The sequence below is a fragment of the Pseudomonas sp. H9 genome, from assembly GCF_004353925.1.
Lineage (GTDB): Bacteria > Pseudomonadota > Gammaproteobacteria > Pseudomonadales > Pseudomonadaceae > Aquipseudomonas.
In genome coordinates, this window is the sequence record NZ_SMOK01000016.1 from 1 (window position 1) to 57,671 (window position 57,671).

General features: G+C 63.3%; 30 protein-coding genes (1 of these 30 running past the window's edge). 12 read left to right on the forward strand and 18 right to left on the reverse strand.

From position 1 onward, the window contains the following. Positions 1-181: 181 nt before the first annotated feature. The 5 genes from E1573_RS13505 to E1573_RS13525 all read right to left on the reverse strand — a co-directional run bounded on the left by E1573_RS13505 (position 182) and on the right by E1573_RS13525 (position 26,299). On the reverse strand, positions 182-1,147 hold the full coding sequence (locus tag E1573_RS13505) for an alpha/beta hydrolase (protein ID WP_133214434.1): 966 nt from the start codon (positions 1,145-1,147) through the stop codon (positions 182-184). Positions 1,148-1,231: 84 nt separating this feature from the next. After that, on the reverse strand, positions 1,232-12,964 hold the full coding sequence (locus E1573_RS13510; RefSeq protein ID WP_133214436.1) for a non-ribosomal peptide synthetase: 11,733 nt from the start codon (positions 12,962-12,964) through the stop codon (positions 1,232-1,234). Beyond that, entirely contained in the window at positions 12,961-15,996 is a 3,036-nt protein-coding gene (locus tag E1573_RS13515) for a non-ribosomal peptide synthetase (RefSeq protein WP_133214438.1), read from the reverse strand. Before E1573_RS13515 ends, E1573_RS13510 begins: the two co-directional genes overlap by 4 nt. Continuing rightward, complete coding sequence (locus tag E1573_RS13520; RefSeq protein ID WP_133214440.1) at positions 15,993-17,060, reverse strand: TauD/TfdA family dioxygenase; 1,068 nt, start codon at positions 17,058-17,060, stop codon at positions 15,993-15,995. Before E1573_RS13520 ends, E1573_RS13515 begins: the two co-directional genes overlap by 4 nt. 65 nt (positions 17,061-17,125) lie before the next feature. Continuing rightward, complete coding sequence (locus tag E1573_RS13525) at positions 17,126-26,299, reverse strand: non-ribosomal peptide synthetase (protein WP_133214442.1); 9,174 nt, start codon at positions 26,297-26,299, stop codon at positions 17,126-17,128. A gap of 257 nt (positions 26,300-26,556) precedes the next feature. Here E1573_RS13525 and E1573_RS13530 point away from each other — a divergent pair, with 257 nt between their 5' ends. The 8 genes from E1573_RS13530 to E1573_RS13565 are packed head-to-tail and all read left to right on the forward strand — an operon-like array spanning position 26,557 to position 32,660. Next, complete coding sequence (locus E1573_RS13530; protein WP_133214444.1) at positions 26,557-27,750, forward strand: PepSY domain-containing protein; 1,194 nt, start codon at positions 26,557-26,559, stop codon at positions 27,748-27,750. Continuing rightward, positions 27,747-28,283: a thiamine pyrophosphate-binding protein gene (locus E1573_RS13535; RefSeq protein ID WP_133214446.1), complete on the forward strand. Its 537-nt coding sequence runs from the start codon at positions 27,747-27,749 to the stop codon at positions 28,281-28,283. The genes E1573_RS13530 and E1573_RS13535 overlap by 4 nt, the downstream gene beginning before the upstream one ends. Next, positions 28,280-28,600 carry a hypothetical protein gene (locus E1573_RS13540; protein ID WP_371925165.1) on the forward strand — a complete coding sequence of 107 codons (321 nt, stop codon included), beginning with the start codon at positions 28,280-28,282 and terminating at the stop codon, positions 28,598-28,600. Before E1573_RS13535 ends, E1573_RS13540 begins: the two co-directional genes overlap by 4 nt. Next, a complete protein-coding gene (locus E1573_RS13545) occupies positions 28,597-29,166 on the forward strand; it encodes a DUF6162 family protein (protein WP_133214448.1) in 570 nt (189 codons plus the stop codon). Before E1573_RS13540 ends, E1573_RS13545 begins: the two co-directional genes overlap by 4 nt. Before the next feature lie 14 nt (positions 29,167-29,180). Then, on the forward strand, positions 29,181-30,101 hold the full coding sequence (locus tag E1573_RS13550; protein ID WP_133214450.1) for a metal ABC transporter substrate-binding protein: 921 nt from the start codon (positions 29,181-29,183) through the stop codon (positions 30,099-30,101). Then, a complete protein-coding gene (locus E1573_RS13555) occupies positions 30,098-30,847 on the forward strand; it encodes a metal ABC transporter ATP-binding protein (RefSeq protein ID WP_133214452.1) in 750 nt (249 codons plus the stop codon). The genes E1573_RS13550 and E1573_RS13555 overlap by 4 nt, the downstream gene beginning before the upstream one ends. Then, entirely contained in the window at positions 30,847-31,746 is a 900-nt protein-coding gene (locus tag E1573_RS13560; RefSeq protein WP_133214454.1) for a metal ABC transporter permease, read from the forward strand. Before E1573_RS13555 ends, E1573_RS13560 begins: the two co-directional genes overlap by 1 nt. Beyond that, the gene (locus tag E1573_RS13565) at positions 31,743-32,660 is read left to right on the forward strand and encodes a metal ABC transporter solute-binding protein, Zn/Mn family (protein ID WP_133214456.1); all 918 of its coding nucleotides are present in this window, start codon (positions 31,743-31,745) and stop codon (positions 32,658-32,660) included. Before E1573_RS13560 ends, E1573_RS13565 begins: the two co-directional genes overlap by 4 nt. An 88-nt stretch (positions 32,661-32,748) precedes the next feature. Here the strand turns inward: E1573_RS13565 and E1573_RS13570 are convergent, their stop codons facing one another. From E1573_RS13570 to E1573_RS13585, 4 genes are read right to left on the reverse strand one after another with little or no spacing between them, the layout of a single operon-like run. Then, positions 32,749-33,828, reverse strand: a complete 1,080-nt coding sequence (locus tag E1573_RS13570) for a DUF1615 domain-containing protein (RefSeq protein ID WP_133214458.1) — start codon at positions 33,826-33,828, stop codon at positions 32,749-32,751. A gap of 17 nt (positions 33,829-33,845) precedes the next feature. Next, positions 33,846-34,397, reverse strand: coding sequence for a hydrolase (locus E1573_RS13575; RefSeq protein WP_133214460.1), 552 nt, complete (start codon positions 34,395-34,397; stop codon positions 33,846-33,848). A gap of 35 nt (positions 34,398-34,432) precedes the next feature. Further along, a complete protein-coding gene (locus E1573_RS13580) occupies positions 34,433-35,164 on the reverse strand; it encodes a thioesterase II family protein (protein ID WP_133214462.1) in 732 nt (243 codons plus the stop codon). 10 nt (positions 35,165-35,174) lie between these two features. Beyond that, entirely contained in the window at positions 35,175-35,399 is a 225-nt protein-coding gene (locus E1573_RS13585) for an MbtH family protein (RefSeq protein ID WP_038609386.1), read from the reverse strand. 188 nt (positions 35,400-35,587) lie between these two features. On the opposite strand from E1573_RS13585, the gene E1573_RS13590 reads away from it, so the two are divergent. From E1573_RS13590 to E1573_RS13605, 4 genes are all read left to right on the forward strand, one after another. Further along, positions 35,588-36,142 (forward strand): UPF0149 family protein, encoded by a 555-nt coding sequence (locus E1573_RS13590; protein ID WP_133214464.1) that lies wholly within the window; start codon positions 35,588-35,590, stop codon positions 36,140-36,142. A gap of 114 nt (positions 36,143-36,256) precedes the next feature. Further along, on the forward strand, positions 36,257-36,646 hold the full coding sequence (locus E1573_RS13595) for a hypothetical protein (protein ID WP_133214466.1): 390 nt from the start codon (positions 36,257-36,259) through the stop codon (positions 36,644-36,646). Between the two features lie 201 nt (positions 36,647-36,847). Further along, on the forward strand, positions 36,848-39,049 hold the full coding sequence (locus E1573_RS13600) for a TonB-dependent siderophore receptor (RefSeq protein WP_133214468.1): 2,202 nt from the start codon (positions 36,848-36,850) through the stop codon (positions 39,047-39,049). A 140-nt stretch (positions 39,050-39,189) separates the two neighbouring features. Further along, the gene (locus tag E1573_RS13605; protein ID WP_133214470.1) at positions 39,190-40,596 is read left to right on the forward strand and encodes a DUF2252 domain-containing protein; all 1,407 of its coding nucleotides are present in this window, start codon (positions 39,190-39,192) and stop codon (positions 40,594-40,596) included. Positions 40,597-40,686: 90 nt separating this feature from the next. Here E1573_RS13605 and E1573_RS13610 read toward each other — a convergent pair whose 3' ends face one another. The 9 genes from E1573_RS13610 to E1573_RS13650 all read right to left on the reverse strand — a co-directional run. Next, positions 40,687-41,280: a hypothetical protein gene (locus E1573_RS13610; protein ID WP_133214472.1), complete on the reverse strand. Its 594-nt coding sequence runs from the start codon at positions 41,278-41,280 to the stop codon at positions 40,687-40,689. A 134-nt stretch (positions 41,281-41,414) separates the two neighbouring features. Continuing rightward, entirely contained in the window at positions 41,415-50,291 is an 8,877-nt protein-coding gene (locus tag E1573_RS13615; RefSeq protein ID WP_133214474.1) for an autotransporter domain-containing protein, read from the reverse strand. 207 nt (positions 50,292-50,498) lie between these two features. Next, positions 50,499-51,431, reverse strand: a complete 933-nt coding sequence (locus tag E1573_RS13620) for a peptidylprolyl isomerase (protein ID WP_133214476.1) — start codon at positions 51,429-51,431, stop codon at positions 50,499-50,501. After that, complete coding sequence (locus E1573_RS13625; protein ID WP_133214478.1) at positions 51,428-51,889, reverse strand: YbjN domain-containing protein; 462 nt, start codon at positions 51,887-51,889, stop codon at positions 51,428-51,430. The genes E1573_RS13620 and E1573_RS13625 overlap by 4 nt, the downstream gene beginning before the upstream one ends. A gap of 163 nt (positions 51,890-52,052) precedes the next feature. Beyond that, entirely contained in the window at positions 52,053-53,519 is a 1,467-nt protein-coding gene (tcuA, locus tag E1573_RS13630) for an FAD-dependent tricarballylate dehydrogenase TcuA (protein ID WP_133214480.1), read from the reverse strand. Positions 53,520-53,549: 30 nt separating this feature from the next. Next, positions 53,550-54,641, reverse strand: coding sequence for an SMP-30/gluconolactonase/LRE family protein (locus E1573_RS13635; RefSeq protein WP_133214482.1), 1,092 nt, complete (start codon positions 54,639-54,641; stop codon positions 53,550-53,552). 84 nt (positions 54,642-54,725) lie between these two features. After that, positions 54,726-55,571, reverse strand: coding sequence for an alpha/beta fold hydrolase (locus E1573_RS13640; RefSeq protein ID WP_133214484.1), 846 nt, complete (start codon positions 55,569-55,571; stop codon positions 54,726-54,728). 253 nt (positions 55,572-55,824) lie between these two features. After that, positions 55,825-56,856 carry a 4-hydroxy-2-oxovalerate aldolase gene (gene dmpG, locus E1573_RS13645; RefSeq protein WP_133214485.1) on the reverse strand — a complete coding sequence of 344 codons (1,032 nt, stop codon included), beginning with the start codon at positions 56,854-56,856 and terminating at the stop codon, positions 55,825-55,827. A gap of 10 nt (positions 56,857-56,866) precedes the next feature. Further along, positions 56,867-57,671, reverse strand: partial view of an acetaldehyde dehydrogenase (acetylating) gene (locus E1573_RS13650; protein WP_133214487.1) — the 3' portion only. The gene runs 134 nt beyond the window's last position; the window shows 805 of its 939 coding nt (coding positions 135-939); its start codon lies beyond the right edge, outside the window; its stop codon occupies positions 56,867-56,869.

The following is a 57,671-nucleotide window of genomic DNA, read 5'->3' on the forward strand; positions in this document are numbered from 1 at the left end:
GCGCCACCAGCATCCCCGGCACTTCAGCCACCACCTCACCCATGCGGGCATCTACGGCGACCCACGCAACCTAGCCCTGACCCTGTGCGCCAGCTACTGATAGCGGCCTCTTCGCGGGGCAAGCCCGCTCCCACCGGCAATTGGCCAATCGGTGGGAGCGGGCTTGCCCCGCGATGCTTTTTCAGCCCCGCAACCGCTCACCAATCAAACCGGCCAGCGCCACCAGCATCCCCGGCACTTCAGCCACCACCTCACCCATGCGGGCGAAGTCATGGGTCATTCCAGCTTTGACCTCGCAGGTAATCTCCAGCCCCGCACTACGCACACGCTCGGCATAGGCCAAGCCTTCATCCAACAGCGGATCGAACTCGGCCAGCCATAAAACAGTAGGCGCCAGGTTCGACGGGAACGGTGCGTAGATCGGCGAGAAACGCCAGTCCAGCCGGTCTCCCCGCTCACGCTCGTACAACTGGTAGAACCAGCGCAGCGAGTCTTTCTCCAGCAAATAGCCGTCAGCAAAACGCTCCAGCGACGCTCGCTCCACCGCCGCATCCAGTACCGGGTACAGCAGCACTTGCACCCGCGGCTGCAAGGGCAATTGCTCCGGCGCCAACGCCGCCTGAATCGCCAGGGCTGCCACCAAGCTGCCACCGACGCTGTCACCGGCCAACGCCACCCGAGTAGCATCCAGGCCGTGCTTGGCGCCTTCAGCAAGCACCCACAGCGCCACATCTTCGGCATCGTTGAACGCGGTGGGGAACTTGTGCTCAGGCGCCAACCGATAATCAGCGGAAATCACCACGAAATCACCGGCCAGGGCCAGGCGGCGGCACAGGGTGTCATGAGAGTCCAGGCTGCCCACCACATAACCACCACCATGGAAATACATCAGCACCGGCCGCAGCGCCTGCTCGGCTACCGCACGCTGGTAGCAGCGCGCCGCCAGTTGCTGTCCGTCACGGCTGGGGATAACCAACTGAGTCACTTCCAGCTGGCCCGCTGGCGCACTGTCCAGCAGCAACGACGTGCTATCGAACTGGCGCCGCGCTTCCTGCGGCGTCAACGCGTGCATCGGCTGGCTCTTGCCGGTCAAACGACCCAGCTCGACCAGTTCGAGAAATCCTTCAATATCGGGGTGCAATGGCATTGTTCGGCCTCCAGAAAAAACCACGCTCGACTCACTAACGTAAGCCGAGCGTGGCTATTTACTGCAAAACCCCAAATCGCAGGGTCAGCCCTCGGTGACCGCCTCGGCTTCCAGGCTCGACAGCAGCCCTTGCAAGCAATCGGCATGGTGCAGGATGTCGTAGTGACTGGCCTGCACGAGCTGAGTACGGATGATCCGCGGTTGCTGCGCCTCAAGCGCAGCACGCTCACCGGTCGGGTTACCGCTGGCCCACCAGCAACGCAGCGGCGCACGTACCACTGGCAACACAGGCACTTCGCGCGACAGTTGCTTGAGCCGCTCGCTGACGATAAAGGTGTGCGCCAGTTCTTCGGCCCCGAGCAAGGCATAGCCCCCGGCCTGGTCCGGTTGACGCTGGATCACCCCAGCGATCAACCCGGCCACCTGCTGCGGCTCGATGCATTCCTGCGCATCCAGCACCGGCTGCACCACCGCCGCATCCATCCCCAAGGTGGCGCAGAGGAAGGCCTGCAGGTCAGCTCGCCAGTCTTCGCCATCGGGCACTGTGTCCAGCGGCACGTAGCTGTCGACCAGGCCCAGCCAACGTACCGCCTGGCCTTGTGCTTCCAGCTCACGGGCCACCAGCAACGCCAATGTGCCACCCAGCGACCACCCCGCGAGGTGATACGGCCCCTCGGCCTGTTTGGCGCGGATCTCTGCGCTGTAATCAATGGCCATCTGTTCCAGCGACGTGTCCTGCCAGTGGCGGTCCAGCAGCATCCGGCACTGCACGCCATACACCGTGCGCTGCCCTTCCAGGTGCCGCGCCAGGGGCTCGTAGTCGAACACCGTGCCGAAACCGGCGTGCAGGCAGAACAACGGTGCGCTGTCGGCCACCGGCTGGTTGAGCAGCAGCAAAGCCTGGGGCACCTCCGCTGCTTCTGGCTGGTCGGCGGTAAGACCAGCGATGGTGGGCTTGGCCATCATGTCGCGCAGTTTCACTTCGAAGCCCAGTTCCGGCATCGCCCGCACCCGCGAAATCACTTTCAAGGTGCGCAGCGAGTCACCGCCCAGTTCGAAGAAGTTGTCGGTAATGCCCACCTGCTCGATGCCCAGCACCTGTTGCCAGATCTGCACCAAGGCCGCTTGCAATGGTGTGCGTGGGGCGACGTGTTCGCGGCTGCCGAAATCCGGGTCGGGCAGTGCTTTGCGGTCGAGTTTGCCGTTAGGGGTCAGCGGGAATTGCGCCATTACCACCACTTGAGTCGGCACCATGTAGTCCGGCAGAGATTCGCGCAGCGCTTGCAACAGGCGACGGTCGAGGCCAGCCTCGGCTGCAGCGACGACATAGCCGATCAACTGGCGCCCCTGGGCACTGTCACGCACCACAACCAGGGCGTCTTTGATCCCTGCCTGCTCGCGCAGGCGCGCCTCAATTTCACCCAGCTCGATACGGAAACCGCGCACCTTGACCTGATGATCCACCCGACCAACGTAGTCGACCACGCCATCGCTGCGCATGCGCACCAGGTCGCCGGTACGATACAGCCGCGAGCCGGGCTCGCCATACGGGTCAGCAACGAAGCGCTCTGCAGTTTGCTGGCGGTGATGATGGTAGCCGCGGGCGACGCCTTCAGCACCGATGTACAGCTCGCCGACGAAGCCGGGCGGCAACGGGTTGAGATCAGCATCGAGGACATACAGGGTACGCACGCCGACCGCTTTGCCGATAGGCGCGTACATTGCTTCGCAGCTGCCGGATAGCGGGGTCTTCCACAGCAGCGGTGTCACCACCGTCTCGGTTGGGCCGTAGCCGTTGACCAGGTACTTCGGCGCCAGGCTGCGTTTAACCCGCTCGAAGGTGGCATCGGGCACCGCATCGCCGCCGAAGCAGTAGACCCGCACCGGCGGTGCCGCACCAAGGGTTTCGGCCTGCTCGGCCAGTTCCAACAGATAGGCTGGCGGGAAGCACGCGACGGTGATGCGCTGTTGTGTCAGCACGTTGAGCGTCTGCTCGGCGGTCCACAAGCTGTTGTCGCGAATCACCAGGGTCGAGCCACTGATCAACGCGGTCATCCAGCGCTCATGGGCACCATCAAACGCGAACGACATGAAGTGCAGCTCGCGCTCGTTACTGTCCATCTCGTACAGCTCAGCGATGGCCTGCACGTGCATGCTGATCGGACCATGGGCAACCGCCACACTCTTCGGCTTGCCGGTGGAACCCGAGGTGTAGATCAGGTACGCCAGCCCCTGCGCGTCGACGGCTGGCAGTACCGAAGTGTCAACGTCTACATCCAGCGCCAGCTGATCCACCGCCAGGCATGCCACCGATGCCTCGACACTGACCCGCGCCTGCAAGCGTTGCTGAGTCAGCAGTACGCTCATGCCGGCATCGGCCATCATGTAGCGCAGGCGCTCGGCTGGGTACTCTGGGTCCAGCGGTACATAGGCGCCGCCGCTTTTGAGTACCGCCAGCAACGACACCACCAGCTCCAGCGAGCGCTCCATGAACACCCCGACCACGGTTTCCGCGCCGACACCCTGTGCGCACAGTTGCACGGCCAACGCGTTGGCACGGCGTTCGAGGGTGGCGTAGTCGAGTACTTCATCACCCAGCACCAACGCCGGATGATCGGGCTTAGCCTGAGCACGACGGGCGATCAAGGTGTGCACCGGGGTGTTCACCTGCGGCGCCGGGCATGCTTGCAGTTGCTGCGGCCTGCCCTCCAGCAGGCCCAGGCAACCGACAGCTTGCGCCGGGTCGTCACACAAGCGTTGCATCAGGCTTTCCATGTGCCCGCGCATTTGCTCGACCGTGACCAGGTCAAACTGCTCGCACTGGTGCATGTATTCAATGCGCAGGCCACCGTCGTCGACGCTGACCATCAAGTCCATGGCAAAGCTGGTCAGGCCGTAGTCCGAAACATCTTCAAAGCGCAGCGACTCGCCGTCCCACTCACGCAGGGTGCGGTCTACCGGCTGGTTTTCGAACACGATGATGCTGTCGAACAACGCTTGCCCGCCCTGCCCGGCCCAACGCTGGATATCACTCAGTGGGGTGTGCTGGTGATCGCGGATCTGCAGGTTGTAGGCCTGCACCTCACGCAACCAGTCACCCACCGATTGCGCGGTTGGCACGCTGCTGACCACCGGCAAGGTGTTGATGAACAGACCGAGCATCTGCTCGGAACCGTCGAGGGTTTCCGGACGTCCCGACACCGTGGCGCCGAAGGTCACCGTGCGCTGGCCGGTGTAACGCTGCAGCAACAGCAACCAGGCGGCTTGCACCAGGGTGTTCAGCGTGACTCGCTGGCTTTGCGCGAACTGTGTCAGGCGCGCGGTCTGCTCGGCATCGAGCTGGGTGTAGAGCGCCCGGTAGCCTTCAGCCGGTGCCTTCACCGGCACGGCGCGGGCCAAGTGGGTCGGGCCTTCCAGTTCGCTCAGGCGGGCTTTCCAGAAGGCTTCGCTGCGCGCCGGATCCTGCTGTTGCAACCAGCCGATGTAGTGCCGGTATTCGGCCACCGGCAGCAGCGCTTCACCGCTGTAATGACGCAGCACATCGCCGATCAAGCGCGACACGCTCCAGCCGTCCATGAGGATGTGGTGGTAGGTCCAGATCAGGCGATAGCGATCCGCTTCGGTGCGTACCAGCAGCACGCGCAGCAACGGCGCGCGGCCGAGGCTGAAGCCCTTTTCACGCTCGCTGTCGGCGAGCTCACGCACTGCCTGGGCGACATTATCGTGGTCACGCCAATCGAGCAGCGTGAGCAGCGTCGGGGCGTCGCGTAACACCACCTGCAGCGGCTCCTTCTCCCCCTCCCAGAGGAACGCCGTACGCAGGATTGCATGCTGACGGGCCACCGCCTCCCATGCCGCCTGCATGCGCTGCGGGTCGGCGCCCACAACGCCCACTTCGATCTGGTTGACGTACAGGCCGTCGTCACCGTCCTGCAGCGAATGGAACAGCATGCCCTGCTGCATCGGCGACAACGGGTAGGCATCTTCCACTTGCTCGGCGTGCAGGCCCAAGGCCTGCAACTGCGCAGCGCCGAGTGCCACCGAGGCCAGTGCCGGGGCATCGACCTGTTCGGCGTCGGCACTGCCCGTGACCTGGGCCAGGGCGGCGATGGTCGGGTGGCTGAACACTTGTTTCGGGGTGATCGCCAGCCCCATCTTGCGTGCCAGGCCAACGGCCTGAATCGACACGATGGAGTCGCCACCCAGTTCAAAGAAGTCGTCGTCGATGCCGATGTCCTGGCGTTCGAACAGCGCCTGCCAGATCGCCAGTAAACTCGCTTCCAGCGCCGTGCGTGGCGCACTGCCTTGCGAGCTGCGCACCTGCGGCGCGGGCAGACGGCGGCGGTCAAGTTTGCCGTTGGCCGTCACCGGCATGGCGGCCAGCTCAATCAACTGCGCAGGCTGCATGTGCTCCGGCAAGCGCTCGGCCAAAGCTGTCTTAATGACCTCGACGGTAAAACCGTCGGCTTCCGGCACCAGATAAGCCACCAGTTGCTTGCTCTTGGCGATGTCCAGCGCCAGCACCACCGCTTCGGCTACACCTGGCTGCTCCAGCAGTGCAGCTTCGATTTCACCCAGCTCGATGCGCAGGCCGCGGATCTTCACTTGATGGTCGATACGCCCGACGTACTCGATCACGCCATCGGCGCGGTAACGGGCCAGGTCACCGGTGCGGTACAGGCGCTCACCCGCCACGAATGGCGAAGCGACAAAACGTTCGGCGGTCAGTCCCGGGCGACGGTGATAACCGCGGGCCAGGCCAACACCGCCCAGGTACAGTTCACCGACGCAGCCCGCAGCCTGCAGTTGCAGGCTGCTGTCGAGCACGTAGGTGTGCAGGTTGGCGATGGGCTGACCAATCGGCACACTGTGGCTGCCGTCGTCGCGGCAGGTCCAGTGGGTGACGTCAATCGCCGCCTCGGTCGGGCCATACAAGTTGTACAGCCCCGCCCACGGCAGCACGCGCAGCAGATGGCGTTGCAGCTCGGCGGGCAGCGCTTCACCGCTGCAGATCACCTGCCGCAGGCTGGTACAACTGACCACAGCGTCGTCGCGGACAAAAGCCTGCAGCATCGATGGCACAAAGTGCAGCGTGCTGACCTGATGACGATTGATCAGCGCTACCAACGCTGCCGGGTCGCGGTGCGCACCCGGTTCGGCGATGGCCAGACGGGCGCCGACCATCAGCGGCCAGAAGAACTCCCACACCGACACGTCGAAGCTGAACGGGGTTTTTTGCAGCACCGTGTCGCCAGCACCGATCGGGTACGCCGACTGCATCCACATCAAGCGGTTGTACAAGGCGTCGTGACGGTTAGCGGCGCCTTTCGGCCGCCCAGTGGAGCCGGAGGTGTAGATCATGTAGGCCAGCCCGGCAGCGTCCAGCACCAGCGGCAGGTTGCTGTGGTTGCCGCTTTCCAGGTCTGGCGCGTCCAGGCACAGCACCTGTACACCGACAGCCAGCGGCAACCGTTCACGCAACGGGCGCTGAGTCAGCAGTAAATCGATGCCGCTGTCTTCGATCATGTAGGCCAGGCGTTCGTCCGGGTAGTCCGGGTCCAGCGGCACATAGGCGCCACCAGCCTTGAGGATCGCCAGCAGGCCGATAACCAGCTCCAGCGAACGCTCGGCGGCGATGCCCACCAGCACTTCCGGGCCCACGCCTTGATCGCGCAGTCGGTGCGCCAGGCGGTTGGCACGACGGTTGAGTTCGGCATAGCTCAGCTGTTGGTCACCGAACACCAGCGCTGGCGCGTCCGGAGTGCGCTCGGCCTGCAGCTCGAACAGGCGTTGCACCGGCTGCACAGCCGGGTAGGCCACAGCGGTATCGTTCCACTGCAGCACTTGCTGCTCACGCTCCGATGCGCTCAACACGTCGAGGCGGCCCAGCGCTTGCAGCGGTGCCTCGGCCATGGCCAGCAGCAGGTTGCACAGGTGCTGATGCAAGCGGGCAATGAAGCCATCGCTGAAGGCCGCATGGGCATAGTTGTAGCGCAGCGACAGCCGTGCGCCGAAGTCAGCCGAGAGCGTCAGCGGGAAATGCGTCTGCTCGCGGCCTTCAACATCGAGGATGCGCAGGCCAGTCTCCGGCCCCTGCTGCAGGGCCTCGGCCAACGGGTAGTTCTCGAACACCAGCAAGGTGTCGAACAGGTTGCCCTGCCCGGCCAGGCGCTGCACCTCGGCCAGCGGCGTGTGTTCGAACTCGCGCAAGCTCACGTTCTGTGCCTGGATCGCCTGCACCCACTGCGCCACGCTGTGGTGCGGGTGCGGGCTGGCAATCACTGGCAAGGTGTTGATGAACAGGCCCAGTTGCTGCTCGATGCCGGGCAAGTCCACCGGGCGCCCGGCCACGGTGGCGCCGAAAGCCACGCAGTCTTGACCGCTGTAGCGCTGTAGCAGCAACAGCCAGGCCGCCTGCACCAGGCTGTTGAGGGTCACTTTGTGCTGGCGGGCGAACTGGCCGAGGCGCTCGCTGGCAGCGTGGTCGAGCACCTGGAAGTACTCGCCGAAACCACGGGTGCTGGCGTCACCTTGGGTGCAGTTGGCCAACAGCGTCGGCTCCTGCAGTTCGCCCAACTGGGCTTTCCAGAACGCTTCAGCAGCCTGCGGGTCCTGGACGGCGAGCCAGGCCATGTAATCGTGGTAACGCCCGCTTGCAGGTGGCGGGGCAATACCGGCGTAGCGCTGCATGACTTCGCCGAGCAACTGCGAGGTGCTCCAGCCGTCGAGCAGAATGTGATGATGGGTGACGATCAGATGGTACCGATCGGCATCCGTCTGCAACACGTTGACCCGCAGCAGCGGCGCCGCAGCCAAATCAAAACCACGTTGGCGGTCGGCCTCGGCAAAAGCGTCCAGTGCGCTGCGCGGCTGGCCCTGGAAGTCGGCCTGCAGCAACGGCAGTTCAACCTGACGGCGGATCAACTGCAACGGTTGCTTGTGGCTGTCGCCCCAGAGAAACCCTGCGCGCAAGGTGTCGTGAGCATCCAGCGCGGCCTGCCAGGCCTGGCGCAACGCGTCCACCTGCAAGCCCTCGACGTCCAGGCGCAACTGATGCACATAGGCGCCGGGTTCATCGTCATACAAACTGTGGAACAGCATGCCTTGCTGCATCGGCGACAACGGATAAATATCTTCGATGACCGTGGCGGGCAGCGCCAGGTTATCCAGCTGTCGTTGGTCGAGGTTCGCCAGAGGCACGTCAGACGGCGTCAGCCCGCCTTCGCAGGTCAGGCAGTGAGCGACCAGTGTGCGCAGGGCCTGACCGTAGGCATCGGCCAGGCTCTGCACTTGAGCACCGTCGAAACGCCGTGGGTCGAACGACCAGCTCAGGCGCAATTGGCCTTCGTACACCTGGCCGTTGATGCTCAGCCCTTCGAGCACCGTACTGCCCGGTGCCTGCTCGTTTCCACCGCTTTCCTGCGCCGGTTGCCACGGTGCCTGGGTGTCGAAACTGGCGTCGAACTGGCCCATGTAGTTGAAGGTGATCGCCGGGGCTGGCAGTGCCGCCAGGCCTTGGTCTGCCAGATAGCGCAGGATGGCGAAGCCGATGCCCTTGTGCGGTACCGCACGCAGCTGTTCCTTGATGCCTTTGAGGCTCGCGCCCGGCTCCGCTGCTGGGGTGAGTTTGAGCGGGAAAATCGAGGTGAACCAGCCCACCGTTCGGCTTAGGTCGATGTCGTCGAACAGCTCCTCGCGGCCATGGCCTTCGAGCTGAACCAAGGTTGACGCCTGACCGGTCCAGGCGCAGATCACCTGCGCCAGCGCGGTTAGCAGCAGGTCGTTGATCTGCGTGCGATAAGCCGCCGGAGCCTGTTGCAGCAGTTGCCGGGTGGTGTCGGCATCGAGCGCGGTTTCCACTGCGAGGATCTGCTCAGCGGCCGGGGTGTCCACGGCCTGGCACGGCAGGCCCGGCGCTACGTCTCGGTACTGTTCATGCCAGTAGGCGGCTTCAGCCAGCAGGGTCGGGCTTTGCGCGTACTGTTGCAAACGCTGGGCCCAGTGCTGATACGCACTGGTCTTGTTCGGCAGGGCTTGCTGCTGGCTGGCCTGTTGCAGGTCTTCAAGCAGCACCCGCCACGACACGCCATCAACCACCAGGTGATGCACCACCAGCAGCAAGCGCTGGCTGCCATCGGCCATGTCCACCAGCAAGGCGCGCAACAGCGGGCCCTGACTCAAGTCGAGGCTGGCCTGAGCCTGATTGCACAGCATCAGTAACTCATCGGCATCGGCCGCTTGGGCGACCTGCACAAGTGCTTGCTCGGTGGCGTCGTCTGCGTGGTGCTGCTGCCAGAGGCCATCTTGCTGAGTAAAACGCAGGCGCAAGGCATCGTGCTGGCGTACCACGGCTGCCAGCGCTTCGCGCAATGGCTGCGCCTCAAGGCGGTGGCGCACGGTGAGCAGCAGCGACTGGTTCCAGTGCGCACGCTTGGCTATCGGCTGCTCAAAGAACCAGTGCTGAATCGGCGTCAGCGGCGCCGCACCGTGCACCGGGCCCTGGCTGACCTGCACCGCTGCGCTGCGCTCGGCCACACGGGCCAGGCTTTGCACGGTCTGGTACTGGAACAGGTCTTTGGGGCTGAAACGAATACCGCGCTGACGCGCACGGCTAACCAGCTGGATGGAAATGATCGAGTCGCCACCCAGCTCGAAGAAGTTGTCGTCGATGCCGATCGGTGCGCGTTTCAGTACCTCTTCCCAGAGTGCGACCAGGTCAGCCTGCAGGGCATTTTGCGGTGCTTGCCAGGTGGTAGCCGACAGCTCCGCGCCTGGGACCGGCAAAGCCTTGCGGTCGAGCTTGCCGTTGCCAGTCAGCGGCCAGGCGTCGAGCACCAGCAGGTGTGCCGGAACCATATAGTCAGGCAGTTGCGCACGGAGGAAATCACGCAGGCCCTGACGGAAGGTACTGCTGCCCGCCTCGACACCGGCCTTGGCCACCAGATAACCGACCAACTGTTTGCTGCCATTGGCCTCATGCACCAACACCAGCGCCTGGGCGACCTGCGGATGGTTCTGCAGGCAGCGCTGGATCTCACCCAGCTCGATTCGGAAACCGCGGATCTTCACTTGATGGTCGATACGCCCGATGTACTCCAGGCTGCCATCGGCGCTGAAACGCGCCAGGTCGCCGGTACGGTACAGCCGGGCACCCGGCGTGCGAGCGAACGGGTCGGCAATGAAGCGCGTGGTGGTCAAATCCGGGCGCTGATGGTAACCCCGGGCCAGACCGGCACCACCGACATACAGTTCACCCACACACCCCTTGGCCACCGGATTCAGACGACCGTCGAGCACGTACCAGCTCAGGTCATCGATCGGCAGGCCGAGCGGGCTGCTGTTGCTGGCATCCAGGTCTGCCAGGCTCAAGGGCCGGTAGCTGACGTGCACCGTGGTCTCGGTGATGCCGTACATGTTCACCAACTGCGGCTGGCGGTCGCCGAACGCCTCGAACCACGGACGCAGGTCGTTGACCTCCAGGGCTTCGCCGCCGAACACCACGGTACGCAGGGCCAACGGCCCCTCGTCACGGGCGGCGAGCGCCACGTCGATCAATGGGCGGAACGCCGACGGTGTCTGGTTCAGCACCGTGACACCCTCCTCGCGCAGCAAGCGATGGAAGTCTTGCGGCGAACGGCTGACCGCGTACGGCACCACTACCAGAGTGCCACCGTAGAGCAAGGCGCCAAAAATTTCCCACACCGAGAAGTCGAAGGCGTAGGAATGGAACAGGCTCCACACGTCGTGCTGGTCGAAGGCAAACCACTGCTGGGTAGCGTCGAACAAACGCAACACATTGGCATGGGGCAGCAAAGTGCCCTTGGGCTTGCCGGTGGAGCCGGAGGTGTAAATGACGTAAGCCAGGTTGTCGACATGGGTGAGGTTGGGCAGATCGTGCTGCGGCGCAGCCGCCAGCCACGCGGCGGCTTCATCCAGCAACAGGGTCTGCACGCCTTCAGGCAGCGGCAAGCGTGCCAGCAGATCAGCCTGACTGATCACCAGGCGTGTACCACTGTCTTCGATCAGGTAGGCCAGACGCTCTTGCGGATACTCCGGGTCCAGCGGCACGTAGGCGCCACCGGCCTTGAGGATCGCCAGCAGGCCGACCAGCATCTGCGCCGAACGCGGCAGTGCGATACCGACCAATACGTCGGGGCCGACGCCCTGCTCTCGCAGGCGCCAGGCCAGTTGGTTGGCCTGGCGGTTCAATTCGCCATAGCTCAGGCGCTGGCCTTCGCAAACCACGGCAGTCGCTTCAGGGCGCAACGCCGCTTGCTGCTCGATGCGTTGGTGCAGGCACTGGCCCGGCGTGTAGTGCTGCGGCGCCGGGTTCCACTGCGCCAGGGTCGCCGCCTGTTCGTCGGCATCAAGCAGCGCCAGATCGCCCAGCGCAGTGTGCGGATCACGCACCACACTGTGCAGCAGGTTGAGCCAATGCCGCCCCATACGCTCGATGGTGTCGGCTTCGAACAGGTCGGTAGCGTAGGTAAAGGCCGCGCTCAGGCTGTCTGCGGTTTCGACGGTGTCGAGCATCAGATCGAACTTGCTGCTGCGTTCTTCCCAGCCCAGTACTTCCACCTCCAGCCCTTGCAACTGCCAGCGCCCGACATTGTCGACAGCGCCATGCTGGTGGTTGAGCATCACCTGGAACAGCGGGCTCTGGTTCAGGCTGCGCTCTGGCTGCAGGGCATCGACCAGTTGTTCGAACGGTACATCCTGATGAGCCTGGGCACCAATCGATGCGCGCTTCAGCGCTTCGACCAGGCTGCTGAACGCCTGCTGCGGCTCAGGTTGGCTTCGCAGTACTTGAGTGTTGATGAAAAAACCCAACAGGTCTTGCACATCGTTGCGGGTGCGGTTGGCAATCGGCACGCCCACACGAATGTCACGCTCGCCGCTGTAGCGGTGCAGCAACGCATGCAGCGAGGCCAGCAGCACCACGAACAGCGTGCAACCCTGGGCACGGGCCACACCGCGCAGGCCTTCGAGCACCGCTGCCGGTACCTGCAAGGCGACACTGTCACCCCGCTGGCTGCTCACTGGCGGGCGTTTATGGTCCAGGGGCAAGGTCAGCAACGGGTGCTCATCGCCCAGTTGTTCACGCCAGTACTGCAGTTGCCGCTCACCCTCGCCCGCTTCCAGCCACAGCCGCTGCCACTGCGAAAAGTCGGCGTACTGGATCGGCAACGCCTCCAGCTGCGGCGCCTGGCCACTGGCGAAAGCGGCGTAATGGCGGGTGAATTCTTCAATCAGGATCGGCAGCGACGCCCCGTCGGTGACGATGTGGTGCAAGGTCAGCACCAGCACATGGTCTTGTTCGCCCAGGCGAATCAGGCGGGCGCGCATCAGCGGCCCGTGCTCCAGGTCGAACGGTGTCTGCGCCGCCAGCGCAATGGCGTCGTGCAGGCCCGCTTCATCGGCCGCGACCTGCGCCAGCGGGCAGGCCATGTGGGCATGAATCACCTGCTGCACGCTGTCACCGGCCAGCACAAAGGTGGTGCGCAGCACTTCATGACGTGCCAACAGCGCAGCCAATGTTTGCTCCAGCGCGGCGCGGTCGAGCCGACCACGCAGGCGAAAGGCACCGGTCAGGTTGTAGGCGGTGGCCTGTGGTTCCAGTTGCCAGATGAACCACAGCCGTTGCTGGGCATACGACGCTGGAAGCAGGTCGATGCCGGCCGCACGCGGCGGAATCGGCAAGGCTTCCAGGGTCAGGCCCTGCTCACGCATCTTGCCTTGCAGGGCCTGCCGGGCTTCGACCGACATCCCTGAAAAGCGTTGCGCCAGCGCCAGCATTCTGTCCGGTACCGCATTCATAGAGCTTCAACCTCGTCGAACAGCGCCTCCAGGGAGTCCACTGTGTTGTGCTGTTTACCGGCTTGCTCACGCAATGCTTCGATTTCCTGCGCCAGGCGTTCGAGGGTTTCCCCTTCAAAGAACACCCGCAGTGGAATGGTCAGCCCCAGGGCGTCCTGAATCCGCGTACGGATTCCAGTTGCCAGCAGGGAGTGGCCGCCCAGCTCGAAGAAGCTGTCATGCACACCGACCTTTTCCACCTGCAGGGCTTCGGCCCAGATGCCGGCCAGGGTCTGCTCCAGCTCAGTGCGCGGTGCGATGTACTGGCTGCGGCGGCTGTCCAGGGCCAACAAAGCATTGCGGTCGAGCTTGCCGTTAGGGGTCTGCGGGAAGCGTTCCAGTACCCGGATGCGCGCCGGCAGCATGTGCTCGGGCAGCGCCTGGGACAGGTGGCTGTGCAGGTCCAGGCCAAGTTGTTCATGGCCTTCCTGAGTAGAAACGACGAAGGCGAGCAATTGTTTACCCGCCGGTGTATCGCGGGCGATCACCAATGCATCTTCGACCCCGCGGCCACCGCGCAAGGCGTTCTCGATTTCACCCAGTTCGATGCGGAAACCGCGGATCTTCACCTGATGGTCGAGGCGACCGAGGTAGTCGATCTGCCCGTCAATGCGGTAACGCGCCAGGTCGCCTGTGCGGTACAGACGCTGGCCGGGCTCGCGGGCAAAGGGGTCGGGCACGAAGCGCTCGGCGGTCAACGACGGACGCTGCAAATAGCCACGGCACAGGCCATCGCCGGCCACATGCAGTTCACCTTCAAGGCCGACAGCCACCGGCTCCAGCTGCGCATCCAGCAAGTGCACGCGCAGGCCATCGACCGGTTTGCCGATGGCAATGCCATGACGATCGAGCGGGTCCAGGTAGGCGCCGGTGGACCACACTGTGGCTTCGCTCGGGCCATATTCGTTGACCAGCGCCACACCCGGCAGGCGTTCGCTGTGGCGTTGCAGCACTTCAGGTGCGCAAGCTTCACCGGCGACGATCACACAACGCAGCGACGGCGCTTCGAGGTTCTGCAGAATCTGCGCGTGGAACGAAGGCAGAGTCAGGTAATGCGACACCCCTTCACGGGCGATCAGTGCGGCCAGTTGTTGCGGGTCTTTGTGGCTCTGTTCATCTGGCAAGGTCAGCGTTGCGCCCTGGCTCAAGGCCCAGAAAACCCCGGCTACGGAGCTGTCGAAGGAGAACGACGAGAGCATCAGGAAGTTCGTCAGCGGCTCGCGGTAGAAGCGGCCACGGGCCAGGGTCGAAGCCACGGCGTTGGCATGGCTGACCATCACACCCTTGGGCTTGCCAGTGGAGCCGGAGGTGTAGATCACATAGGCCAGATTGCCCGGCTCGCCCACGGCTGCAGGCGCTTCGGTACTGGCCGACCACACAGGGCTGCCAGACTGCAGCGAGGTGACGGTCAGCGCGGCGTCCTGCTGCCAGGCGTCCGGCAACGCTACGCTGGCCAGCACCTGAGTAGCACCGGCATCGGCCAGCATGAACGCCAGGCGCTCGGCCGGGTAGTTCGGGTCCAGTGGCAGGTAAGCGCCACCGGCCTTGAGAATCCCCAACAAGGCCACCACCAACTCGCGGCTGCGCTGGCCATACACCGCCACCACCTGATCCGGGCCGGTGCCCTGGGCACGCAAGGTATTGGCGACCTGATTGGACAAGCGATCCAGCTCGGCGTAGGTCAGGCGTTCGTCGCCTACACTCAAGGCCATCTGCTGCGGGTATTGCAGCGCTTGTTCGGCGAACAGTGATTGCAGTGTGCGGGCGTGTGGCAACGAGGCCGCCTGCGGGTTGAAGCCTTCCAGAACAGCCTGGCGCGCCTCGGCATCCAGCAGCGTGGCTTGACCGAGGTCTTGCGTTGGCGCCTTCAGGGCCTGATCGGCAAAGGTCAGGAACTGCCCCAACAACACCTGCAGAGCAGCCGCTTCGAACGCATCGGCGCGGGCGTCAAGGCTGGCCTGACCGTCCGCCAGCTCCAGGCGCAATAGTTCGGTCGGCGCCTCGACGTCCAGCGCCAGTACGCCCGCACTCAATGCACTGGAACGCAGCGCAAAGCCATAACGGCACAGGCCCAGTTCAAACTCATTGAGGCAGTCTTGCCAGGAGCGCGACAGCTCGAAGCTCGCCGCCACTTCGGCGCTCAATTCGTCCAGGCTGGCGCTGCGACGGTTGTCGAAAGCCACTGGCAGGCTGCGGGCAAAGGCGCCATAGGCACCGTCCAGTTCTTCGTTGCGACCGTCCACCTCGACGCCAAGCAACAGGCGATCCAGGTGGCTGATGCGGGCCAGGAAAGCACCCCACAAGGTCAGGACACGGGCTTGATCTTCAGTGGCCAGGGTCGACGACGCCTGGGCGCGATGGCGAGCCAGCCCCGGATCGCTGGCGGTCTCGAACGCCAGACGATGGGGAATCTGATACGTGCGCAGGCGCTCCTGCCAGAACGCCGTGCCTTGGCGACCGAGGTCTTCTTCACGCAGCTCCTGTTGCCAGGCGGCGAAATCGACGTATTGCAGTTCTTCGTCGTTGTCTGCCAGTTCACGGCCCTCGCACAGGTCGCGCAGTTCGCGAGCCAGCGCCAACAAGGTAAGGCGGTCGAGGCTGGCGGCAGCGCCGAGCAGCAGCACGGCCGGCTGCGGGCCCGCCACTGTGCTGACAGCCAGGCTGACTTCACCAGCGCCGACCACTTGCTCGCGAGCCCAGGCCAAGGCCTCATCACGCTCAGCACTGGCATGAATGCGTACCGGCGCCTGATCCAGCACCGCCTGTACCGGCCAGCTCATGCCCGGCAAACGTCGATAGACCGTACGCAGCACTTCATGGCGTTCACCGAGGGTGTGCAAAGCCTGGGCAAGCACTTCGGCCTCGGGGACCTGAGTCAGGGCCAACAGCAGCCACGCCTGACCGGGACGCGCGTCAGCGCCTTGAGCAGTCAGCGCCAACGCTTGTTGGGCGGACGTCTGGAAGATCTCACCGCTAGGGTTGGACGTGGTCATGCAGAAGCTCCTTGATCGAGTGCCAGCTCGGCGCTTTTCTGCGCGATGGCCATGGCGGTGAGAATTTTTCGGCGGCCGGTGAAGGCATTGCGCGCGTGCACGGTGAGGATGTTGTCGAGCAGCACCACGTCGCCCTTCTGCCAGGCAAATTCGACCATGACGTCGCGGTAGATCTGCTGCAGGTGGCGCACCACGTCGTCGCCGATGGGCGTACCGTCACCGAAGAAGGTGTTCTGCGGCAGGTCAAGCGGGCCAAACTCGCGCAGCAAGTTGTCGCGGATGCTGTCGGGCAAGGTCAGGGCGTTGAAGAAGGTGGCGTGGTTGAACCACACGCGCTCACCGGTTTGCGGATGGCGGACCATGGCCGGGCCACGCTGGCGGGTGCGCAGACGGTTGCCCGGTTTCCATTCGGCCTCAACGCCGATCTGCGCGCAGTAGGCTTCGACTTCGCTGCGCACCTCGCTCTGAAATACGGTTTGCCACGGCAAACCCATGCCGTCGCCATAGTTGCGCACATACAGAATGCCCTTGCGAGCAAAGGCCTCGCGCACCTCTGGATCGATGCGCGAGAGGATCAGGCGGGTATCGCCAAGCGGCGTCTCGCCACCGGTTTCTGATGGTGTGTCGCAATAGAAGTACAGGTGCAACGGAAACACCGGCGAGTACGAGTGCTCGTTGTGCGGGAAGATCCGCTCGCCGCTGGGGTAGTCGGTGGAGCTGTAAATGTTGAACTGCCCGGTGATCTGGGTGCGCGGTGAAGCGCGGAACAGGTACTGCAGCGCGCCGCCGGAAATCGCATCGATGCAGCGGTTGAACTGGTCGATGTCGGCCACATCGAAACCGCGAAACAGGATCGAAGCGCCTTTGTGCAACTGCTGCTGGATCAGTTCACGGTTTTGTGCCGACCATTCGATCAGGTTGACCCCTGGTACATTTGGCGTACACAGCAGCGGGAAGCCGCCGTCTTCGAACAACGGGCGGAAGCTGACCAGGCTGGCCGAATCGGTGGACAGGCTTTTGCGCGCGCCGCGCATGGGCCGTGATGGCGTTGATGTTGCTGACATAACCCCTCCTGGAGCTGGGCCGTGGCGGCTCACCCGAGCCGCCGCAAAAAACGGTGGATAGGCGATTACAGGGCCGCGCCGGAGCGCCGCCGCTTGATCGGGTGCAGGCCCTTGAGGCGCTCGGCACGTTGGCTGTTCTGCCGCTCCTGGTGCTCACGCCAGACCCGTTCGGCTGCAGCACTCAGCTCGCCCAGCGAACCCGCGCCGTCGAGCAAGGCCTGCAGCACCGCACGCAACTGCTCGAACATCGCCGACAGGGTTGCAGCAGCAAAACGCTCAAGTGGGTATTCGAAGCTCAGGTGCAGGTGCTGCTCGTCGTTGTAGAACGCCACCACCAGATCCAACTCGGCAGCCTGGCGCCCGGAGGGGAAGTCTTCGACCCGCAGGCCGCCCATCGACGGCAGGCGGCCGACGCCCTCCTGGTGGATCAACTTGATCGAGAACAGCGGCGAGCGGCCAGTGCGCCGAGGCAAGCGCAGAGCCTCGACCAGGCGCTCGAACGGCAAGTCCTGGTGGTCGGAGGCTTCGATCACCGCCTCGCGGCAACGCTCAAGCAGTTGCGCCACCGACAGCTCGGCGTCGAGGTCCACTTGCAGCACCAGCTGGTTGACGAAGAAGCCGACCATGCGTTCCAGCTCGGCGTGGTTGCGGTTGGCGATGTCGGTGCCGATACGCAGGCGCCGCTCCCCGGTGCGCTGTTGCAACACCACGTTAAAGGCGGCCAGCAGCACGCTGAACAGCGACTGGTTGCGCTGGCGGGCGAACTGGCGCAGCTGCGTACTCTGTTCGGCGCTGAAGGTGAAATGAACACTGCCACCCTGCCCGTCCAAGGCCGGCTCAGCAGTTGGGTCTTGCGGCAGTTCCAGCACGCTCGGCTGCTCACCCAGACGCGCCTGCCAGTAGTCCAGTTGACGTTGCAGTTCGCCGCCCTGCTCCAGCCAGTGTCGCTGCCAGCTGGCGAAGTCGGCGTAGTGCAACGTCAGGGCGGGCAACGCAGGTTCGCGGCCTTCGCTCAGGGCTGGATAAAGGCTGACGAATTCGTCGATCAACACCCGGAACGAACCATCGTCGGCGACGATGTGGTGCAAGGTCAGCAGCAGTACATGATCATCGTCCGCCAATTGCAGCAGGTGAACGCGCAGCAGCGGGCCGTTGGCCAGGTCGAAGGGCTGCGCGACTTCTTCGCGCGCCAGCGTGCGGGCGGTTTGCTCGGGGTCATCGAGGCCGCGCAGGTCGGTACGGCGCAGCGTCAACGGCAGGTCGTCGCGCACCTGCTGCCAAGTGCTGCCATCGGCTTCGTGATAGGTGCTGCGCAGCACCTCATGACGCGCTACCAGCCGCTCGAAAGCACACTGCAGCGCGATCGGGTCCAGCGCCCCGCGCAAGCGCAGCGCGCCGGGCATGTTGTACATCGAGCTGAGCGGCTCCAGGCTCCAGAGGAACCACAGGCGCTGCTGGGCGAACGACAGCGGCTTGCGGCCAGCACCTTCGACACGCTGCATCGCAGGCCGCGCCACCGCGCTGCCCTGCCCGGCCAACACCTGCACCTGAGCGGCGAAGTCACACAGCAGCGGGTGTTCGAACAAACTGCGTAATGGCACGCTCAGCCCCAGTTGCTGGCGCAATTGAGAAACGATCTGAGTGGCCAGCAATGAATGCCCGCCCAGTTCAAAGAAGTTGTCCTGGCGCCCCAGGCCCTCGACGCGCAGCACGTGCTGCCAGATCTGCCCGATGCGTTGTTCCAGCTCACCACGCAACGGTTCGCGGTTACCTGCCACAATGGGCTCAGGGGTCGGTAAGGCCTTGCGGTCAAGTTTGCCATTACGATTGAGCGGCAACGCCGGCAAGGCCAGCACCTGGCTCGGCAGCATGTAATCGGGCAGTTGCGCACGCAGGGCCTGACGCACTTCGGCGGTCAGCTCAGCGCTGCTCTGTGTGGCATCCGCAGGCACTGCATAACCAATCAACTGCTTGCCGGTGGCGCTGTCGTGCACCAGCACGGCAGCCTCACGGATCATCGGCAAGGCTTGCAGGTGCGCTTCCAGCTCGCCGAGTTCGACGCGGAAGCCTCGGATCTTCACTTGGTGGTCGGCGCGACCAATGTACTCCACCACCCCGTCCACCCGCGCGCGCGCCAGGTCACCACTGCGATACAGCCGCGTACCAGGGCGGCGGGCAAAGGGATCAGGCACAAAGCGCTCGGCAGTCAACGCCGCACGCCCGTGGTAGTTGCGTGCCAACCCCGCCTCGGCGGCGATGCACAGCTCACCGGCCAGCCCGACCGGTGCCAGTTGGCCGTGACTGTCCAAAATGTACAGCGCACGCCCCGGCAGTGCATGGCCGATGGGGATCGCGCCCTGGCTGTCGGCCAGCGTGCAGACATGGGTGCTGGACACCACGGTGGCCTCGGTCGGGCCATAGGTGTTGAGCAGGCGCACATGCCCAAGCCCGGCGGCGTGCCAGAGTTTAAGGCCTTCGGCTGACATGGCCTCGCCGCCCACATGCACCTGACGCAGGCGCCCGGCATCACGCGGTGCGCTGGCAGCCCAGTCCTGGGCGAGCAGGAACCAGTACGCGGCAGGCAAATCGGCGAGTGTCACACCGTGGGCAATGATCTGCTCATACAGGGTGGCGGTGTCCCACAGTTCATCGCCACGCAGCACCAGGCAGGCCCCCACGCACAGCGGCGGGTAGCACTGCTCGACGAAGCCATCGAAGCTGAAGGTGGCGAACTGCAGCACCCGGTCTTCAGCACTCAATTGTGAGTAGTCCGCGGCGATCACGCAGAACTCGCGCAGCGCAGCGTGCTCGATCGATACGCCCTTGGGCAGGCCGGTAGAACCGGAGGTGTAGATCAGGTAAGCGAGGTCACCGGCAGTGGCCTGATTCACCGGGTTGTCCGATGAGTAGTCCGCCAGCCAGTCGTCGCCCTCTTCGAGCGTCAGGCAGGCCACGCCTGCCGGCACCTGCAGCAGCCCCGACTGCATCAGCAGCAGGCTCAGGGCGCTGTCTTCGATCATGTAGGCCAGGCGCTCGGCCGGGTAATCCGGGTCCAGCGGCACGTAGGCGGCACCGGCCTTGAGCACCGCCAGCAGGCTGGCGATCATCGCCGGGCCTCGGCGCACCGACAGGCCGACGCGTTGGCCCGAGCCGACGCCACATTCGCGCAGGCGGTGGGCCAGGCGGTTGGCGCGAGCATTGAGTTCGCCATAGGTGCAGCGTTGCTCAGCGCCGATCAGTGCCAGCGCGTCTGGTGTGGCGGCGGCCTGACGCTCGAAACGTTGATGCACCAACAGCAGGCTGTCTGCCTGGTCATCCGCAGTACCGCACAGCGCCAGACGCTTGGCCTGCGCCTGTACACCCAGCAAGTTGAGGTTCGCCAAAGGCTGCTGCGGGGCCGTAACAAACTGCTGCAACAGGTCAATCAAGCCGTCACACAACTGCTGCACTTGAGCGGCGCTGAAGCGCTGGCGGTCATGGCTGAAGGTCAGGTCGAGGCTGGCGTGCTGCTCGATACCCAGGGTCAGCGGGTAACTGGTCTGCTCATGATTGCTCACAGAAGCGAAACGCAAGCCACCGGGTGCGCCTTGCTTGAGCGCTTCGGCCACCGGGAAATTTTCAAACACCAGCAAGGTGTCGAACAGCGCGCCCTGTTGGCCGGCCCAGCGCTGAATGTCGACCAACGAGGTGTGTTCGTGATCACGCAGGGCCAGGTTCAGCGCCTGTACCTCCTGCAGCCAGGCGGCAACGCCAAGGGTTGGCCGTGGCGCACAGACCACCGGCACTGTGTTGATGAACAAGCCGACCTGCTGCTCGATGCCCGGCAATTGTGCAGGCCGTCCGGCTACGGTCGCCCCGAACACCACCTGGGCCTGATTGCTGTAGCGCTGCAAGAGCAACGCCCAGGCTGCCTGGAACACGGTATTGACCGTCACCTGCTGGTCACGGGCAAAGTCGTTGAGGCGCTGGCTCAAGCCGACATCCAGCACCTGTTTCAGTTCGCCGTGGCCCGCTGCGGCTTGCTCGCGCGGCAGGGTTTCGGCCAGCAGGGTCGGCGCTTCCAGCACCTCGACCTGCTGGCGCCAGAAAGCTTGATCCTGCGCGGCATCGCGGCGTTGCAGCCAGCTCAGGTAGTCGGCGTAACGCCCAGCGTGGCCAGCCGGTGTCTGACCGGCATAGTGCTGCAAGACTTCGCCCAGCAGTTGGGCGTTGCTCCAACCGTCCATCAGGATGTGGTGGCTGGTGTAGATCAACTGGTAGCTGTCCGGGCCGAGCTGAACCAACAGCAGGCGCAGCAGCGGCGCGGCGTTCAGTTCGAAACCGATGGCACGCTGCTGTTCGGCCAACGCCTCAAGCGACTGCCCGGCACCCGGCATCACCTGCAACGGCACCTCGACGCGGCGGGCGATGGCCTGCAGCGGATGGTCCAAGCCTTCCCAGTAGTAGCGACTGCGCAGCACCTCGTGGCGCGCCAGGGCCGCGTGCCAGCTGGCGCGGAAGCGCTCGACATCGAGCCCGTCGATGCGCACCTGCAACTGGTTGATATAGGCACCGGCCTGCGGCTCATACAGGCTGTGAAAGAGCATGCCCTGCTGCAATGGCGACAGCGGATAGAGGTCTTCAACCGACGCCCAGTCGAGGGCCAGGGCGTCGAGCTGTGGCTGATCGAGGCGAGCCAGCGGGAAGTCCGACGGCGTCACCTCAGCCAGGCCCGGAGTCAGGCAGTGGTCGAGCAAGGCCTGCAGCTTCAGCGCAAAGCTCTCGGCGAGGCGGTCGATGGTCGAGGCATTATAGGTCTCGGCGCAGAAGCGCCACTCCAGTAGCAACTCGCCTTCGTACACCTGCCCTTCCAGGCTCAAGGCACTGGCCAGTGGTGCCAGCGGGTCCTGGGCGCGGCCGCTGCCTTCACTGGCCGGGGCGAACAAGGCGTCGTCGTTGAACTGTTGGTCGAGCTGCCCCAGGTAATTGAACAGGATGCCAGTTTGAGCCGGCAGCGGCGCCCCACCGAGGTAGCGCAGCACGCCGTAGCCAATGCCTTTGTCCGGCACCGCACGAAGCTGTTCTTTGACCGCCTTCACTGCCGCGCCCGGCGTACCCAGCGGGCTCAGGCGCACGGGGAACAGGCTGGTGAACCAGCCGACGCTGCGGCTCAGGTCAACGTCTTCGAACAGCGCTTCGCGGCCATGACCTTCAAGCAGCACCAGGCAATCCGCCTGGCCGCTCCAGGCACACAGCGCACGCCCCAGGGCAGTCAGCAGCAGGTCGTTGACCTGAGTGCGGTAGGCCTGTGGGGCACCTTGCAGCAGTTGGCGGGTGCGCATTGCGTCAAGGCGCCAACTGCGCGAGGCCGCGCTGGCGTTGACACAGCGACCATGCGGGTGATCCTGTGGCAATGCAGCGGCCTGCTGGGCCTGCCAGAACGGCAGTTGCGCCTCAGCGCCTGGCAGGTAGTCGCGCAGGCGTGCGGCCCAGTGCTGGTAGCCGGTGGTTTTCGGCGGCAAGGGCTGTTGCCGGTAAGCCTGCTGCAGGTCTTCAAGCAGCACCCGCCACGACACGCCGTCTACCACCAGATGGTGCACGGCCAGCAGCAGGCGCTGGCTACCGTCGGCCATCTCCACCAACAGCGCACGCAGCAGCGGCCCCTTTTCCAGATCGAGGCTGGCCTGGGCTTCGTCACACTGCTCACGCAACGCTTGCGCCGAGCCTGCCTGACGCAGCCACAGCGTCAGTGGCGCCGATTCAGCAAAGGCTTGCTGCCATTGGCCGTCGGTGTGGCGATAGCGCAGGCGCAAGGCATCATGCTGCGCGACTACCGCCTGCAAGGCCTTTTCCAGCACAGCGGCGTCGAGGCGCTGGCGCGAGGTCAGCAGCACCCCTTGGTTCCAGTGCTGACGCTGCACGATGGCGTTTTCGAAGAACCAGTGTTGGATCGGCGTCAGTGCCACTTCACCCTGCAGCGGCCCTTGCTCGATCACCAGCAGCGGTGCCTGTTCGACCGTTTCAGCCAGCGTGCGCAGGCTTTGGTACTTGAACACGTCGGCCGGGGTCAGGCGCAGGCCTGCCTGGCGGGCGCGACTGACCACTTGAATGGCGATAATCGAGTCGCCGCCCAGGGCGAAGAAGTTGTCATCCAGGCCTACCGCCTCGACGTTCAGCAACTGCTGCCAGATCTGTGCGAGCCGTGTTTGCCGCTCGTTCTGCGGTGCCTCGAAGGCCCGTTCACGCACAGCGCCCGCACGCGGCAGCGCCTTGCGGTCGAGCTTGCCGTTGGCCGTGACCGGCAAGCGTTCCAGGTGCAACAGAAACTCCGGCACCATGAACGCCGGCAGACGCTTGAGCAGGTGCGCCTGCAACTGGCTATTAAGCACCTGGGCATCGCCACTGGCCTCACTGAGCACCAGATACGCCACCAACTGCTTGTTGTCCTGGGCCAGCACCACCGCTTCCTTGACCGCCGGGTGGGCCATCAGCCCGGCTTCGATCTCACCCAGTTCAATGCGCAGACCACGGATTTTCACCTGATGGTCGAGGCGTCCGAGGTAATCGATCACGCCATCCTGGCGGTAACGCGCCAGATCACCAGTGCGGTACAGACGCTCGCCAGAGCCAAACGGATCGACGACAAAGCGCTCGGCGGTCAATGCCGGGCGGCGATGGTAGCCACGGGCCAGGCCGATACCGCCCAAGTACAACTCCCCCGCCGCACCTGCGGGCACCGGATTCAATTCGGCGTCGAGAATATGGGTGCGCAGGTTGGCGATCGGGCGGCCAATCGGCACGCTGTGACGGCCATCGTCAATGCAGGTCCAGTGGGTGACGTCGATGGCCGCTTCGGTGGGGCCATAAAGGTTGAACAGCCCGGCCTTTGGCAGGCGGGCGAACACCTGAGCCTGGGCATCGGCGGGCAAGGCCTCGCCGCTGCACACGATGCGCTGCAGGCTGGTGCAGGTTTCGACACCTGACTCGTGAATGAAGGCCTGGAGCATCGACGGCACAAAATGCAGGGTGCTGATGCGCTGCTCGACAATGGTCTGAATCAGCTGTTGCGGGTCGCGATGGGCGCCCGGTGCTGCCACCACCAAGCGTGCGCCGACCATCAGCGGCCAGAAGAACTCCCACACCGACACGTCGAAGCTGAACGGGGTTTTCTGCAACACGCTGTCGGCTGGGGTCAGGCTGTAGGCCTGCTGCATCCAGGCCAGGCGGTTGAACAGCGCCACATGGCTATTGCCCGCACCTTTCGGGCGCCCGGTCGAGCCGGAGGTGTAGATCACGTAAGCAAGGTTACCTGCGCTGTTGCTGTGCGCCGGGTTGTGCTCGCTGTAGCCCTGGGTGTCGAGGGTGTCCAGGCACAAGGTCTCAAGCTCGGCACTCACCGGCAAACGCTCAAGCAGCGCCGACTGCGTCAGCAGCAGGCGTACGCCACTGTCTTCGATCATGTAGGCCTGGCGTTCGGCCGGGTAGTCGGGATCAACCGGCACATAGGCACCGCCAGCCTTGAGGATAGCCAGCAACCCCACCACCATTTCCAGTGAGCGCTCCAGGGCGATGCCGACCAGCACCTCCGGGCCGACACCGGCCTCGATCAAGCGATGCGCCAGGCGGTTGGCGCGGGCGTTGAGCTGGGCGTAGGTGAGTTGCTCACCGGCAAACGCCAGCGCCGGGGCATCCGGGGTGCGCCCGGCTTGGGCTTCGATCAGCCAATGCACGCAAGGGCCATCGGCAAACACCTCGGCCGTGGCGTTCCACTGCAGCAGCAGGCGCTGGCGCTCCTGGCTGTCCAGCAGCGGCAGATCCCCCAGACGCGCCTGCGGGTTTTCGACGATGCCGTGCAGCAGGTTCAGCCAGTGGCCGCGCAACTGTTCGACACTGGCCTGCTCGAACAGGTCGCAGGCGTACGTCAGGGCCGCATGCAGGGCGCCGGACTTTTCCAGGGTGTCCAGGGCCAGGTCGAATTGCGTGGTGCGCCCACCCAGCTCCAGCCGCGAGGCTTTAAGGCCGTCGGCGATGGGCAACTGCTCGACATCAGCCACCAGCGGCTGGTGGTTGTAGAGCACCTGAAACAGCGGCGAATGGCTTGGGTCACGTTCCTGCTGCAAGGCGTTGACCAGTCGCTCGAAGGGCAGTTCCTGGTGCGCCTGAGCGCCCAGCACCGCTGCTTTGACCTGTGCCAGCAGCGCAGTAAACGGCAGATCGCCACCGGGCTCGGCGCGAAGCACCTGAGTGTTGACGAACAGACCGATCAAGCCCTCGGTCTCGGCCTTGCTGCGCCCGGCGACCGGCACACCGACGCGGATGTCGCGCTGGCCGGTGTAGCGGTGCAGCAGCGTCTGGAACGAGGCCAACAGCAGCATGAACAGGGTCACGCCCTGTTGCTGGGCCAGCGCACGCAGCCCCTGAGTCAACGCCGGATCGATGGCGAACTCCAGGCGCACGCCCCGGTAGCTGGGGTTGGCCGGACGCGGGAAATCGGTGGGCAGCTCCAGTACCGGCTGCTCATCACCCAACTGCGTCGTCCAATACGCCAGTTGGCGCTCCAGCTCACCCGACTCCAGCCAGCTGCGTTGCCACAGGGCGTAGTCGGCGTACTGGATCGGCAGCGCCGGCAACTGCAGCGGCGTGCCGGCCACGCACTGGGCATAGAGGCGGCTGAACTCATCGATCAGCACATTCATCGACCAGCCATCGGCGACGATATGGTGCAGCGTCACCAGCAGCACATGCTCGTGCTCAGCCATCCGCACCAGGCACACCCGCAGCAACGGCCCGCGCTGCAGGTCGAATGGCAGGCTTGCTTGTTCGCGTACGCAGTCGGCGAGCAGGACGTCACGCTCGGCCTGCTCGGCAAAATCGCGGTAGTCCAGCGGCAGCGGCCCGGCAGGTTGCAGGCACTGGCCCCAAACCCCGTCGTCGAGGCTGAACAAGGTACGCAGCGGTTCGTGGCGCGCCACCAGCGCTTCGAAGGCCGCCACCAGCGCCTCAACCTTCACCTCACCCTGCAAGCGCACCGCGCCGGGCAGGTTATAAGCACCACCCTGTGGATCGAGCAGCCACAACAAGCCCATGCGCTGCTGGGCATACGACGGCAGCGCCCGTTGCGGGCTGTCGACACCTGCCGGAATCGGCAGCATGGCGAAGTCCACCCCTTCCCGCCCCAAGGCCTGGAGGAACACCCGGCGTTTCTCCAGGGGCAAGGCGATAAAACGGCGGGCTAGCTTCTCGGCGTCTTCGGGTTTCATGCTGGGTTTCTTCCTTCTTGTTCACTCGTGGTGCCTGGAGCACGCGCATGCAGATAGGAACGAAACTCAATTCAATGGATTTAGCCCTCGCGGAAACGCCCGCCCCAGAGGCTCTGAAACATTTATTTTCATTTTGACTAGCAGGTTTTCGATTCTCATTCGTCCTATATAGAGAACAACACCGACCACCTACCGTGCTCGACGCCTGGGTGATGCTTTGCATCGCCCCCATTTTTTTCGAAACAAGACCAGCACCCATGTCGAAAAAGTCCCGCTCAAAACTCTGGTTCCTGGTGCATAGCTGGCTGGCCCTGCCCATCTGGTTCTTCGTCCTGATCGTCTGCGTCACCGGCACCCTGGCGGTGCTGAGCCAGGAGATCGTGTGGCTGGCCAACCCGGACGTGCGCGCCAGCAAGCCCAGTGACGACAGCCCCCTGCTGAGCTACCAGCAGATCTACGACGCCATGCTCAAGGCTGAGCCCGAGCTGGCGGTGAACTACATCAGCCGCCCCGGCGAGGACCATTTCGCCCTCACCGCCAGCGTCACCTACCCCGACGGCACCTCGCCGATCCTGTATGTGAACCCCTACACCGGCGTGATCCAGGGCAAGAGCCCGACCTTTGATTTCGAGGCCTTTACCCGCGCCCTGCACGGCTGGTGGCTGGTGCCGTTCACCAACGGCTACAGCTGGGGCTGGTACCTGGTGTCGCTGCTCGGCCTGCCGATGCTGTTGTCGCTGATTACCGGGCTGGTGGTGTACAAACGTTTCTGGAAGGGCTTTCTCAAGCCAACCCTGCGCCTGCGCCAGGGTGCGCGGATCTTCTGGGGCGATTTCCACCGCCTGAGCGGCATCTGGTCGATCTGGTTCATCGCGACCATTTCCATCACCGGCATCTGGTTCCTGATCCAGGCGATTCTGGCCGACAACCATGTGACCATCTCCAGCGAGCCGATCGTGCCGGCCATCGCCCGCGAAGACGTGCCGCGCACTGCCAACGGTGAAATTCCGCCACGGCTGAGCCTGGACGACGCCGAGCGCGCGGCCATGCAGCAGTTCCCGGGCCTTGAGGTGTCGTTCATCAGCATGCCTGGCAACGCCTATGCCCACTACTACATGGGTGGCCGCGGCTGGTACCCGTTGATGTTCGAGACCGTCAACGTCAACCCATTCAATAGCAAGGTCGAAGCGTCGTTCATGGTTGGCGACCGTTCGACCCTGGAGTTCGTCACCGAGTCGATGCGCCCGCTGCACACCGGCGACTTTGGCGGCTTGTGGGTCAAGTTGATCTGGGCGTTCTTCGGCATCCTGCTGTGCATGATGGTGTTCAGCGGTCTGCTGATCTGGACCAAACGCACCGCTCAGGCCACTGCTGCCGCCCTCAAGCGTGAGTCACGCGTTTCGCGTCAGCCAACCGAGACCAGCCCATCCCCGTCGGAGGCCAGCCTATGAGCAAGGCAGCAGTGATCGAGCACAGCCCGCTGCGGCGGCTGTGGCTGAAATGGCGCTTCCACTTGAACATCCTGCTGTTGCTGATTCCGCTGGGGCTGATGCCCAAGTACCTGCACGAAGCCTCGATGAACCGTGGCGAGATCGGCCTGGGCGAACGTGAACTCGGTGAGCTCAAGGCTGGCAAGTGGAGCGTGCAGATTGCCGAGCGTTTCGACGAGGCGCCGCGTTCCGACGGCCCGGCCGGTTACTTCAAGCAGTTCAAGATCGCCCTGTGCAGCACCTGCACCGACATCAAGGCTGTTTATTTGCGCGTTGGCAAACCGCGCAGCCTGCGCGCCGCCGGTGCGTTGTTCTCCGGCACCCCTTATCGCATGACCGGCGTGGTCAACATTCCGGTCAAGACATCCCCCGACGCGGACCTTTGGCTGACCTTCGAAGGCTGGGACGGCAGCATGCAACAAGTGTCGATCCCACTGAGCAAGGCCTCGCCGGCCACCGTCGCCTGGCTGAAACAACAAGGAGGCAAATCATGATGTCCAAGGCCCGCAGGCTGCTCCTGCTGCCGCTGTTGCTGGGCGCTGCCAGCCCGGCACTGGCGCACAACCCGATGTGCGAATGCAAGCCGGTCGACGGCGGGCAGATTGAATGCACCGGTGGTTTTTCCGATGGCAGCGGCGCGCCAGGGGTGACCCTGGACGTGATCGGCTACAACGAAGAGATTCTCGTACCGGGCAAGCTGGGGGAAAACTCCAAGCTGACCTTCAAGCGCCCTGAAGGCGAGTTCTACGTGTTGTTCGATGCCGGCCCCGGCCACGTGGTGGAAATCGACTACGCAGATATCGAGCAATGAGCCGGGTCCAGGTGGTACGCCCGGCCGGTGCCGGGCATGAAACCCTTTACGTACTGCTGGTGAGCCTGCTGATTCTGGCAGTGGCCGCGAGCATCGTCGCCCTGCGCGGCGAGCGCCACGACGAGGTCAGCATCGAGGCCCACCAACTCGATGCGCGCCGCGACCTCAACGCGGCCGAACAAGGTGTATACGCCGACCTGCGTGTAGCGTTCGAAGACATCCAGCTGCGCCGCGAAGAAGATCCAGCCTTGGTTGAAGTTGCGGTGCTGGCCGAAGAAGGCTTCCCGCCGTTCGTCCACGATGCCAGCAGCGCCAGCCGCGGCGAGCATCAATGGCAGCTGCTTGGCGAACACGCCTATCTCGGCCTGAGCCAGGCGCCGACGGTAGCCGGTAGCTTCCTGATGCTGGTGCCAGCCGCCCATGACGGCGCTGCCGATGTCTGGCTACAGCGCAAAGCCGATGCCAGCGTGCCCACCGACCTCACTCCCGCCGCGCTGATCAGCGCCGGTTGGCAACAGATCGCCGCCCAGTATGACGCCGGCGTCACCCGCCAACATCGCCACTGACCCAAGGACGCCCCATGTTTCGCTCCCGCCTCGCCCGTCGTCTTTTGACTGTGTTGCTTGCCGTTACCCTGCCCACACTGGCGCACGCCGACAGCCAGGGTAAACCGCTACGCATCGGCATCACCCTGCATCCGTATTACAGCTACGTCACCAACATCGTCGGCGACAAAGCCGAGGTGGTACCGCTGATTCCGGCCGGCTTCAACCCTCACGCCTACGAACCGCGCGCCGAGGATATCAAGCGCATCGGCAGCCTGGACGTGGTGGTGCTCAACGGCATCGGCCACGATGACTTTGCCGACCGCATGATCGCCGCCAGCGAAAAGCCGCAGATCACCGTGATCGAAGCCAACACCAACGTACCGCTGCTGGCCGCTACCGGCGTAGCGGCACGCGGTGCGGGCAAGGTGGTCAACCCGCACACCTTCCTGTCGATCAGCGCCACCATTGCCCAGGTCAACAACATTGCCCGCGAGCTGGGCAAGCTGGACCCGGACAACGCCAAGTTTTACAGCCAGAACGCCCGCGCCTACGCCAAGCGCTTGCGCAAGCTGCGTGCCGACGCCCTGGCCCAGGTCACCGAAGCGCCGGGCGCCGAGTTCCGCGTTGCTACCATTCATGCCGCCTACGACTACCTGGTGCGTGAATTCGGCCTGGAAGTCACTGCGGTAGTCGAGCCGGCTCACGGCATCGAACCAAGCCCGAGCCAGTTGAAGAAAACCATCGACCAGCTCAAAGCGCTGGATGTGAAAGTGATCTTCTCGGAAATGGACTTCCCTTCGGCCTACGTCGAAACCATCCAACGCGAGTCCGGGGTGAAGATCTACCCATTGACCCACATCTCCTATGGCGACTACAGCAAGGAAAAATACGAGGTCGAGATGAAGCGCAACCTCGACACCGTGGTCCGAGCGATCAAGGAGTCGAAGGCATGACCGTGGCTGAAACAAGCATCATCCAGGCGCGCGGGCCGAGCATTGAGTTCGACGGCATCGATCTGACCCTGGGCCGCACGCGCATTCTCGATCAGGTCAGCTTCAAGGTGGCCGCCGGTAGCGTGCATGCGCTGGTAGGCCCCAACGGCGGTGGTAAGAGCTCACTGGTGAAAACCTTGCTCGGGCAAATGCCGCATCAAGGTCAACTGAGCCTGACCTGGCCCGACGATAGCCAGGTCATCGGCTACGTGCCGCAAGCTCTGGAGTTCGACCGTGGTCTGCCCATGACCGTCGACGACTTCATGGCCGCCATGTGCCAACGCCGCCCGGCGTTTCTTGGCCTGTCGCGCAAGGTAGCCCCGGCCATCGACGCGGCACTGGCGCGCGTCGGCATGCTCGACAAGCGCAAGCGACGCATGGGCGCGCTGTCGGGAGGTGAGCGTCAGCGCGTACTGCTGGCGCAGGGCCTGATCCCGGCCCCACAATTGCTGGTACTGGATGAGCCGATGTCAGCGTTGGACGAGGCCGGCATCCAGGTGTTCGAGCGCTTGCTGCTGGACTGGCGCGCTGCCGGCACCACCGTGCTGTGGATCGAACATGACCTGGAAGCCGTCAAGCGCCTGGCCGACAAGGTCACCGGGCTCAGCCGCCGGGTGCTGTTCGACGCCGCGCCCGAGCACGCCCTGACTCCCGAGCGCCTGCTCAGCCTGTTCTCCATCCACCCGCGCAGCGAGCACACCGCCTGATGAACTACGAAGAATTTCGCCTGCTGATTCAAGGCTGGGCCAGCGCCGGCTACCTGCCTGAAGCCCTGGCCTATGGCTTTGTGGTCAATGCCTTGCTGGCCGGCCTGATGATTGGCCCGGTACTGGGTGGGCTGGGCACCCTGGTGGTGGTCAAGCGCTTTGCCTTCTTCTCCGAAGCTGTCGGCCACGCTGCGCTGACCGGCGTGGCCATCGGCATCCTGCTCGGCGAGCCCTACACCGGCCCATACGGCAGCCTGTTCGGCTACTGCCTGCTGTTCGGCATTCTGCTGAACTTTTTGCGCAATCGCACCGGGTTGTCACCCGATACCCTGATCGGCGTGTTCCTCTCGGTGTCGCTGGCCCTGGGTGCCAGCCTGCTGCTGATGCTGGCCGGCAAAATCAACGTGCACATCCTCGAAAACGTGCTGTTCGGCTCTGTGCTCACCGTCAGCGGTCACGACCTGCTGGTGCTCGGCATCGTCGGCACGCTGGTGCTGGCCCTGGCCCTGCCGCTGTACAACCGCATCATGCTGGCCAGCTTCAACCCACAACTGGCGGCGGTGCGCGGGGTGGCGGTGAAGAGCCTGGACTACCTGTTCGTGGTGCTGGTGACCCTGGTCACCGTGGCGGCGGTGAAAGTCATCGGCGCGATTCTGGTCGGTGCCTTGCTGGTAATTCCGGCGGCAGCGGCACGCCTGATCAGTCAGTCGCTCAAAGGTTTCTTCTGGGCCTCGGTACTGATTGCCACCCTGAGCACCCTGGTCGGCATTTTGCTGCCCATCGTCTTTGACCTGCCGGTTCCTTCCGGCGCGGCGATCATTCTCGTCGCCGGCTGCTTTTTCGCCCTTGCCGCCCTGGCCCGCGGCCTTGTTCCACGCTTGCAAGGAAACCCGGCATGACCTTCGAACTCAAGCACCTGTGCCTGGCCCTGAGCCTGGCCGCCCTGCCCGCCTTGAGCGTGGCCCAGACGGCACCGACGGCGGTCCAGCAACACGCCAGCGTCACCGTACTGGCCTCGCTGCCGGTCACCCACGCCCTGGCCAGCGCCTTGCTCGACGGCACATCAGTCACCCTGCAACGTGCTGCGCCGGCGAACCTTCCGGCGTCGCGTCAGCCGTCCTATTTCAGCGGCCGTGGCGGCGCGAGCCTGCAAAAAGCCGCAAGCCAGGCCGATGCGGTGATTGCCCTGCGCTCGATCTGGAGCGACGACCCACTGTACCCGGTGGCGCGGCGCAGCAACATCCGCATCGTTGAAATCGACGCCGCCCGCCCGGTGGACGGCGCGCTGCCGGGGATTGCCGTGCAAGGCAACAATGCCTTTGCCGCCTACCCCTGGCTCAACCCTACCAACCTGGGGCGCATGGCCGACGTATTGGCTAACGATCTCGGCCGCCTGAGCCCGAGCGAACAGCCGAAAATCCAGGCCAACCTCGCCAGTTTCAAACGCCAACTGCTGGAGCTGAGTGCCACCAGCGAATCGCGCCTGGCCGAAGCCGACAACCTCAGCGTGGTCAACCTCTCGGAGCGTCTGGACTACCTGATCAGCGGCTTGAATCTGGATTTGATCGACCACCCGCGTGTGGCGGACGATCAGTGGGATGACGCTGCGCTCAAGCGCCTGGGTGAGGAACTCAAGGGGCAGGACGTGGCGCTGGTGCTGCACCATAAACAGCCAAGCCCGGCGGTGCAGGAAGTGATCAAAGAATCAGGGGCCAAACTGGTGGTGATTGATACTGAGGCGCCAGACACCGTTGCCGGGTTGAAGGCCAGTGTTGAGCAAGTGGTGGAAGCCCTGATCCCGACTAAAGCCTGACCCCGACTGTGGGAGCGGGCTTGCCCCGCGATTGCGATCTGACTGAAAAACCGCAATCGCGGGGCAAGCCCGCTCCTACAGGCCCCAATCAGCGTTTCATGCAGCGCTGGTAGCGCTCATCAACGCGGTTGGCGAACCAGGCGGTGGTCAGTTTGCGGGTAATTTTCGGGCTTTTGAGCTCGATCCCCGGCAACTGCGCCCGTGGCAACGGTTTGCCCACCTTGCCTTCCGCCAGGGCATAGACCCCGCTGTACAGTTTGGTGTCTTCGAAATCCAGGCTGTCGCCCTTTTCCAGTTGATCGCGGATGCTCGGGTTGCGCAGGCTCAACTTTTCTCCCAGGCGCCGCGCAGCCTTCTCGGTATTGCCGGGCATGATCGCCCCCGGGGCTATGAGGTCGCCATCCAACGCCAAGGTCACGCCGCTGGCACGGCTCAAGGCGTTCTGGAACGCCGCATTGCGGCTGGCGTACCAACCGGCGTTGAAGTCGGCAAAGCGGTACAGCTGACGCTCATAGTGGCTGGGGTAACCCAACAAATGAGCGATACCGAAGTACATTCCGCCACGACGGCTGAAGACTTCCTGGCGAATCGTGCCTTCGTGGCTATAGGGATAGTCGCGGGCATTACGCTCGGCAAAGGCAATGCTGACCTGCATCGGCCCGCCGGTACGCACCGGGTTCAAGTCCCCCAGTAGAGTACGGCCCATCGGCACACTGCCGATCAGGTCATCGAAAATCGCGCTGAGCTGCTTTTCGCTGCGCACCGCTGCCAGCCGCTCGTTGTAGGTTTTGCCATTGGGTGAGCGGGTTTGCAGGGCGCCGTTGACCAGCAATTGCGGGATATGCAGGCTGGCCGCCCGGCGATCGATTTCCTGGCGGGCAATACGACCCAGGCCGGGCACTTGTGGGTCGGCCTGGAAAGTCGATTCTTGTTCGGTGACAGCCAGCACGGCACACAGGTTGGAACGGCTCGGGGTGATTTTTTGCGCCGTGAAGGCGGTCTGGATGTCCCGAGCCCAGCCCTCACGGTCTTTGGTGGCGGCCGGCAACAGGCGCACAATCTGCGCCCGCACCTTGGCGGGGTCGGTTTCAGGTGCCTCGCGCTGCGTCACACAACCTTGTACCGTCAACAACACGGCAACGGCCAGCAACAATCCTCTAACGTGCATGCAACGCCCTCGCCGGCTCAGGGCTGTTCACCCACCATGTAGGTTTTGCTGATGTGCCGGAACTGCTCATGGCCCGAGCTTTCCATCAACTCGAACACCACCATTTCGCGGGTGACGATCTGTGCACCGGCGTCACGCATCCGCGCAATGCCCGCGGCCTGATTATGGGCGCCGCGGCAATCACAGGCATCCTCGACCACAAACACCTGCTTGCCAAGGGCGCGCAAGCCGAGCACGGTTTGCAGCACACAGATATGGGTTTCCATGCCGCAGACAATCACTTGCTCACGGGCCAGCAAGGACGCAGGCAGGCATTCGCCAGCAACGCAGGAGAAGTGCAGCTTCTCCACCACCTGGGCAGCAGGCGACGCCTCTTTGAGGGCGGCAACCGTCGGGCCGAGGCCTTTGGGGTACTGCTCGGAAATCACCGTCGGCAGCCCCAGCTCGGCGGTGGCGGCCATCAGCCAACGGGTCCGGGCCAGGGTGCCGGCCGGGTCGCTGACGGCACCGATGAGTTTTTCCTGCACGTCGATGACCAGCAAGCTGGCCTGATTTGCCTTGATCAACATTCCCTGCACCTGCGTCATGGTTAAGCCGCTAAGGCTCACCCAGCGCAGGCTACCGCGTCAAGATGGGGCTCCAGCGCGGCGCTGAGCACACCCAGCACGCGGTCTTCATGTTCATGAATGAAGAAATGACCGCCGGGGAACGTCTCCAGGGAAAAATCGCCCACGGTTTCCCGGCGCCAGGCCAACAACTGCGCCTCGCTGGCGCGGTCGTCTTCCCCGCTCAGCACATGCAACGGGCAATGCAAGGCCGGGCGCTGGCGGTAGGCATAACGCCCACACAGCAGAAAATCGGCACGTAATACCGGCAAAGTCAGGCTCATCAACTCCTGATTGGCCAACACCTCTTCCGGGGTGCCCTTGAGCTTGCGCAGCTCCTCGATCAATACGGCGTCACTTCTGGGTTCACGCCACAGATCGCCTTCGTAGTCTTCACGCCGCGTCGGTGCGGCGGTTCCACTGGCGAACAGCGCCACTGGCGACGGGCAGCCCAGTGCCTGCAGCTCATGGGCCAGCTCAAACGCCAGCAACGCTCCCAAGCTGTGGCCGAGCAGCGCATAAGGCTGATGCGCCGCCAGGCGCTGCTCACTGGCCAGTTGCCGTGCCAGGGCCTGCATATCGGTGTACAACGGCTCGCCCATGCGCGCACCGCGCCCGGGCAACTCCACCGGGCGCAGGTTCAGCCATGCTGGCAACTTGCGCCGCCAGCGGCTGTACACCATGGCGCTGGCACCCGAATACGGCAGGCACAACAGGGTCAGTGACGACACACCCCGGCCCTCAGTGCGACGCTGCGGTTTCGGCCATTTTCTGGCGCAGGCTCAGCGGACGCATGTCAGTCCAGACTTCGTCGATGTAGGCCAGGCATTCCTTTTTCAGGCCGCTCTTGCCCACGGTGCGCCAGCCGGCCGGTACTGCTTTGTAGTCGGGCCAGATGGAATACTGTTCTTCGTGGTTGACCACTACCTGGAACACGATGTCGTCGCGGTCGAATACCGATGTCATTGCCTGTCTCCTGGATTGAATGGGCCCGCTGCACAGCGTGCGTACGGTGGCTACCCAAGAGAACGAACGGGGCTCGAAGAAAATTAATCCCGGTGTGCCATGCTTTAGCGCTGAGACACTGGATAAATGCGCCGCAACGCGCCATCCTCCCGGCCTTTTGCCTGCTTACCTCGCCAAGGATCCGTTTTATGTCCATCGCCTCCCTCACCGCCAGCGAGCTTGCGTTCATCGACGACACCCTGCTCAAGTACGGCGACGACCACTCCGTACTCAACATGTCGGAACTGGACGGCTTCTGCACCGCCCTGGTTTCAGGCCCCGCGCAGGTCGACATCAGCGAGTGGTTCCCGGCCATCTGGGGCGGCCAGACGCCACAATGGGAAACCCCCGAAGAATGCCACCAGTTCATCGACCTGTGCATCAAGCACCTCAATGCCCTGGCATCCCAACTGGCCACCGCCCCAAACAGCTTCAGTGCGCGCTTCGACCAGACCGAACACAACGGCCAGCCACTAACCCTGGCTGAAGAATGGTGCTTTGGTTACGTACGTGCCGTGGCCGTGAGCAACTGGCCACAGCTGCCTGAAGGCCTGGCCCTGCAGCTGCAGAAAATTACCGACTGCGCCGAGCAGGATAACTTCGAACTGCCGGTGGACTTGGATGTGGTGCTGCACCGTCAGCGGGTCGCAGCAATCGAACCGGCTGCGCAGGCGCTGCATGATTATTGGGCGAATCTGCGTTAACGGTAGGAGCGGCGGTGCGGCGACCCTACCAGCTGCTCATCAATGCTGGACATAAATAGTGGCAAATTAGTAGCATCGACTACCCTTACAAAAATAAACAGCCAGGGAGGCTGTATGAGCCGTATTGTCCATCGCCCGATCCACCTCGAACTGCGCCCGACGCTCACCTGGATCGACACCTGGCAAGGACCGGACAACGGTCTGATCCGCTGCTGGGAAATCGGCCGCGAACGTGCGTTCAAACATCCTGATATTGCCCAACGCTGCCTGGCCGGTGAATTACCGGTACTGGGTTGGAAAGGCGGTGTCGAACGCACGCTGAAAAAGCGCGAAAAATTCGGCTCGCTCAAATACCTCGCCCAATGGCAAGGACTGCGCGGCGAAGACCTGCAGATCGACACCACGGCAGAAGTCACCCTCAACTGCAGCCGCACCGGCATGGCCGTGACCTTCACCCCGGACCAGAGCAAGTACTACAACCTGCTGATGGAAAGTGACGAATAGGGCATGCGCAAGATCGCGAGGCAAGCCCGTTTCCACTGAGTAAGGCAGTTGCCCCCATATCGCACTCATGGGCTCGGACAAAATGATTGCGAAACGTTACTGAGAACGAATACCATTCGTGCGTGGAGTTTTATTTGCGCATGGAGTTCCCGCGCGGTCCTAATTTTTCTTTGATGGCGCCGCGCCGCCCAGGAACGAAACATGACAACTCCAGCCCGACTTGGCGCGCCCTTTCGCCCGTCAATGCTCGCCTTGCTCTGCTCGCTGTCCGTCACCGCCCTTGCCGCTACGCCTGATAACGATGCAACGCCACTGGTGCTGGGTGATGTAAACGTCAGTGCCGAAGCACCTCCCCCTGCTGGCCTGCCGCCAGTGTATGCCGGCGGTCAAGTCGCACGGGGCGGACAACTGGGTGTGCTGGGTAACCAGGACATCATGGACGTGCCGTTCAGCATGACGGCTTACACCGAAGAACTGATCCGCGACCAGCAAGCCGAAAACGTGGGTGATGTGCTGCTCAACGACGCCTCGGTGCGTCAGGCTTCCGGGTTTTCCAACCAGGCCCAAACCTTCATGATTCGAGGCCTGCCGCTCAACGGTGATGATATTTCCTATAACGGTCTGTACGGCATCCTGCCGCGGCAGATCATTTCCACCGACGCCTTGGAGCGCGTGGAAGTCTTCAAAGGCCCGAACGCCTTTATCAATGGCGTGACCCCATCCGGCTCTGGCATTGGCGGCGGCGTCAACGTGCAACCTAAGCGTGCCGATGACGTACCGCTGCGTCGCTTCAGCACCGACATCAGCGATGACGGCCGTGTTGGCGAGCACCTTGATATCGGCCAGCGTTTCGGTGAAAATAACCAGTTCGGCGCGCGGATCAACCTGTCCCAGCGCGAAGGCGACACTGCCATCGATGATGAAAACCAACGCTCCAAGCTGTTCGCTATTGGCCTGGACTACCGTGGTGACGCCCTGCGTATCTCCGGTGATTTCGTTTATTCGAAAGAACGCGTCAATGGTGGCCGTAGCTCGGTGAACCTCGGAAACGCCACGCACATCCCGGATGCACCCTCGGCCGACACCAACTATGCACAGAAATGGGGCTTCACCCAGATCGAAGACACCTTCGGCATGCTGCGTGCCGAGTACGACCTCAATGAGAGCTGGACCGCCTACGCCGCTGCCGGTGCCAAGCACACCCGCGAAGTCGGCAACTATGACTCCACGACCCTGGTCGGCAACGATGGCAGCTCGGTCACCAGCGGCTCCTTCATTCCCCACGATGAAGACAACAGCAGTGCCATGGCCGGTCTCAACGGCAAGTTCAGCACCGGCCCGGTCAGCCACCAGCTCAACTTCGGCCTTGCTGGCATCTGGACCCAACAGCGTAACGCCTTCGATTTCGACCTGACCCGCTATCCGAACAACATCTACCACCCAATCGACGTGCCGGCGCCACAGGGTGGATTCTCCGGCGGCGACTTGCACGATCCAGGCATCACTGGCAAAACCTTCGCGCGTAGCGGTGCGGTCTCCGACACGCTGGGCTTCTTCGATGATCGCCTGCTGGTGACCGTCGGCGTACGTCGCCAACAATTGGTCGTTCAGGGTTACGCCTATGGCACTGGGACCCGCACCTCCAACTACGACGAGTCGATCACCACCCCGGTGTACGGCATCGTGTTCAAGCCATGGGAGCACGTATCCTTTTACGCCAACCGTATCGAAGGCCTGGCTGAAGGCCCGACATCGCCGACTACCGCCGGCTCGCGTGTCGTGGTCAACGGCAATGAAGTCTTCGCTCCGGCCCGCTCGAAACAGATCGAAGCCGGCGTCAAAGTCGACATGGGCACCTATGGCGCCACCCTTGGCGTGTATCGCATCGAGCAACCGGCTGATGGCTACACCGAAATCATCGACGCCAACACCGCGCGCTTCGTGCACGAAGGTGAGCAGGTTAACAAAGGCGTAGAGCTCAACGTCTTCGGCGAACCTGTCGACGGCCTGCGCCTGCTCAGCGGCGTTACCGTAATGGACACCGAACTGAAGAAAACCCAAGGTGGGCTCAATGACGGCAATCACGCTATTGGCGTGCCGACCTTCCAGTTCAATGCCAGCGTGGATTGGGACGTGCCCGGCCTGCAAGGTCTAGCACTCAACGGCCGGATGCTGCGCACTGGTGGCCAGTACGCCGACGCGGCTAACAACCTCAGCCTGCCGACCTGGAACCGCTTCGACGCGGGTGCCCGTTACGCGTTCAAGGTCCAGGAGAAGGATGTGACCTTGCGCTTAGGGGTCGAGAACGTCGCGAACAAGAAATACTGGGAGTCAGCTCAAGGTGGCTACCTGACGCAAGGCGAGCCACGGGTCGCGAAATTGTCCGGCACCATCGACTTCTGAGTTCTGCAAAAGGAGGTAGCCCTGTAGGAGCGGGCTTGCCCCGCGAGTGTAGTCTGACAGTCAGATCGCTTCGCGGGGCAAGCCCGCTCCTACTTCGCCTTCTACACTCAGTCGGTAAACGCCCACGGCGGAGTGTCCTGATGTCCACCCTCAACGATCGCTTCAAGCAAGGCAAGGCAGCGCGCAAGAAGTGTCCACGCAGTGCGCACGCAGCGTTAGGCAAGGTCAATCGCAACCCGATCCCGCTGATCAAGGCATCCAGCGAAGGGCGCGTGCAGTCGCTGGTCGCCTTGCGCTACGGGCGTATGCTGGTGTCGCCCTTCACCTTCTACCGGGGCAATGCCTTACTGCAGGCGCACGACCTCTCGACCACGTCGAACATGGGCCTGGTGTCGCCGATCTGTGGGGATTGCCATCTGATGAACTTTGGCGGCTTTGCCACCCCGGAGCGCAACCTGCTGTTCAGCGTCAATGACTTTGACGAAACTCACCCCGGGCCTTGGGAATGGGACCTGAAACGCCTGGTGGCCAGTTTTCTCGTGGCCGCCCGCGACCTGCGCCATAGCGACTCCGTGGCAGAGACCGTGTGCCGTGAAGTGATGCGCACCTATCAAGACGCGCTGCTGGAATGCGCCGAACAAAGCGCACTGGACACCTGGTACGGCTCGATCGACTTCGAAGACTTACGCAGCCAGGCCAGCAAAAGTGCCCTCGAACACGTTGACCGCGCCATTGCCAAAGCCGAACGGCGCAACCATGCCGAACTGCTACCGAAAATCACCGACCGCGACGCCAAGGGTCGGCTGATCATTCGCGATGATTTGCCGGAGATTTTCCACCTGCACGGCAGCAGCACTTTGCTCGACGCCGATGATGACTGGCTGCGCCTGCCCGACTGGCGCAAGTACCTCAACAAATGTGTGCGGGAGTACCGGGCCACATTGCAGGCGGATCGCCGCGAATTGTTCTCGCGTTTTCACATCCATGACCTGGCCTTCAAAGTGGTCGGCGTCGGCAGCGTCGGTACCCGTTGCCTGGTTGGGCTGTTCACCGACGATCAGGAATCTCCGCTGTTTTTACAGTTCAAGGAAGCGCGCCGCTCGGTGATTGCCGACTACCTGGACACTCGGCTAAGAACCAAGCATCAAGGCCAGCGGGTGGTTGAAGGCCAGCGCCTGATGCAATCGGCCAGTGACCTGTTCCTCGGCTGGACCACGGGCCCTAGCGGCCGGCACTTTTACGTTCGCCAGTTGCGCGACATGAAAATCTCGGCCGAACTTGAAGTGTTCGACGACCAGACCTTTTGCGATTACGCCCGAGCCTGTGGTCGTGCCCTGGCCCACGCCCATGCCAAGGCATCGGGTTGTGCGCCGTTTATCAGTGGTTATATCGGCAAAAGCGATGCACTGGCCGATGCACTGTTCCAATACGCCCAAGGCTATGCCAAGCAGAACGAAGATGACTTCGAACGCTTCCAGCATGCCTGTCGCACGGGCCGCTTGCAGGCGCGTACAGAGGCCGACTTCGCTGCGGATCATCATCCATAATCGGCGACCGTGGTTATTGGTGGCGTTGAATGCGATCACCTGACATTCAGGATGGAAGAGCTGTACCGATCGATCACCCGTTCATGGCCATCACGCCTTGGGTAACCAAGGGCCGACCAGTTCCAGGGAGCCACGCCCACCGCGTCGCAATACCGCAACAAACGGCAGCCAAGTGACATCGGTAATGACCACTTGCGACGCCGGCATCAGACGAACCTCTCCAGCGGTGCCGCCTGCCGGGCCGCCATCGGGCATGTAGATCGTCAGCCAGTCGCCGACCGCTTCAAGCACCAGGCACAACCTCCAGCCGTCGCCTTCAGCAATCATCCCGACCTTGGTGGTGTCATCTTCACTCTGGCCTGCGACCCGTGTGCTGATGTCTTTGAACAATTGGTAGCCGGGCAGATTGCCGAGCACTTTGTCCTCAACCGTTTGCAGCGCATTGGATGCGGCGCGGGTCCTGGCCAACAAGCCGGCAAGAAAGCACAGCGCGATCAACCCGACCAGGGCCGCGAGGCTGATCAGCGTTACTCCGGCGACGTCATAGCCCTTGAACATCGGCAGCATGGCCTGAATCGGCCCACGCAGCAGGTGAATGGCTTTCTCGACCAGCACGACAATCAGCACCAGCGGCAGGATGAACAATAGCCCGCCGAGCACAGTGGTTTTGATGAACTTGAACATGGCTATCCGCCTTGTGGTGGCTTGCGCGCAAGCGTCGCTCCAAGGCTAGCTGATATTGGTTGTGGTGCTGCTGAACATCGCGGGGCAAGCCCGCTCCCACCGGCTGTGGGAGCGGGCTTGCCCCGCGACAAGGCTCAGAAGCTCACATTCAGACCCAGGCGCACACCGTTGTCTTTGTAGCCATCACCAAATTGCCCGGAATAGCCCAGGTCCACCGTGGTACCGCTGGCGATCTGCGCCGTCACACCCAACTGCACGGCGGCCGTGTCCTGCGCCAATGGCGTGCCTTTGACGGTGAACGCCTGGCTGCCAGCGAACGACAGCTGACGCTGCGGATCCAGGTCGTCGTACGCATGCTGCCAACCCAAAGTGCCTTGTAACGCGACCGGCATCGAACCGACCGTAGTCAGCGGCGTCGAGGCGTGCACGCCGAGGGTGCTGTAGGTCAGCTCGTCCGTCTCGCCCTTGCCCTGCAGCGCGGTGCTGCCGCCGTGTTCCTGGAAGCTATCGCTGTCCACTTTGACGTGGGCCAGGCCAACGAACGGTTCTACCTTGAAGTCACCCGCCGAGACGGCATAGCCAAGCTCGCCGTAAACCTGGGTGGTCTTGGCGTCGTAGCTGGCCTTGTCGTGCTCGGCGAGGCTGCCGGCCTGCACATGACGACTGCTGTCGATGTCACTCCAGGCCTGCGAGGCGCCCAGACGCAGGTTAATCGCGTCCCACTGACCGGCGGCGAACAGGCTCAGCGAGGTGCTGTCGATCTCGGCCGAAGAATTGCGGGCATCGACGTCCAGCTTGCTGGTGCCATAACCGGCCGCTACACCGACGCGCCAATGTTCGCCCACCGGCAGATCGACACCGAGCAGGGTGCCGTTGCTGTTGTGGTCCATGTCCGCGGTGTTGCTGTTGCCGCGGCTGTCACCCCAACCGCCATAGCCTTGCAGCCAGAAGGTCACGCCGCTGTCGGCGTCGGTGTGCAGGATGCCGTCGGCCGCAGCCTGGCCCTGAATCGCGCGCAGACGCTGGCCAATGGTGTCACGCACGTAGCGGCTGTCGTCGAACAGCGCACCCTGGGTGCTGGCATGCAGCTCGCCGGAGAGGCTGTCGTAGGCCGCTTGCGCCTGCTCGACCGACAGCGCGCTGATGACGTTGTAGAGCTTGCCGGAGGCCAGCGACTCGACACCGGTGGCGGCTGCGCGCTGGTTGAAGGTGCGACCTGCCGAAACGAAGCTGACGCCGTTGCGTTCCAGGGTCAGTTGCACGCCCGTTGCCGAGTACGCCAGCTCAGGGGTGAGGAACGCCAGGTTGCTGCTGACCTCGGCGAAGGTGCCGTTGACCGCAGCGGCCTGGACGATGCCGTAGCTCGTGCTCGGTGCCCAGTCCCCTGCGCCCGCCAGCACCTTGAGGTTGGCGCCGCCGAGGCTGACGGTACCGGTGGAGATCAGCTTGTCCGAACGGCCATCGGGGTTGGCCTCGATTTCCAGGGTCGAGCCTGCGGCCAGGTTGACGTCGCCGTCCACCCGCAGCGTGCCGATCGAGTTACCCGGATTGAGCGTGGCGCCGCGAGCGAGATCGACGCGGCCAAGGATGCTGCCGTGACCGCCGAGCATCGCACCGCTGGCAACCTGGACATTACTGGCCAGGCTCGCCGTACTACCGGCTGCGCCGCCAACAATCAGGCTACCCGCGTTGACCTGGGTGCCGCTGCCTACGCTGGAGTTGCCGTTGAACACCAGCTTGCCAGTGCCCGCCTTGAGCAGGCTGCCTGTACCGTTGAGGTTGCCGTCGTAAACGCTGCTGGCATTGTTGCTGCCCACCTGCAGTTGGCTGCCCGCAGCCAGAGCGAGATCGCCCGCGCCGACCAAACCATCCAGCAGTGTGCTGCCGCCCACGCTGACCGCTGCGTTGTTGCTGACGTTCAGGCTGGCATTACCCAGAGCATTGTTGCCTACCAGGATCAGGTTGCCGTCGAGGATGTTGAGGGCGCCGCTGAAGGTGTTGTCGCCGCTCAGGGTCAGGCTGGTCGCGCCCTGTTTGATCAGCGAACCACTGCCGCTGATGACACCGCTCAGGCTCAAGTCGTGGCTGCCGGCGAGGGTCAGCGCGCCGTTCAGGGTAATGGCGTTGCCCAGGCTCAGCGCTGCGCTGCTGTCCAGGGTGGTACCGCCCACCGCAGTCAGGCTGCCGCTACCCAGCGCTGCGTTGTTGCCAAGTACCAAGGTACCGCCGTTGAACAGAGTGCCGCCGCTGTAGCTGTTGGCACCATTGAGCACCAAGGTGCCGCTGTCGTACTTGCCCAGCGTGCCACTTCCGGTAAGCGCCACGTCGATGACAGCGGTGGCGTTGCGGTCGACCCGCACGGTGGCATTGCCCAGTGTGCCGTTGACCAGTTTCAACGAACCCGCCGTGCCGTTCTGCAGGCGGTAGCCGTTGCTGGCGAATTGCAGGCCGGTAACGGTTTGTTCACCATTGACCGTCACCGTACCGGCACTGCCCTGGAACACTGCGAAGCTGTTGGTCCATGGTTGGTTCACCGTGCCATCGACATTGGTCCAGTTGCTGGCGCTGCCCCAAGTGCCGCTACCGCCGTCGATAGCGCCGTTGGCGATCTGCTGCGCGCCGTCCCAGAACTGCACGTTGGTTCCCGGCGCGGTGACCAGCAGGTTGACCTGATTGCCAACGGTGGTCTGCAGTTGCAGGTCGCCCGATGGTACGTTGCCGAGCAGCAGGCCATTGTTGGTCAGGCTGCCGGTGTAGTCGATCAAGCGGTACACGCCCAGGCCAAAGCCGCCAATGTCGGTGATGTTGAGCTTGCCGTCGAGCAGCAGATCGCCATTGACCTTGAGCATGCCCGCAGCGCCCGCCACGGCTGCACCGAGCGAAGCATCGAGGTTGCTGTCGGCATTGAGGCTCAGGTTGCCGGTGGTGAGGGTGCTGGCGCTGTTGATCAGCAGGTGACCGCCATCGGCAATGCTCACTGCACTGTTGATGGTGCCGTTGCCGCCGAGGCTGGCACCATTGGCGACGGTCAGCGACGACGTGGTCAGTGCGCCCTGCCCGTTCACCGTCAGGCTGCCTTGGGTGACTGCGGTGCTGCCGCTGATGGTGCTGATACCGCTCAGGTTCAGGTTGCCGTTGCTGACTTTGCTCAGGCTGCCGTTGCCGCTGATAGCACCCGCAAAGTTACCGCCCGCGAGGCTCAGCAGGCTGTTGTTCTGCAGGGCGATGCTGCCCTGCCCGCTGATCTGGCCAAGCGCAGTGTTGACGCCTACGCCAAGGCTCCCCGCGGCGCCCACGGCGACTTGTGCTGCACCCGGCAGGTTGCTGCCCAGCAAATTCAAGCGACCATTGTCGATCTGCAGCAAGCCATTGAACGTGTTGTTACCGGCCAGGTCGAGGGTACTGCTGCCTTGCTTGACCAGCGTGCCATTGCCACTGAGCGCACCGCTCAAGGTCAGGTCGTGGCTGCCGTCCAGGGTCAGGTTGCCGGTTACGTCGATGGCGTTGTTTACCGCCAGGCTGGTGGTGGTATCGAGACTGGCTGCTGCGCCCACGCTCAATTGGCCCAAGCCCAGGCCAGCGGCATGCCCCAGCACCAGCTTGCCGGCGTTGAGTACGGTGCTGTCGTTGTAGCTGTTGGCGCCATTGAGCAGCAAGGTACCGTTGCCATTCTTGACCAGGCCGCCGTTGCCAACAATCGGGCCGTTCAGCGCCAGATCATGGCTGCCCGCCAGGTTCAGGTTGCCGCTTAGTAACAGCAGGTTGCTCAAGTCCACCGCGCGATTGCTGTCGAGGGTGGCGCCATCCTGGATGCTCAGGGCACCGCCGCCCAGAGCGGCATTGTTGCCGAGTACCAAGGTGCCGGCGTTCAGATGGGTGCCACCGAGGTAGGTGTTGGCGCCATTGAGCACCAGGGTACCGTTGTCCAGCTTGGTCAGGGTGCCGGGGCCGCCCAGGCTCACGTTCAGCGTCGCGGTGTTGCCGTTGTCAACACGCACGGCACTGTGGCCGCTGCCGCCATTGAGCAGTTGCAACTGGCCTGCAGTACCGCCGTTGAGGACGTAGCCATCGGTCAAGAATTGCAGGCCGGTCACGCTCTGTGTGCCGTCCACAGTGACCGTGCCAGCGGCGCCGCCGAACACCGCGAAGCTGTTGTTCCAGGCCCCGTTGAGGCCGGCATTGACGGTGGTCCAGTTGCTGCTGTTGGCGTTCCAGACACCGCCGCCACCGTCGATGCTACCGTTGCCAGTCAGTTCGCTGCCATCCCAGAAGCGGATATTGCCAGCACCACCAACCACCAGGTTGACCTGGTTGGCCAGGCTGGTCTGGATGTCCAGCTCGGTGAGCGGAACACCGTTGGGCAGGTTGGCGAAGACCAGGCCGTTATCGGTCAGCGCACCGCCGTAATCGAACAGACGGTAAACACCGATGCCGAAGCCGCCGCTGTCGGTAATGTTGAGCTGACCGTCGAGGGTCAGGTTGCCCGTGACATCGACCAGCCCCACCGCGCCCGGCATCACCGCGCCCAATGCGGCATCGAGGTGGGAGCCGCCGTTGAGCACCAGCGAGCCCAGGCTCAGCACCGATCCGCTGGCAACTCCGAGGTGGCCACCGTTGGCGACAGTCACCGCACCGTTCAAGACGCCGTGACCGGTCAGGGTCGCGCCACTCAACACAGAAACGTTGCTATTGCCCAGGCTGCCATCGACCTGCAGGGTCCCGTCAGCAACCGTGGTCGCCCCGCCCAGCGTGCTGTTGCCGCTGAGCAGCAGCGTACCGCCGCCGCGCTTGTAGAGGTTGGCGAAACCCGTCAGAGCGCCGCTGAAAGTGCCCGCCCCCACGCGGAACTCGCCAGCGTCGAGCTGCACCGTACCGGCGCCGTTGAGTTGGCCGGTGGTGCCGCCCGCAGCGAGTTGCAGGGTGGCACCGGAGGCTACGTTGATCGCGCTTGGCTCACCGAGGTTGAAAGAATAACCGAGCAGTAGGCCATCGTTGACGTTGTAAACGCCATAGAAGTTATTATTGCCGTTCAAGGTCAGGGTGCCGCTGCCGACCTTGGTCAGGCTGCCTGTGCCGGTGAAGGCGCCATCCAGGGTCAGGTTGTTGCTGCCCTGCACGGTCAGCGCGCCAGTGATGTCGACATTATTGGCGAGGGTCAGCGCGCTGCTGCTGTCCAATGTGCCCACGCCGGTGACATCCAGTCGACCGAACCCAAGCGACTGGGCAGTGCCCAGCATCAGGGTACCGGCCTTCAACTCGGTATACCCGTGCAGGAGGTTGGGCCCGTTCAGGGTCAGCGTGCCGCTACCGTCCTTGATCAGCCCGCCAGTGCCCAACATTAAGCCGCTGAGGGTCAGGTCATTGGCACCGCTTACCGTCAGGCCCGCGTTGAGCAAGACGTGGTTGCTGACTGCTAAGTTCGTCGCCGCTTCCAGGGTCGATGCGCCGTTAACCTGAAGAGTGGCAGTGCCCAGCGAGCTGTTGTGGCCCAGGCGCAATGTGCCCTGATTGAGGATAACGCCGCCGCTCAAGGCATTGGCGCTGCTCAGGCTCAGCGTACTGGCGCCACTCTTGATCAGGTTGCCGCTACCGGACACCATGCCAGCCAGGGACAGGTCATGGCTGCCAAGGACCGTGAGGTTGCCATCGATATTGACGCTGTTGTTGACCACCACACCCGCCAGACCGCTGTCCAGGGTGGTGGTGTTCAGGGTGTTCAGTGAACCCAGGCCCAAAGCGAAGTTACTGCCCAGCACCAAGCCACCATCATTCAGCCAAGTCGTACCCAACTGATTGTTGTTGCCATTGAGCACCAAGGTGCCAGCGCCGAGCTTGACCAGGCCGCCAACGCCGGTAAGCACACTGTTCAGCGTCAGGGTGGTGCCGCTGTCGGCGACGATGCTGGAGGCACCGCTCAGGACCACGCCATTGTTCAGTTGAACATTGGCGGTGTCGGTTCGCAGGGTGGTGCCGCTGGCGAGGTTCAGCAAGCCGCTGCCCAGCGCCATATTACTGCGGACGGTCAGCGTGCCTGCGTTCAGCGCGGTACCGCCTGTATAGAGGTTGTTGCCGGCCAATACCAAGGTCCCGGCACCGGCTTTTTCCAGCTTGCCGGAACCGCCGATTTGGCCGTCGATCAGGGTCGAGACGCCTGCTTCAGTGGTCACCAGGGCTGAGCCGCCGGTGCCGTTGACCAGGCCGAGCTGCCCGCCCGCCGCCGTGCTCAGGATGTAGCCGTCGGTCTTGAATTGCAGGCTGCTGGCGGTCTGGGTGCCTTCGATGGTCACCTGACCGGCGCTGCCCTGGAATACTGCCGCTGCACCTTTCCAGCCGCTGACTGGATTGCCGCTGGCTTTGGTCCAGTTGGTTGCGGTGCTGTTCCATACACCGCTGCCACCGTTGACCACGCCGTTGCCAAACGCACCGCCGCCGTCCCAGTACTGGTTGAGCAGGGATTGCGAGTTGACGATAACGTTGATCCCACCGGCCACGAATTGCAGCACAATCTCGCCCGGCAGGAAGTCGCTCGGCATGGTGCCGAGCGTGGCCCCCAGATAAGCCGTTGCGCCGCTGTTGCTGATCAAATGGTAGGTACCATTTTCGATGTCAGCCAAGTCGGTGAAATTGAATAGTGGGTCGTTGACAACCAGATTGTTGCTGACGTTGATCAGCGGCGTGAGTGACGGTGCGCCAAGGGCGACATCGACGATGCTGCCGCTGTTCAGGTTCAGGCTGCCGACCGACATCGTGCCCCCCGAACCCACCAGCAGACGACCGCCACCGTTGATGTTCAGGTTGCCGCTAAAGGTGCCCGTACCGCTGATGCTGGCACCGTTTTGTACGGTGACCAGGTTGCTGGCGATACTGGCGCCCGTGTTCAAATGCAGACGACCGGCGCTGACCGTAAGGTTGTTGGAATACGAACTGACACCCGCCAGGGTCAGGGTACCGGTACCGACTTTGTTCAAGGTGGAAGCACTAGCGCCCGCAATGGCACCGGCGAATGTGGAACTGGCATTACCGCCACCCAGGCTGATCGCGCCGTTCACATTCAGTTCACCACTGCCGCTCAGGGCGTTGATTGCAGTGTCTGCATTCAAGGCGACGATGGCACCGCTGGCGATAGTGAGGCTGGAGTTGTTACCCAGTGCATTGGGGGCATAAGTCGCGAGACTGCCCGCCTGTACGTTCACCAGACCGCTGAGGGTGTTGGTCAGGTACAGCGACAAATTGCTCTGCCCTGTCTTGGTCAGGTTGCCGTCGCCGGAGAGGACGCCAAGCAGATGGACATCCTGATTGGCATCAACGTCCAACGTGACACCGCTGTTGATCACAATGGGGTTGAAGGTCATGGGAGCACCCTCGACCGCCAGGCGGCTGTCACCGGTGACGGTGATGGTGCCACCAATCATCGGAAAACCGTTATTGGCCAACGTCAGGCTGCCGCTGTTAAGTTCGACCGCATAGTTGGACAAACCCATCGACCCCAACGTCAGGTTGCCGCTGCCAGCCTTGATCAGTTTGTAGCTGCCCACACTAAAAAGGGGGCCATTGAGGCGCAAGTCATTGCCGCCGGCCACAGTTAGGTTGCTGTTAAGGTGGAGTGCGTTATTCAGCACAACGGCCTGGGTGCTGGCGAGCGTGGCCGCACCCGTAACATTCAGTACTCCGGTGCCCAGGGCCTGGTTGTTGCCCACCGTGAGCGTGCCACCGGCAAGCACGGTACTGCCGCTATAGGTGTTGGCGCCGTTGAGGGTCAGACTCCCGGCGTCGATCTTGGTCAGTGTCCCGGAGTTGCCGGGGGTGCCGGCAATCACACCGTTTAGCACCAAGCTGTTATTGCCTTTGACAGTCAGGCCGCCGGCACCCAGGTTGATGGCATTGCCCAGGGTGACCAAAGGGGCACCGGCGATCAAGGTCCCACCATCAATGCTGACGTTGCCACTGCCGAACACCGCGCCGTTGTCCACCGTCAACGAACCACCGGTGAGGTTGGCACTGGTGGTGGCGCCGGTCAGCAGCGCTCCGCTTACCTGCCAGGTACCGCTTTTCACCAGCAAGTTGCTGAAATTGCGGTAACTCGTCGCTGAGATCGACCCGCTTCCGGCAGTGCCTGAACCACCACCAATGGCGTTCTGCAGCGACAAGGTATTGTTGCCACCGGCCCCACCATCAATGATGCCGGGCGCGGCGAACACCAGGTTGGGGTTGGAATCGACAGTCACCGCCGTGGTGCCCGTGGCCCCGCCGGTCCTCACCTCTGAGCCAGTGATCGCGTTGAAGGTGTTGCTGCTGCCCGCCCCCATGGACAGGCTGCCGAAAAACGACCCGGAGTTAGTGAACGTATTACCCGGTGCCGAAGCTTCGAATGCCACACGACCGAAGAGCTCGTGGGTATTGGTCATATTGACCTGGGCCCCACCGTGCACGGCAACGTTCGGCATGTCGGCCTCTGCCAGAGTCGCCCCAACGATCGGGTCGACGAAGATGATACCGTTGTTGACGATCGTCACCGTGCCACCCGCGCCAGCCTGCGCGTCGATCGCCATGCCATTGAGGTTGGCAATGGCGCCACTGAGGTTGCCACCGGTCCCGGATATCCAACCCAAAGCGTTGTTAGTGATAGAGATGTTCTGCTGACTGCTGTTGCCGATCTTCAGGCCAGTGGTCAGGAAGGCCTGCTGGCCGCTGTTGGACGGAGAGATCTGCCCACTGTTAGTGAAGGTGGTGTTGTTACCGGTCAACTGAATAGCTGGTGCGCCGAAGCCCGCCGAACTGATGATGCTACCTGCAGAGACATTGACAATGAGGTTGCTGGCCGACGTACTGTAGTTTTGCTGATCCAGGCCGGTACAGGTCAGGGTTGCGCCGTCAGACGGCAGCGCAGGCGTACAGGCAGCAAAAGCAGGCTGGTTGCTCAGGCTTGCGATGATACCAAGGGTGGCCAGACTGACGGCCAGGGACAACGGGTTGCGGCGTACCCGCAAAACGGAAGGGGTTCGACTGTCCACACACGACTCCAGATGTAGCTCGGCGATTCATCCCTGAGCACGCAGGCAGCCGCGCCGAACCACACGCTGAGCACTACTGCGACAGTCGAAAAGCTTGGCCTTGGCATTGAGAATTTTTATAAGGTGGCCTTTTTACATCAAATCGCCACCATCTGAACAGGGGTTTGCACCCCTGTTTACGCAGAAATTTGCGCCTGATAGCACTGATCAGCGTTGCGCTTCGAGTGCCTTGTTGAGGGCGGCGCCATCGATGCTCAGCGTCGACAGGTTGAGCACGTCGTCCACGTACTGCTTGGCAGCCTGTTCCTGGCGTTGCGCCCGGAGTGCCTCACGCAGTTGACCACGCACCTCATCAAGGGTGGCGATGCGCGCCGGTTGCGACTCGGTCAGTTTGATGACGTGGAAACCCAGGCTGCTCTGCAGCGGCTCACTGACCTCCCCGACTTTCAGGCGCGTCACGACGCCCCGCACTTCCGGCAACAGTTGCGCCAGCGGCTGCGGCCCGATGTCGCCACCTTGTGCAGCACTGCCCGGGTCTTGCGAATAGGTACGCGCCAATTCAGCGAAGTCTGCACCTGCGGCATGGGCGCGCTTGCTCAAGGCCTGGGCCTGGTCACGAACGCTTTGTGTGGCCTGGGCATCCGGCACGCTGAGGAAGATCTGGCTGACGCGATACACCGCAGGCACCTGCAGCGTGGCCTTGCTGGCCTCATAGGCTTGCGTGAGGTCTTGCTCGCTCGGATAGTCTTCCGGGACCTGAGTCATCGAATTCAGGTAGCTGCGCAATACGATCTGCTCGACTGCCGCGCGGGTCTGCGCCTGCACCTCCGGGCGCTGCGACCAGCCTTTGGCCTCTGCCTGCTGGTACAAGGCCTTTTCGGCCAGACGTGCGCGCAGCCAGGTTTCCAGCGCCGCACGGTCACCGCGCAGTTGCTGGCGTGACGCTTGCGGCAACTGTTCGAACAGCGCGTTCAGGTCGTTGGCATCCACTTGCTGGTCGCCCAGCCGTGCCACCACTTCACCGGCCGGGCTGACGGCACTAGCGGCCACCGGCGCCTCACCTGGGCGCAGCACCAGCGTGATCGCCACCGCCGCTATGGCCAGCACGCCGCCGCTGGCCAGCACTACGCGACGACTCACGAAGCTGCTACCGCTTCTGGCGCCACTGCCTCGGCCGCAGTGTGCTTGTAATCACGCAGGTAGGTCACCGCTTCCTGGAGCAAGCGATCCCACAGCACCAGGCTGCCCAGCAGGCTCTTCTGGCTAATGCCGTCGGCGACGATGACGTCCATTTCCATCACCAGGAAAGCGCCCTGAACCGACAACCGGGCGAAGCGGCGCGAGGCGTTCCATTGGTTGACCAGGCCTTCCGGCAACGTACCCTGGATGTGCAGCGCACAGCTGTAGATGAAGTCCAGGTAGCGCCCTGCTTCCAGGCCTGGATTGCCAAAACGCACACTGAAGCCGATGCCCTGGCTGGCTGTCAGCAACTGCTCCACGCCCCCCTGGCCGCTGCGGTTAACCCGGCAGCCGGCATCTTGCAGCAGGCTGGTCAGCGAATCGGCGGTAACGAAGTCGATCAATTCCGTAGAGCTCATCAGGTTACTTCCTGGCGAAAGGGGCATAGGGAGGGCGAGATTTGTAGCACATTGATATCAGTGGAGCCAGAGATTGTGGGGTGCCAGACACATCGCTTCGCGGGGCAAGCCCGCTCCTACCAGGATTACTCAGACGCTGTGGGAGCGGGCTTGCCCCGCGATGTCAATTTGTCAGTGAGGCTGCTACCGCACCAGCGATTCGGCCCAGCACTGCCCCGGAGGTCAAACCCGCACCGCCGGCGTACTTCTGGTAATACAGGTTGCCCACCAGTTCTCCCGCCGCGAACAATCCGCCAATCGGCCGGGCGTCCTCATCCAGCACCTGCGCCTGGCTGTTCACTTTCACGCCACCGAAGGTAAAGGTGATGCCGCAGGTCACCGGATATGCCACGAATGGTGGGTTCTCCAGCGGATTGGCCCAGTTCGACTTGGGCAGTTCCAGGCCGCGTGTCGAGCGCCCGTCACGAATCGCAGGATTGAACGGCACCTCACGCTGCACGGCGGCGTTGTAGGTCTCGAGGGTGGTGAGCAAGGCTGCGACGTTGACGCCTTCCATTTGCTCGGCCAGCCCTTGCAAGCTGTCGGCCTGCAGGCGCGTGACGTTGCGTACACGGTATTCGTCCGGCAGCAGATGATGGCTGTGTTGGTCAAAGATTTGCCAGGCCACACCACCGGGTTGCGCCATGACGCTGGCGCCCATGCCGGAGTAGGTGTAGTTACGGAAGTCCTGGCCTTCATCGACAAAGCGTTTGCCGTCCGCGTTGACCACCACCCCCAGGTGAAAGTAGTTCTTCTGTTGGTTAAGGCGGTTGAGGTCGCCCATTTCTGGGGCGTTGAGGTCATAGAAAACTGCATGGCAGCCCGACCAGTTGCCGTGCGCCACGGCGCCAACCTGCAGGGCCATGCGGATGCCATCGCCGGTGTTGTAACGCGAGCCGCGGACCTTGGCCAGATCCCAGCCGGGCCCCAGGTACTTGGCGCGCCACTCCAGGTTGGCGTGGAAGCCACCGGTGGCCAGCACCAGAGCACGGGTGGCGAAGGTTCGGCCATCGGCACAGTGCAGCTGCCACACACCGTCAGCACCACGGCTGATGGTGTGGGTACGGCAGTCGTAGTAGATGTCGACGGCGTCTTTTTCGACACGGCGGAACAAGCTATCGACCAAGCCCAAGCCGCCACCGGAGACTTCGATGGTCAGCCCGCCCCAGAACCGGTGTTTGCCCTCGACCTTGAAGGCCTGGCGGCCATAGATGGGGATGAAGCGCACGCCTTTGCCGGTCATCCAGCACAGCGTATCGAGGCTATGGGTGACAACCGTGTCGAGCACCTGCGGGTCGGCTCGGTATTGACTCATGGCCGCCAGTTCGCCAAAGAAATCGTCTTCGGTGTAACTGCCAAAGTCCGTGTTTTCAATCTCACTGTCCAATAGGTCCGGCATCAGTTGGCGCAGGTCATCGACGCCCCGATAGGCGACCCGAAAGGCACCGCCGGTGTGCGCCGAGTTACCCCCGCGCTGTGCCTGCGGTGCGCGTTCGAGCAACGCCACCCGCGCGCCATGTTCATGGGCAGACAAGGCGGCACACAGGCCGGCATTGCCACTGCCCAGTACGATCACATCATAGGTTTGCATACCCGCTCCCAAATGCGTCTCAAGAGATTCTCAATGCGTTGCAACGCGCTGGTCAGGCGCTGCGGTGTCACGCAACAACAGCAGGCGATCGCCGGCAAATGCACCGACATACACATCGCGGCCAACCTGCAGCGCACTCGATGCGCCAAACAGCTCACCCGCCGGCGCGCGCAGCAACTCACGTGCGGTGCCGTTGAGCGGATCGATCAGCGCCACCACCGAAACGCTGGGACAAAATTCGTTGCGGCTCAGAAAGCATTGGCGAAAGGTTTGAACATCCGGCACACCGGCAGTGAACAGCTCGCCCTTGGAGCTCCAGCTGAGGTTGTCGGGCATAAAACCAAGGGCGATGTTGCCAACCACCTTCTGCTGCGCGAGGTCGTAGTGCACAACAGCCTTGGCTGGCCAGGCCGCAAACCACACCGACTGGCCATCAGCGCTGACCTGCACACCATTGGGCACCGATGCTTCGCTGCCCGGCAGGCGGGCCAGGCCCTTGTCGGGGTGCCAGGCCAACAGGTGACCCGTGGCTCGCCCATCGAGCAAACGCTCCAGGCGCGGATCAGCCTTCATGGCGCTGAAGGTGAACATCGCCGTGGCGACAAAGCCACCGTCTGGCGTGGCGCTGACATCATTGAGCATCGTGCCGTCGTGGCTTTGCACACAGCCACGCCAGACGGCTTTCCACCCCGCCCCCTCAGGCACCGGTTCAAGAAATTCCACCGATTCGCGACCGTGATGATTGACCGCCAACAGTTGCAGGCGCCCATCGCTACGGGTCGACAAATGGATGCCGTGCGCACCGACGCCGCCGTCTGGAAAGGCGCACGACGCCTCACCCCAGCCCGGCTGCGGCTGTTGCTCGATCGCCAGGTCGGTCACCTCATGGGTCACCAGCTTCATCAAGCGCAAGCGACTGTGGTGAGTGTCGGCAACACCCGGGGTGGTGCTCATAAACAGGAAGTTCCCGTCCGGCGACAGCTCGAGGTCTTCGGCCGGTGCCATGCCGCAAATGGCCGTGGTGGCAGGCGTGCTTGTGACGCAGGCAGGCGCCTGTAAATCTTGCGCAAAGGTCGTCGTCACCACCGCCAGGGTGGCAATCGCCGAGAGTGATTTGATCATGATCGAGCCCGTTTATTGTTTGAGTCAGGGGTCGTGGATCAGGAAGGTGCCTCGGCCTCCCATAAAGAGGCCGAGGCCAACGGCTTAGTGCTGCAGGAAGTCGATCACCAGGCGGTTGAACGCATCAGCGTGCTCCCACTGCGCCCAGTGGCCGCATTGGCTGAACACGTGCAGGCGTGCATCGGGCAGGCCGTTAAGCAGTTTCAGGCTCCAGTCGATCGGCACAAAGCGGTCGTCTCGGCCCCAGGTGATCAGGGTCGGTGCTTTGATGTCGGGCAAGTTGGCGCTGAAGTCGCCCATCTGGAACTTGCTCAGTTCCACACTCTTGAGGAAGTTTTCCAAGTGCAGAGGGTTGGCCAGGATGCTCTTGTGGCGCAGGCTGATCAGCTCTTCGGTGAGGGCGCTGGAATCGTAGACAAATACGTCGAGCATCTTCTTCAGATTTTCCATGCTCGGGTCGCGGTACACCCCGAACAACAACTTGATGCCTTCCATGGGCAGCGGGGTAAACAGGCTGGTGCGACCGACCCCACCCGAGCCCATCAGAATCATTTTGCCCAGACGCTCGGGGTATTCCACGGCAAAGCCCAACGCACTGCCGCCGCCCATGGAGTTGCCGACCAGATGGGCCTTGTCGATGTCCAGGGCATCCATCAGCGCCTTGATTGCCCGCGCGTTGATCACAAAGCGTGGCTCGGCAGTCACCACTGGGTCGGATTTGCCGAAACCCGGGCAGTCCATGAGGATCACGCGGTAGCCAGCATCGACAAAGGCATCCACGTTGCGGTGGAAGTTGGCCCAACCAGTGGCTCCGGCGCCGGAGCCGTGAACCATGATCACCACCGGGCCCTCGCCGGCTTCGTTGTAATGCATGTTCCACTCAGGGGTTTGCACGAATTTGCTGGTATTTTCTTGGGTGAATCGACTCATGGGTGTCCGTCCTTATTAGGGTTGTTCGAGCGGTGAACGCCTTTGCATAGGGCTTGAGCAACGACTGTGCCAGCCTGTTTACTCATTGCCCTATTAGATTATTAGTCTTTAAAATCAATAACTTACGACTACTCATTGACCGCAGCCAGCCAAGGCGCAACGGTTTGCTCAGTTGCACGGATTCAGAAGTTTTTGAAGGTTCATCAAATTCGTCATCGAAAACATGAAGCACCCTGGCGGCCAATCAGCGTGATCAGTGCCCTGCTCTGGCGGCGAGCAGATCCAGGGCAACGTCGACGATCATGTCCTCTTGGCCACCGACCATCCGTCGTCTGCCCAGTTCGACCAGAATGTCCAGCGGCTTGAGCCCGTACTTGGCCGCGGCGACTTCGGTATGGCGCAGGAAGCTGGAGTACACACCGGCATAGCCCAACCCCAGGGTTTCGCGGTCGACTCGAACCGGCCGGTCCTGCAACGGGCGAACCAGGTCGTCGGCGGCATCCATGAGTCGGTACAGGTCGGTGCCGTGGTTCCAGCCCATGCGCTCGGCGGCGGCAATGAACACCTCCAGCGGGGCATTGCCGGCACCAGCGCCCATGCCGGCGAGGCTGGCGTCTACTCGGTCACAGCCCTCCTCCACCGCCACGATGGAGTTGGCCACCCCCAGGCTGAGGTTGTGGTGGGCATGCATGCCGGTTTGCGTTTCGGCGTTGAGCACCGCTTTGAAGGCGCGCATACGCGCGCGGATGTCATGCATGCCCATGGCGCCACCGGAGTCGGCCATGTAGATGCAGTGCGCGCCATAGCTTTCCATCAACTTGCCCTGGGCAGCCAATTGGTCCGCCGGAATCATATGGCTCATCATCAAGAAGCCCACGGTGTCCATGCCCAGTGAGCGGGCGTACTCGATGTGCTGCCTGGACACGTCAGCTTCGGTGCAGTGGGTGGCGATACGCACCGAGCGCGCACCGGCATCGTAGGCAGCCTTGAGGTCGTGCACGGTGCCGATACCCGGCAACAGCAGCACGGTGATCTTGGCGTGCTCGATAACCTCGGCAGCGGCTTCGATCCATTCCAGGTCGGTGTGTGCGCCAAAGCCGTAGTTGAAACTGGAGCCTTGCAGGCCGTCGCCGTGGGTGACTTCAATCGAATCGACGTTAGCCTGATCCAGCGCGCGGGCGATGGCCTGCACGTTCTGGATCGAATACTGATGGCGAATCGCATGGCTGCCGTCACGCAGGGTCACGTCAGAGATGTAGAGTTTTTTGCGTGGATCAAAGGTCATGATCAGCTCCTCAGCCATTGAGCATCGACACGGCCATGCGCTCGGCAGTCGCCAGCGCCGCCGAGGTCATGATGTCGAGGTTGCCGGCATAGGCTGGCAGGTAGTGGGCAGCGCCTTCGACTTCGAGAAACACCGAGGTCTTCAGGCCGCTGAAGCGACCGTGGCCGGGAATGTTCAGTGGCGCGTGATCCGGAATCACGTCGAACTGCACTTTCTGCTTCAGGCGATAGCCCGGCACATACGCGCTGACTGCCGCAGCCATCTCTTCGATGCTGGCGGCCACCCGGGCTTGATCAGCCGCTTCGGACAGCACGAAGACAGTGTCACGCATCATCAACGGCGGCTCGGCCGGGTTCATGACGATGATCGCCTTGCCCTTGGCGGCGCCGCCGATCACTTCGATGGCCTTGGCCGTGGTTTCGGTGAACTCGTCGATGTTGGCGCGTGTGCCCGGCCCTGCCGACTTGCTGGCAATCGAGGCGATGATCTCGGCGTAATGCACCTTGGCCACACGCGACACCGCCGCCACCATCGGAATAGTCGCCTGGCCGCCACAGGTGACCATGTTGACGTTGCGCTGGTCGAGGTTCTGCTCGAGGTTGACCACCGGCACGCAATACGGACCGATGGCCGCAGGCGTCAGGTCGATCAGACGAATGCCAGGCTTGGCCGCACGCAGCAAGGCGTCATTGCTGACGTGGGCGCCGGCGCTGGTGGCATCGAAGACGAAGTCGATAGCGGCAAATTCGGGCAGGTTGATCAGCCCTTGCACGCCTTCGGCAGTGACGGCCACGCCCAGCCGTTTGGCACGGGCC

Bases quoted from the DNA above. Each gene is read 5' to 3' on its own strand.
- E1573_RS13505 (WP_133214434.1), bottom strand. From the start codon at position 1,147: ATGCCATTGCACCCCGATATTGAAGGATTTCTCGAACTGGTCGAGCTG.
- E1573_RS13510 (WP_133214436.1), bottom strand. From the start codon at position 12,964: ATGAATGCGGTACCGGACAGAATGCTGGCGCTGGCGCAACGCTTTTCA.
- E1573_RS13515 (WP_133214438.1), bottom strand. From the start codon at position 15,996: ATGACCACGTCCAACCCTAGCGGTGAGATCTTCCAGACGTCCGCCCAA.
- E1573_RS13520 (WP_133214440.1), bottom strand. From the start codon at position 17,060: ATGTCAGCAACATCAACGCCATCACGGCCCATGCGCGGCGCGCGCAAA.
- E1573_RS13525 (WP_133214442.1), bottom strand. From the start codon at position 26,299: ATGAAACCCGAAGACGCCGAGAAGCTAGCCCGCCGTTTTATCGCCTTG.
- E1573_RS13530 (WP_133214444.1), top strand. From the start codon at position 26,557: ATGTCGAAAAAGTCCCGCTCAAAACTCTGGTTCCTGGTGCATAGCTGG.
- E1573_RS13535 (WP_133214446.1), top strand. From the start codon at position 27,747: ATGAGCAAGGCAGCAGTGATCGAGCACAGCCCGCTGCGGCGGCTGTGG.
- E1573_RS13540 (WP_371925165.1), top strand. From the start codon at position 28,280: ATGATGTCCAAGGCCCGCAGGCTGCTCCTGCTGCCGCTGTTGCTGGGC.
- E1573_RS13545 (WP_133214448.1), top strand. From the start codon at position 28,597: ATGAGCCGGGTCCAGGTGGTACGCCCGGCCGGTGCCGGGCATGAAACC.
- E1573_RS13550 (WP_133214450.1), top strand. From the start codon at position 29,181: ATGTTTCGCTCCCGCCTCGCCCGTCGTCTTTTGACTGTGTTGCTTGCC.
- E1573_RS13555 (WP_133214452.1), top strand. From the start codon at position 30,098: ATGACCGTGGCTGAAACAAGCATCATCCAGGCGCGCGGGCCGAGCATT.
- E1573_RS13560 (WP_133214454.1), top strand. From the start codon at position 30,847: ATGAACTACGAAGAATTTCGCCTGCTGATTCAAGGCTGGGCCAGCGCC.
- E1573_RS13565 (WP_133214456.1), top strand. From the start codon at position 31,743: ATGACCTTCGAACTCAAGCACCTGTGCCTGGCCCTGAGCCTGGCCGCC.
- E1573_RS13570 (WP_133214458.1), bottom strand. From the start codon at position 33,828: ATGCACGTTAGAGGATTGTTGCTGGCCGTTGCCGTGTTGTTGACGGTA.
- E1573_RS13575 (WP_133214460.1), bottom strand. From the start codon at position 34,397: ATGTTGATCAAGGCAAATCAGGCCAGCTTGCTGGTCATCGACGTGCAG.
- E1573_RS13585 (WP_038609386.1), bottom strand. From the start codon at position 35,399: ATGACATCGGTATTCGACCGCGACGACATCGTGTTCCAGGTAGTGGTC.
- E1573_RS13590 (WP_133214464.1), top strand. From the start codon at position 35,588: ATGTCCATCGCCTCCCTCACCGCCAGCGAGCTTGCGTTCATCGACGAC.
- E1573_RS13595 (WP_133214466.1), top strand. From the start codon at position 36,257: ATGAGCCGTATTGTCCATCGCCCGATCCACCTCGAACTGCGCCCGACG.
- E1573_RS13600 (WP_133214468.1), top strand. From the start codon at position 36,848: ATGACAACTCCAGCCCGACTTGGCGCGCCCTTTCGCCCGTCAATGCTC.
- E1573_RS13605 (WP_133214470.1), top strand. From the start codon at position 39,190: ATGTCCACCCTCAACGATCGCTTCAAGCAAGGCAAGGCAGCGCGCAAG.
- E1573_RS13610 (WP_133214472.1), bottom strand. From the start codon at position 41,280: ATGTTCAAGTTCATCAAAACCACTGTGCTCGGCGGGCTATTGTTCATC.
- E1573_RS13625 (WP_133214478.1), bottom strand. From the start codon at position 51,889: ATGAGCTCTACGGAATTGATCGACTTCGTTACCGCCGATTCGCTGACC.
- tcuA (WP_133214480.1), bottom strand. From the start codon at position 53,519: ATGCAAACCTATGATGTGATCGTACTGGGCAGTGGCAATGCCGGCCTG.
- E1573_RS13635 (WP_133214482.1), bottom strand. From the start codon at position 54,641: ATGATCAAATCACTCTCGGCGATTGCCACCCTGGCGGTGGTGACGACG.
- E1573_RS13640 (WP_133214484.1), bottom strand. From the start codon at position 55,571: ATGAGTCGATTCACCCAAGAAAATACCAGCAAATTCGTGCAAACCCCT.
- dmpG (WP_133214485.1), bottom strand. From the start codon at position 56,856: ATGACCTTTGATCCACGCAAAAAACTCTACATCTCTGACGTGACCCTG.